Here is a 54,884-nt window from a genome sequence, read left to right on the forward strand (position 1 = left end):
ACCCCCCCCCCCCCAACCCCCCCCCTCACCCCCCCACACCCGACGCACCCTCCCCCACGACATCGTCCTCACCCCCACCCCCCACCCCCACACCTGGCAACTCACCCCCAACCCCCACCACCCCATCCTCTTCGACCACACCACCGACCACATCCCCGGCATGGTCCTCCTCGAAGCCGCCCACCAAGCCGCCACCGCCCACACCCACCCCACCCCCACAACCCACCCCACCCACCCCACCACCCTCCACGCCACCTTCCACCGCTACACCGAACACCACACCCCCACCTACATCACCAGCACAACCACCAACGACAACGACAACGACAACGACCAAACCCCCACCCCCACCACCCACATCACCGCACACCAAAACAACACCACCGTCTTCACCGCACAACTCACCACCCACACCCCCACCGCCACCTAAACCAACAGGCCACGTGACACAGCAGCCCCCGCAGCAGGTCGGCTACGGCACCCCCGACCGGCAGACAACGACTCGTCACCCGACGCCCCGCCCATGCCTCACCCCATACGGCTCCCGCAACTTGTACCTCTGGAACTATCCAGTCGCCGTACGCGCCAGCACCTTCCGGAACTCCACCGAAGTCGGCGCCTCGAAACCGGCAAGACGTTCCCTCTAGAACCGGATCAGCTCGTCCTGCGTCACCTGTCATGGTCGTAGACGCTGTCGAGCCGCCGCAGGAGCTGGGTAATGGAGATCGCCGTCAGTACCTCGCGATCCCCATAGCGCCTCCGGCCGCCACCCTGCGGCCGCGTCGACTCCTTCGTCACCACCCGCTGAAACATCGCCCGCACACCGTCAGGCACCAACCGTTCAACCATGGGCACCCGCAGAAATCACCGGACCCGTTGAGAAAGGTGATCTTTTCAGGACGTGGCGGCGGCCAGTAGTCCGTCACGACGCGCCCTCGACCGGAAGCTCCAGGTGCAGTTCGTAGCCACCGTCGGCCGTTGGGCCGGACGTGACGGTGCCCCCGAGGAGGGCGGCGCGCTGCCCCAGGCCGACCAGACCGTGGTGCGCACTCGGCAGAGGGAGGGGAGGCCGGGTCGGTGCGGTATTGGTGACCGTGGCACGGATAGCGCCGCCCTCGTGGCGGATGCGAACTGTCGCGCTGGTCCCGGGGGCGTGCTTGCGTACATTGGTCAGCGCCTCTTGGACGGTGCGGTAGATGGCGCGCTGAACGGTGGGCGGCAGGCCGTCAGACACGTCGGTCTGCAGCTCGACCTGGATGCCGCTGTTGTCGACCAACCGCTCAAGGTCGGCCAGCGACGGCTGCGGTGTCAGCTCCGTGGGGCGGCCCCCGGAGGCGCGTAGGACGCTGACCATGTGCCGCAGTTCGTCCAGAGTCTGTACGCTCAGCCGCCGGATCGTGGCGGCGGCTTCCTTGACTTCGGCGTCCCTGGTGCCGACCTGAAGGGCTCCGGCCCGCACCGCGATCAGACTGACCTGGTGGGAGACCACGTCATGCATCTCCCGGGCGAGCTGCGCGCGTTCCCTGGCCAGCACTGCCTGGGCGGTCAGCAGCCGCTTGTGGTCGCGCGCCTCGGAGATCTCGGCGAGCCGCTGCGACAGATCGCGCCGGGTCTGGACGAGTTGCCCCAGGAAGACCGGAGCGGCCGCCGTCGCCGCGGTGTAGCCCAAAGTGACGATGGTCGAGGTGGCCCCGAGGTTGAGGTGCAGTGACGGCCACGAGGTCATGTCGCAGATCGTGAATGTCGTCGCGCAGACGGCCAGCAGGGTGCGGTGTCGGGTGAATGAGGCGAGGGTGTACAGCGCGGCCAGCGCGGCGAAGACCGCGTCGGAGGCCAGGACGGCGGGCAGAGTGAGCAGAAAGGTAAGCAGGGGCCGGCGACGGCGCATGAGAAGAGCGAAGGCGGCAACCAGGGCGCACCCCAGGCGCAGCGGCTCGTCAATGTGGACCTTGACCCAGACATCCAGCAGCGAGGCTCCGACGAGGGTGGCGTCCAGCAGCGGGGCATGCAGGCGGCGAGGGATCATCCCCCCTCCTCGTCCCGCGGTGGTTTGAGCAGGCAAGCCCGTTCGGCGAGCAGGGCTGCCTGGACGCGGCCGTCCACCTCGAGTTCGGTGAGGATGGCGCTGACATGGTCTGTGACCGTGGTCGTGCTCAGATGCATCCGTGTGGCGATGTCGGTGTTGGACAGTCCCTCGGCGATAAGGACGAGTACGTCGCGCTCGCGGTCAGTGAGTCGGGCGAGGCTGCGGGCAGCGGGTCCCTGGGGTCCGGCTTTCAGGTGGACGTCCACGACCGTCCGGGTGACCTTGGACGACAGTACGGTACCGCCGCCGGCCAGGGTCCGCACCAGGAACGGAAGCTGCTCGGGGTCGGTGTCCTTGAGCAGGAAGCCCGCGGCGCCCGAGCGCAGTGCCGTTGCCACGTATTCATCCATGTCGAGTGTCGTGAGCATGGCCACCACCGGAGGGTGAGGCAGCCGGCGGAGGCCGGCCAGGACGGTGAGGCCGTCGACGTCCGGCATCCGGATGTCCAGGAGCACGACGTCAGGACACAGCTCCCGCGTCGCCTGAAGCGCTTGGCTGCCAGGAACCGCCGCCGCGACCTCGATGTCCTGCGCCGCGTCGAGGATGTGCTGAAAACCCTTACGAATCAGGTCCTCGTCGTCGACCACCAATACTCGGATCACGGGTGCTCCACTCGCCATCGGACCACTGTCCGATTCGTACCATGCCGTGACACTCCCGGCGGTATGAGTCACCGAATCCAGCCAGTCGGCGGGGGCTGCATCGGCCAGTCGGCGGGGGCGGTTCCGGACACCTGCCGGATGGTTGTGACGCACACCGTCCACGACCCTGGATCACATGTCGCACGTCGTATCAGAGGTCGCAGCGTCCGAGGCGGCACCCGCTGTGGGGGCGGGTCCCGCCCCCTCTCTTACGGCGTCAACAGGACGGCTGATCGGCCTCGACCTGGCCCGCGGCCTGGCGGTGTTCGGCATGTACGCGGCCCACATCGGTCCCGACCCCTCGGTGGGCGGCCCGCTGGGCTGGTCGATGGAAGTGGCACGTGGCCGTTCCTCTGCCCTGTTCGCCCTGCTTGCCGGGTTCACCCTGGTCCTTCTCACCGGTCGGCCGCAGCCACGGACGGGGCGAGCCGGGCGACAGGCCATGGGCAGGGTACTGATCCGCTGCGCCGTCCTGGTTGCCCTGGGATATGCCCTGACCTGCCTTGACACCTCGGTCGACGTGATCCTTGCCGCTTATGGAATGGTCTTCCTCCTCGCCCTTCCGCTGTACCGGCTGCGGGCCGAAACCCTGGCCGTCATCGCCGCGGCGACCGCGCTCGTGCTGCCCCAAGTCCTGTATGTGCTTCGGGCTGCGGTCGAGAGCGGAAGCTGGGCCGATGCCGTCATCGCCCACGACCCGCTGGCCCGGATCACCGATTCGGACGGGATCGTTGAACTGTTCATCACCGGCGCGTACCCGGTACTGACCTGGCTGCCCTTCATCATCGCCGGAATGGCAGTGGGCCGACTCGACCTCGCCAGGCCCGGCATACGCTCCAAGGTCGCTCTCGTCGGCAGCGCACTGGCCCTACTCGGCTACGGCGGCTCTTGGCTGGCCCTGAACCTGGTCCCTGGCGCGCAGGCAGCCGTGAGCGCGACGGCGGACGGCGGGTCGGCCGCATCGGCCTGGTGGTCCGACGCCGTGGGCGACCCCACCACCAGTACCCCGGACTGGCTGCTGGTGGCCGCGCCGCACAGCCAGACGACGTGGTCGATCCTGGGGAACACCGGCGTCGGCCTCCTGGTCGTCGCCGCCTGCCTCATCGCCACGGACCGGTCGGCCCGCCTTCGGCGGCTTGCCACACCCGTCATCGCGGTCGGCTCGGTCTCTCTGACCGCCTACGTCGGCCACATTGTCGCCATCAAGACCTTGGGCATCGACGACCTGCCGGCCTCCGCTGCCCTGCCGGCCCTGGCCTGCCTGGCCGCGGCCACCATACTGCTGGCCGTCGCCTGGACGCGGGCCTTCCGGCGAGGACCACTGGAATACATGCTGCACGCCGCCGCCACACCCGCTCGCCTGATCAACTAGCCGACTGTGGTCGGCCAAAGCCCTTGCAGGACACAACCTCCGTCACCGATTCCGCAGCGCCCCAAGTTTCCGAAGGTCTCACACCATCCGGCGCCCCACGCCGGGCCAGGAAAGAGGTAAGCCGATGTCGGTCCGCCTGACATTCATGTGCGCGACAGCCGGGGACACCAGCAGGAACGCGGTCTTCGGTGACGGTCTCCTCAGCGAGCGCGGCCTGCACGAGGCACGCGTCGTCGGCGCGACACTCCCCCCGTACTCGCTGGCCATCCGGGCACCGTCGAACCGCTGCGCGCAGATCGCCGACGCTCTCGGCCTGAACGCCGCGCTCGAACCCGCACTGCGCGACTTCGACTACGGCACGTGGCGCGGGCGCGCAGTCGGCGAGGTCACCGAGGACGACCCCTACGGGTACGGCGCCTGGCTCACAGACCCGGATGCCGCGCCACACGGAGGCGAGTCCGTACGCCAGCTCTGTCGCCGAACCGCCAACTGGCTGAGCAGAGTGCCGCCTGGCACGGGCGACGCACTGGCCATCACCGAGCCGGCGATCATCCGGGCCGCGCTCGTCCATGCTCTGTCCGCACCACCAACGGCCTTCTGGCATTTCGATGTGCCACCCCTGTCCGCGGTCTCCCTCACATTGTGTGGTGACCACTGGAACGTCCGGCCCGGGCCCGTCACCTCTGGAGGAGTCGGCACCAATCGCGCTGTTCCCAGGCCTTGTGTCGCTGCACGGAATCAGACGACGCTCCTGTGGGACGAGGCGGCGAGCCACGAGCGATACGACCTCGTCGCCTGGGTGTGACGCACGAGCAACCTGAACGCGAACGTTCCCTGGGGACCCTCCACCTTGCTCGTGGACACCGGCCTTGGGTTTCGTGCAAGGGCGCGGCGGCCGGCTCGTCGCCCGGAGCAGGGAGTGGGTGGCACCGCGCCTGGAGGGCTTGCCTGCCCGTCGACCGGCCCGGGAGTCACCGTCCACGCCGCGGCCTGGCGGACGACTGTCATCAACGCAGCCCCTGTCGGGCGCCAGGAACACCTTGTACAGCACCGGAGTTCCGTTCGATGACCGCACCGAGATGACGGCCGAGCACTTGGACGCGCCCACGTGAGCTTCCGCGCCTGGTCCGACGGGGCCGAGATCTGCCGCTATGCGCTGGCACGCGAGGCCGAGGACGAGGCCGCGCCGCCCTACGTGCAGGTGCATCGGCCGATCCGCACCATGGCCTGGCCGCTACGGTGCCACCCCGGTCAGTTCGCCTGAACAACGTCGTCGTGGGGTGACCCCGGTGGGCGACAGTGCCCACGCGACGGTGCCGTTCCAGGCCCAGAGTGCGGCGCAGGCGATTCTGGACGCGGTCGTACTCGGCGACGCCCTCGCGGGTGCCACGTCGGCCGAGGCCTACCACTTGGCGGACGGGCCTGAGTCCCAGTGGGGCCGCGTTCCGGAGGGGTGGCACGTGCAGACGGCACTCCGGCCCAAGGCGCACCTCATCGATCAGCGCGCGATGAAAGCCGACCATGTCGAAGATCGCGTCGGTGCCGTCGCTCGCCGGGCCGGCGCCTTTGCACGACCGTCCGATCGCTCGCGCAGGTGATGCGGCCAGCCTCTGCCGACCTGCCAACCTGCTGACCTACCGACCTGCCAACCGGCCACACCCGCGGCTCGATCCGCTGCCGATACGGTGCCGGGCGGCAGCCTCGGGCAAGGGCTCGACCACCACCCGGACCTCGGGGGTGAAGCCACGAGCTCCGGGCACCGGTTGCCCGCTGGTCCGCGATCGATTGAGAGAGACCGCGAAGGAACTTGCCGCCGGGGGACGCCGAAGCATAGACCGAGATGACGTCGAGGAACTCGACGCCGCCTTGCAGGAGTTGGTCCGGCGCTCCTCAAACCTACGGCTTCCTCACGAGTGGAAGATGACGTGAAGACACCACGCATGCCCCGCCATAAAATGGGCACGGCTTGCTGGCATGAGCGTCACGAATATGCCACCCTTCATTCCCGGCCTGGAACTCTCCCGCCGCTTCTACACCGAAGCAGTGCGCCCCCTGCTGGAGGAAGCCTCTCCCGGAATCCCTCACTCCGCAGCACGCCTGGGCAGCGGCTCCGAGGTGCTCGGTTTCGACACCCCACGCTCCGCCGACCACGAATGGGGACCCCGTCTCCAGCTCTTCCTCCGCCGCCAGGACGTCTCCCGGCACGCGGGACGCATCAGACACGTACTCGCCGAGCACCTCCCGAAGACCTTCCACGGCTACCCCACCCACTTCGCCCCCACCGGCGACGGCGACATCCGCGTCATGCGGGCCACCGACCGCCCCGTCCACCACCGCGTCGAAGTCACCCACCTCTCGGGCTGGTTCACCGACGCACTCGGCTTCGACCCCTCCTCCGGCATCACCCCGACGGACTGGCTCGCGACCCCCACCCAGTTACTCGCCGAAGTCACCGGCGGAGCCGTCTTCCACGACGGTCTCGGTGAACTCGCTCCCCTACGAACGGCCCTCCGCTGGTACCCGCACAACCTCTGGCTCCATGTCCTGTCCTGCCAGTGGCAGCGCATATCCCAGGAGGAGGCCTTCGTCGGCCGCTGTGGCGAGGTCGGCGACGAACTCGGATCCGCCGTGGTCGCCGCCCGCCTCGTGCGCGACCTGATGCGCCTGTGCCTCCTTATGGACCGCCGCTATCCGCCCTACAGCAAGTGGCTCGGCAGCGCGTTCGCCCGCACCCCCATGGGCCCTCGCCTCACCCCCGACCTCACCGCCGCCCTCGCAGCCACCGACTGGCGCGACCGAGAGCGGCATCTGGCGCACGCCTACGAGACGGTCGCGGGCCTGCACAACCAACTGGCCCTGACCGACCGCGTCGACCCCGCCACCCGCCACTACCACTCCCGCCCCTTCCAGGTCCTGCGCGCCGACCGTTTCACCAAAGCCCTCACGGCCCGCATCACGGACCCGACGCTTCGCGATCTGCTGCCCGTCGGCTCCGTGGACCAGTTCCTCGACAGCACCGACGTCCTGAGCCGCCCGAAACTGACCCGCACGGCAAGCCACACCGTGCGAAAATCCAGGTCGGAGTGGACCTGACCTGGGCCTCCGAGCCAGCAGCGTGCCGATGACCGGCTCCGTTTCCGCCGGCCCGACACCGCGCCGCCTAAACTGCGGCCGATCGGGGTCCAGTTGGCCCGCCTTGGCATCACTCACATCATGGACGCCACCCCGGCCCTGGACAGCACCGCGATCGAAACCATCGGCCGGGCCAGGCGCGCCGGGGCCCTCCCCCAGCTGTCCGGCTGTCAGACGCGCCCCTGGACGGGACGTTGCATTGAGGCCGGTTGCAGCGGAATGCGTGTTGGTGACGAAGGGACCCGAGTCGGCGCTGCCCGTGCGTGAACCTCGCCGGATCCGGTCCTCCAAGAATGCGTCGACCTCCCGTGTGGACGACGTCGTCGACGTGAACTGCGGTCCGCGCCTGCGCAAGGTGTACCGGGTCACCGTGGTCGAGGCCGCACCACACTGACGCGACGCAGGAGCAGGAGAGGTGACGCCGGAGGAGCGCCGAGCCGGGGACGACCGGCCGACCGGAGGCCTGGCCTCCTTCTCCCGGGTGTCGGTCCGACCGGCGCCACACTCTGCGTTCCACGGCTCGGAACGGTGGGAGTCCGGCCTGCTCTTCCGTGGCACGCGGGCAGCTTCGGGGCGTCTTCAGGGTGCGCTGACCTTCGAGTTGGCGGGTCGTCGCGCCATGGTGGGTCGTGCTTCGCACATCGTCTCTCGCCCGGGGGCGGCCAGGTCCGCCATGTCGTCCGTGGAGCCGCGGCCCGGCTACGTGACGGATTACGCGGTTTCACGGAGGCGCTGCGGCGCGCGGCAGGTCAGGGTGGTGGTGTTCCTGGCTGTCGGTTGTGCGTGCCCACGGGACCCGGCAGCCTGTGAAGGGTGAGTGGGCTGTGAGGTAGGTGATCACACATCGCCGGAGAGCAGTTGTCCGTCCGAGGGTCGACACCCGATTAGGGATGTCGTCCGGCCGTCGCCCTTCCCTGGAGCGGCCCGAACCCGACTCCCCGCGCACGCGCCGACCACGCCGGTGGTCGTCACCGCGATGTACCCGGTCGGGAGGACTAGCTTCCCCATGCCCCGCCGGTGCCGGTGCCCCCGGTGATGGAGGATCCACACTTGACTTCTCCCCTTCCTGAAGGAGGGGGATTCTTACGGCTCGCGCCGTGAGGGTTTCTGCTTCGTCGCCGACTGCCCGCCCGGAGTACTCCGTTGAGGTCTTACGTCAGCTCCACAGACTGTCACCGCCAGCCCGGCGGCCAGAAGATTGTGCGCCGCGTTCACGTCGCGGTCATGGGTCATGCCGCAGTCGCACGTCCAGGTGCGGACGTTCAGCGGCATCTTCTCCTGCAGGGTGCCGCAGTGGGAGCACAGCTTGGAGGAGGGGAACCACCGGTCCACCGCGATCACCTCGCGGCCGTACCAGACGGCCTTGTACTCCAGCATGCTGCGGAACTCGCTCCATGCCGCGTCACTGATGGCGCGGGCCAGCTTCCGGTTCTTGACCATGTTGCGCACGGTCAGGTCCTCGATCACGATCGTTTGGTTTTCACGAACGAGCCGAGTGGTGATCTTGTGCAGGCTGTCGCGGCGGCGGTCAGCGATCCGGGCGTGGATCTTCGCGACCTTCAGCCGGGCCCTGGCCCGGTTCGCCGAGTCCTTCTCCTTCTTCGCAAGATGGCGCTGTGCCTTGGCCAGAGCAGCACGGTCACGGCGCTCGTGCCGGGGGTTGGTGATCTTCTCCCCGGTCGAGAGGGTCAGAAGATGCTCCAGCCCGGCGTCGATGGCGACCGCGTTCCCGTTCTCGGGGAGCGGCTTGATGCCGGGGTCGTCGCACAGCAGGGAGACGAACCAGCGTCCCGCGCTGTCCTGCGAGACAGTCACGGTGGACGGGCTCACACCCTCGGGCAGCGGCCTCGACCACACGACGGCCAGCGGCTCGGCCATCTTCGCCAGTGTCAGTTTCCCGTCGCGGAAGCGGAATGCGCTGGTGGTGTACTCCGCACTCCTGCGCGACTTCTTGCGCGACTTGAACCGCGGGTACTTCGCCCGCTTGCCGAAGAAATGGGTGAACGCCGTCTGCAGGTGCCGCAGCGTCTGCTGGAGCGGGACCGAGGACACCTCGTTCAGGTAGGCCAGTTCCTCGGTCTTCTTCCACGCCGTCAGCATCGCTGAGTTCTGGTTGTAGTTCACCCGCTCCTGACGGGTCACCCACGCCTGGGTACGCGCGGCGAGCGCCATGTTGTAGACCTTCCGCACGCACCCGAACGTGCGCGACAGCTCCGCTGTCTGCGCATCCGTCGGATAGAAGCGGTACTTGAACGCCCGCTTCACGTGAGTGGTCACAGCTCACAAACTATCGCATCAACTTGCGGCAATCCGCAGGGGAGTTGGTCGCCAACGACGATCCGCCCCGGCGGCGAATCGTCATTCCCTGCCCTGCTCCGCAGGAGTCCGCTCTCCGCCCTGAAGGACGGAGTATCCACGGAGGGAACAGATGACTCAGCAGCTAATCGATGGGGCGCCCTCAGCCGACGCGGCCAACGCCTACCTGGAGGCACTCCGTGAGCGGCTGGCGGCCGACGGATGCGGCGTGACCGCAACCACCTGGCGCGAGTACCGGGTGGTGATCGGAAGTCGATCGGACCGCAGGGTGCGGTGGTTCGGCACCAAGGTGGAGCTGTTCACCCTCGCCGCCGCTGTCCCCGAGGTCGACAACGCCTCGATGGCCGAGTTCACCGGGTGGGCGATGGACTACGTGAAGAGCCTCCGCAGCGGTCTGCCCGGCGCCCGCAACGCGGCGATGATCCTGCCGGCCCTGGCCGGCGGCAGCGTCCAGCCGTCCGCGAGCAACTGGGCTGCCAAAGACGCACGGATCCTCGGGACGTCCCTGATCAGTCGACCCATCACGGTGGAGACGCCGGCATCGAGGGCCACCCGAGTCACCATGTATCGGGGCAGGGTCGTGTACGGCGGGATGTTCACGCGTCACGTCCTGGAAAAGGCGTCACTGTACTTCCCCTGAGCACTCCTCTGAAGGGCGCTCCGATGCCGCGGCGGTGATCTGGTCGGCTACGACGCCCGGTGGATACGGAAAGTCAGACAACCGTCGCAGCCGGATCCGGCGGCGGTAACGGGTTCGGTACGCGGGTTGCGGCCGATCGCGATGAACAGGCCAGGCTTCACGCCCCGGTCGCAAGGCGGTGGACCCCTCCGCCGTTCGTCTCTTCATCAACCGTACGAGTGCTCTTCGCCGGTCGGCGGTGAGACGCCTCAGAAGGGTCCTCTTGCCGTTCCGCCCCAGGCCACGTCGTCGCATCCGCGAGGTCTGCTCACGTGATGGGCGACGTGGTCCTGCTGACCCATTGGGACAGCGTGAGCTGCATGGTCAGGTTCGCTCGGTGTGGCCCGCGGTGACGGGGCGACGCGTGGCCGCGCCCTGGCCGGGTGGCCGCGTGCGTCCGCGTGTTTCGGCCCTTGCCGCAGGCCAGGGCGTCGCGTAGAAGAGACAGATGTGCGGGCACGGCTGCGAGGCGGTCGTACTCGTCCCGGCATATGTTGCAGGTTGCCAGGTGGGCCCGCACCGCGCTTGCCTCATTGGCTGCGAGGGTCTCGCGTTCATTTCCGGCCAGAAGTTCACGGATCGCGCGGCATTCCTCGGCGGCCGTCTTCTCGTCGGACTTCGTCAGGCAGTGGGCTTCGGTCATGGCGAAACCTCCGTTCAGGGTTCCACCTTGGCCCAGGAGCGGCCCTCAGCGCGTCGTCCCCACGCAGCGACTTCCGGCTACCACGGCTGCGGTATGCGGTACGTCGGCCTACAGCCGGGAGAGAAGATGGACGCACCGCGTCGGCGATCAGGCGGGTTGCTGGGACTGATCTGCTTCCGCAGCCGGGCTGACCAGCCCGCACTGGTAGGCGATGACCACGAGCTGGGCGCGGTCACGGGCCGCCAGCTTGGTCATGGCCCGGTTGACGTGGGTCTTGGCGGTCAGCGGGCTGACGAACAGGCGCTCGGCGATCTCGTCGTTGGACAGGCCCAGTGCGACGAGGCTCGTGACGTCGCGTTCCCGCGGCGTCAAGCTCTCCAGCCGCTCATGTACGGCCGCCGGGCATGGATCCGGCTGGGCCAGAAAACGAGTGATCAATGCTCGCGTCGCCGACGGGGACAGCAGCGCCTCGCCGTCTGCGACCGTGCGGACGGCATCGAGGAGCTCCTCGGGTCGCGCACCCTTGCCGAGAAAGCCGCTCGCACCCGCACGCAGTGCGTCGGCGACGTGCTCGTCGTCTTCGAAGGTGGTCAGGATGAGCACTTTCACACTTGCCAGTTCCTCGGACTCGGTGATGAGCCGTGTCGCCTCGAGGCCGTCCATCTCCGGCATGCGGATGTCCATCAGGACCACGTCCGGGCGCTGTGAGCCGGCCAGCTCGACCGCCTCACGGCCGTTGGACGCCTCGGCCACAGTCTCCATGTCATCCGTGGCGTCGAACAGCATGCGGAAAGTGCCCCGCAGCAGGGCCTGGTCATCGGCAAGCAGTACGCGAATCGTCATGCTCATCTCTCCGATTCCCTGCCGGACTGGGGCGCAGCGGGAGTTCCGCGGTCACGGTGAAACCGCCCTCGGGACGTGGTCCCGCATACAGCGTGCCCCCTATCGTGGAAGCCCGCTCACGCATCCCGATCAGCCCGTGACCGGCCCCCGGGTGAGGATGGTGCGGTTCGGCGCACCCGTCGTCCTCGACGGTGATCGTCAGCCGCTCACCGTGGTAGTGCAGGAACAGCCGGGCATGGTCGGCCCCGGCGTGCTTGCGCACATTGGTCAAGGACTCCTGCACGATGCGGTACGCGGCCAGGTCGACCGCCGGCTCCAACGGTTCGGTGGCGCCCCGCCGCGTGTGGCTCACGGCCAGTCCGGCGCGTTCGAACGACGCCAGAAGTGCTGGTACTTGCGCAAGGCCCGGCATCGGGTCGCGGAGCGCGACCGGCTCGTCGGACTGCCGCAGCAGGCCTACGGTCACCCGTAGTTCGTCCAGCGCGGAGCGGCTGGTGTCCCGGATGTTCTCCAGAGCCGTCAGGATTTGTTCCGGGCGCTGGTCCACCAGGTGGACGGCGACGCCTGCCTGAGCGTTGATCAAGGCGATGTGGTGCGCGACGATGTCGTGCAGTTCGCGTGCGATCCGGACGCGTTCGGCCGCCACTCGCTGCTGTGCTTCCTGCTCGCGGGTGCGCTCGGCGTGCTCCGCCCTTTCCACGACGGCCGCCACATAGGCGCGCCGTGAGCGCAGCCCGTCCCCGACGGCGGCCGGCAGGGCCGTCCAGGCCACCATCGCAGCCTTGTCCGGGTCCAGCCACGAATTCGAGGTCCACACCGCGTCGGCGCCTACCAGGACGGCGGCCGAGACAGCTGCCGCGGTCCAGGCGGTACGCCGGTCGGTCCGCAGGGCCACGTTGTAGATGGACGCCAGAACCGGGCTTGTCACCAGCGGGCTCTCCCGAAAGCCGAGCATCTGAAAGATCACCCCGCAGCCAATGGTGATGGCCAGTACTCCGAACGGGTGACGGCGCCGCCAGAGCAACGCCGAGCAGCCGACGGCGGCCAGCACCACGGCGGACCAGCGCAGCACGAACTCGTGCTCGTGCGGGTCGACCGAGGCAGCCACGACCGAGAGCACGCACAGCACGGCCACGCCCAAGGCGTCGACCGCGCGGCTCCGGGCTCGCCCTCGCCGCCTCCAACCGTTGAGCACCGTCATGCCATCACCGTAGGGTCGGTGGCCGGGTCGGGCATCGTTTCACCACGGCAGGGGCGCCCTGGGGCGCCGTTGCCTGATCCGCGATGCTCCAGGGGTGCTGTGTGGCCAGGACTATGTGACGGTGCGAGCCGGGGTAGCTGTCGGCGTTGCGGATCAGTTCGTCCGGAGCGGTCCCGGGCGGGCGGTAGGCGATGTAGTAGGAGATCTCCTCGGGCCTACGCACGCTGCGGCGAGCGAGAACCCAGTGGCAGCGGTCCTCACGGTGCCAGGGCCGGAACGCGACGCGGGCCCAGCCGTAGATCCGCCGGCCGTGGGCCCCTCGCCGCACGAACGTGGTCGATGGACCAGCGGGTGACGACGGCTTTGTGCCGGTTGATGGCCATGATGTGGACGACGTCGGCCTGCTCCTACTCCAACCGCCGGCCCTGGTTGAAGCCGTAAGCGGCGTCCGTCGCCGCCCGGACGTCGTGCGCGGTGACCGTGGCTACGACCATGACAAACAGTCTCGGTCTAAAGCTGGGTGGCGCCGCCGTCGACGAACAGTTCCGCCCCGGTGGTGAAGGAACTCTGGTCCCCGGCCAGGTAGAGGGCGGTGGCGGCGACCTCGTCGGGGCGGCCGACGCGGCCGAGCGGGGTCGGCGCGGCGGACTCGGTCGCAGCGGTGACCCGATCGCCCTGCGGGAAGGTGGCCCGCAACTCGTCGCCGCCGGGGGTTGCGACGGGGCCGGGGGTGAGGGCGTTGACCCGGATGCCGCGGCCGGCGAGTTCGGCGGCCCAGGTGCGGGCGAGGCTGCGGATCGCGGCCTTGGTGGCGGCGTAGACACCCAGGCCCGGGACGCCGCGCAGGGCCGCGCTGGAGGAGAGCAGGATCACTGAGGCGCCGGCCGACAGCAGCGGGAGCGCCTTCTGGACGGTGAAGACTGTGCCCTTGAGATTGATGGAGGTGGTGCGGTCGTACTCCTCCTCGGTGATCTCGCCGAGCGGACCGAAGTCCCCGATGCCGGCGTTGGCCACGACGATGTCGAGATGACCAATGCGCTCGGTGATCTCGGCGAAGAGCCGGTCGAGGTCATCGAGCCTCGACACGTCGCTCTGGATGCCGATGCCGCGGCTGCCGACCTGCTCGACGGCGGCCTCCAACTCGGCCTTGCGACGGCCGGTGAGATAGACCGTCGCCCCCTCGGCGGCGAACCGACGGGCGACGGCCAGGCCGATACCGGTGGAGGCACCCGTCACGAGAGCGGTCTTGTTGTCCAGCTGTCCCATGAGATTGTCCGGATCCTTGACGTAACTATTTTTGTTACATTACTGAGCGCAAGAAGCGCCTTGCCGTGCCCGGAGGAGGCCGGCGGTCGAAGCTAGGCGGCTTTCAGTACCTCCTGCAGCACGTCCTCGAGCGTGGTTCCCGCCAGCTCCCTGCGGAGGGCGGCTTCGATCCCGTCATAGACGGCTGTCATCGCCGGCACGATGCCGTGCCCCACGACGCACTCGGGGTCAGGCGTAGCGCGGTGCAGGGCGAAAATCGGCCCCACCTCCACCGCCTCGTAGACATCGAGCAGGGTGATCGCCGACAGGTCCCGCGACAGCGTCCAGCCGGCACCGGCGCCCCTCCGCGAGTCGGCCAGGCCGACCTTGCGCAGCTCGGCCAGCAGGCGACGGATCACCACTGGATTCGTATTGACGCTTGTCGCGATCTGCTCGGAAGTGGCGACGTCGTGGCCACGGCGCTGATACAGCCCGATCCAGGTCAGGGCGTGTGCAGCGACAGTCAATCTGCTGTTGGCGCTCATATCGCTCATCACCTCTGACTATGTTGTAACTGTAATAGTTACGACCACTACGGCAAGCCCGATGGAGAGATCAGCGCCTGACTCGTGCGCCAGGAGACCAGAGCGTGTCGCCCCCAGACAGTCAGACGGCCTGGAGCACCTTCGCCAAGTGGGCGGCCCGCACGCGCAGGCCATACGGGTGACGCACTTCGCCGAAGATGGCCGGCGGCACCTGCGCACCCGCCCGGGGCAACCTCGTCGTAGAAATCGTGGCGGGCAGCACGGCCGGCCTGAACGCGGGCAGGCAGGCGTCTTCCGCCACGATCCCGAGCGGATCCGCTCGGTCCGCATGACCACACCACTCGGCGACGCGTCCCCCTTGGGCCGCCACGGCATGTCCGGCAGACGCTGGTTGGGGCGGCCCCGATGGCCCGCGCGGCAAGCTGCCGTACAGCCGCGGTCCATAGGCGGCGGTCAGTTAGCCCACCTGGCGGGTTGTGGCTGTGCCGATCAGCGGTCGACGAGGTCTCCTGTGCTTCCATCGCGCAAGGAGGCATATGACATGGCTGACAAGCGACAGCAGGACACCCGCTCCCGACTCACCCCGTCCCGGCGCCGTGTGCCCGCCGCGGCCGCCCTTGCGCCCGTACTCACCGGTGTGCCTGCCAGGGCCCGCGCCGTGGCCACCAGAGCGGAGGACCGCTCCCCGATCGAACCGGTAATGACCAAGCTGGCGGACTGGACGGACGTGGACGAGGCTCTCGGCCCGCCCAGTGACCTGAGGCGGTTCATGCACCACACGCGCTTGCCGCGCCGGGGCCTCACGGCTTTGTCTCGCGGCACCCGGATCAACCGCGCGCTACTCCTGGGCACGCACGTGCCCTTCGTCCGTCACGCAGACCACAGCATGCTTTTGATGGGCGACGCCGTGGTCACCGAGCGCGAACTGCAGCATTTTGGATGTCCGCCGCGAGACCGTCGCGGACGGCCCTGTGAGCCTGCCTCCGCGACTGGGCGCCACCGCCTCCGTCACCTTCCAGCCGCTCGGCGGCGGAAGGGCCGCCCTCAGCGATGACCTGGTCATGATCGCCAAGGAGGTCTGCCCCGCCCTCGTGGCCCTGCCGCGCGGTGGCGTCGAACTCGTCGAGGGGCACCAACACAACCTCAACGACGAACCACGCCTGTTCTTCGTCCACTACCGGGCCGTCGGCGATGCCGTCAGCCTCGCCAAGGCCATTCGCCGGGCTGTGGACACCACCAACGTCGTACCCATGCCCGGAGGAGCCGCCTGATGACCGCGGACAACGAGACAAACATCTGCCCGTTCGACTTCAGTGAAGCCCTGGAGTTCGACCCTGTGCTCGCGGACCTGATGGACCGCGATTCCCCTGCACGCATCCGGCTTCCCTACGGCGATGCGGACGTCTGGCTGATCTCCGGCTTCGACTCCGTCAAGCAGGTGACCACCGATCACCGGCTCAGCCGGGCCGCCATCATCGGCCACGACTATCCCCGGTTGACGCCGGAGCCCATCGTCTCGCCCGAATCGATCAACGTGATGGACCCGCCCCACAGCAGCCGCGTCCGCCAGCTGGCCTCGCAGGCCTTCACCCAGCAGCAGGTCGACGGGATGCGGAGCCGGATCATCTGGCTCGCGGACGTCCTGCTGGACAAGATGGAGGAGGACGGCCCGTCTGCGGACCTGGTTCAGTACCTCTCCGACCCGCTTCCCCAGCACACCATCCTGGACCTCCTCGGCGTCGAGCAGGAGGACTGGCCCCGAATGCAGGAGTCCGTGCGCCAGTTGCTCGTCGTCGGCGCGGGCAACAAGGAGGCCGCGGCGAGCGCCAAGGCCGATCTGACGGCCTACTTCGCCAAACTCGTCGAGCAGCGCCGGAACTCGCCCGGCAAGGACCTCATCAGCGCGATGGCCGCAGCGCGGGACGGCGCGGACCAGCTTGACGACAGGGAACTGGCCGTCATGGCACTGACGTTGACACTCAGCGGCCAGGACACGGCGACATGCCAGATCAGCGACATCGCATACCTGCTCCTGACGCGTCCCGAGCTGATGGAACACGTCAGGCGTCGGCCGGAGACCCTGACTGACGTCCTGCAGGAGATGCTCCGCCACATCCCGTTCCGCAAGGGGGTCGGTATCCCCCGGATTGCCCTTGAGGACATGGAGCTGGACGGCGTACGGATCCGGGCGGGCGACTTCGTCCACGTGTCCTACCTGGCGGCCAACCGTGACGCGAAGCGCTTCCCGGACCCGCACGTCCTCGACCCCGACCGGCCGTACCAGCCGCACATGACGTTCGGCTGGGGCGGACACCGGTGCATCGCGGTGCCGTTGGCCATGGCGGAGCTGGAAGTGGCGATCGGGCGCCTCTTGGAGCGCTTTCCCACGCTGCGACTTGCGGTGCCGCCGGAGGAAGTACGGTGGGACACGGAGACGATCCGGCGGTTTCCGCTGGAGCTGCCGGTGACTTGGTAGGAACGCCTGAATCGCGCCGGACCTGATGGGCTACCGCATCGGCTCGCTCGGCCGATGCGAGCCCTTCAGGCGGGGGGCACGGGGACGGCGTCCAGGCTGTCCGTGCCACTCACAGGCGTCAGCAGCACGGTCCGGCACGAAGGTGGCTGCGCCGCCCCGTTGCCCTGCACAGTCATGAACTCCGCATCGCTACAGCACTGTCGCAACAGCACTTCGCGGGACGCGACCTCGGCGCGTGCCTGCCGTTCACGTCTTACGGCGTTCCCGGCAGGCACGCGCCGTAGTGGCAGCAGCATCCTCGTCCACTCCTTGTACGAGCACCTGCCCCTGGCTCAGCGGCGGGGGCGAGTAACTGGCCGAGGAGGGCAGGCGACCGCTGACGCTCGTTCAGAGTGCCCCTGTCCGAGTGAGATACACCCCGTACGGCAACTCTCGGAGCGTGCGCGGCCACGATGCACGCTCCGCGTGGTCGAAAGTCGTACACCTTGCCGCAGTACCAGCGGTCCGGCCGGCGCGGGACTCGCCGTTCTCCGTGCCGAAACGACCTGAATCGCCTGCGGCGCCGCCCACCGTGCGGCCTCCGATCAAGATCGTGTCCTACGTGACCCGCAGCTTGGTGGTGTCGAACTGCCGTGTTCTTTGACCGGTGAGTTCCTGCTGAGCACGGTCGCGCCTTCCTGTTCGCCTTGTCAGCTCCGGAAATCATGATCTTCGACGCGGTCTCGGCGTGGTATCCGGCTGACCGGCCCAACCTCACGGGGGCAAACCCCACCCCAACAGCGTTGGCAAGCCTGCCGTGGGTACCGCGGTCAGTCGCCGACAGGCGGTTTAGGCCTTGCCCTGTCAGGCCCAGAGGGAGCCTGCGGTGGTCCGGGTACCCAGGGGCCCGAACTTGTCGAAGACGAAGACCCGGTCCGGGAAGCGTTCCAGCAGCTACTCGACACGGTCAAGCTTGGCGTCGTGGGCACCGTAAGGCCTCACGGCCGATGCGGGTGACCCGTCCGTGGACGCGGCGCAGGCAGGTGGCGAGTTTGCGGATCGACCGGCGAGTGAAGGGCCGGCCGAGTTTGGCCGGGCGGGCGGTGGCTGTCCCGATGACGAAGTGCTCATCGTCATCGCTGAGCAAGCGGGGACGGCCTGAACGAGTGCGGTGATGCGGGTGGTGCTGCACCGTTTCGTGGGCGAGGAAATCGGTGGCACCTCGTGAGGTGAGCCGTTAACTTCCGCCTGAGCGCAGTGAAGTACGAGACACGACGGCGAAGGGAAGCAATGCGTGGAGACTGAAGGCGTACGGACCGACCGCTTGGGCTTGCTGCTCGACCAGTTCGACCAGGCCAGGGAGATGGCCCAGGTGCGGCTGACGGGGCTCGGCGACGAGGAGTATCTGTGGGAGCCGGTGCCTGGTTGCTGGTCGATCCGGCGCCGGAGCGATGCGGCGACGCCCAGGGCGTTCGGGCCCGGCGAGTGGGTGCTCGACTTGGGCGAGGCGGACATCCCGGCGAGCGAGTACGCCGAGGTTGCCCGGCAGGCCGCCGGCGGCATGACGATCGCCAAGATCGCCGATGACTGGAGCGTGAGTACCGAGCGGGTCGAGCAGATCCTCGCCCACACCGGTACGCCGGAGCCCGACTCGGCGCCGGTCTCGACCATCGCGTGGCGGCTGGGGCACCTGCACTTCCACTTCGCGGGGGGATGGGAGTGGACCTTCGGTGAACGCCGACAGGAGCCGAAAACGCTGGTCGACTTCACCCCCTCCGCCGCCGTGGCACTCGAGCGGTTCTGGGCGCTGATCGACCGCTGGCGCGACAGTGTCGCCGCCCTCACCGACGAGCAGCTCGACAAGGTCGGCTTCTCGCAGTACCCGTACGCCTCCGACCCCGACGACCCATACATTGCCGTGCTGTCCGGGGCCAACCTCGAATTCATCCATCACATGGCCGAGATCGCATTGCTCCGCGACCTGTGGCGGGCCCGCTTCACCACTCCTGGGTAGGCCCGTGAACGGTTCGTAACCTCGTTCGTAACCTCCGGCGTGCGCTTGCCAGTTGAGCTGACAGGAGCGCGACGCCCCCGGTAGACGGGTTTTCGACCAGGAAACCCGCCTCCACCAGGGACTTCGTGTGCTCGTCTACCTGCCCGGCAGCGACGTTCCAGCTCCACCCTGCGCTTGGTGTCCACCCGCCTGCTCGTCCGTCACCGCGACCGCGGCACCCGTATGGCGCCGACTGACCACCGGCCGCGAGACCCTGGTCGCTCGCCCTGGCCACCTGCGCCGCGGCCACACCTGCATCCAGCTCGCCGCCTGGTTCGACATCGAGGTCACCACCGCCTGCCGGCGCATCGGCGAGGCCGTAAACGCTCTCGCGCCCCTGGTGCCGACCTGCCAGGGCGCCGTCCGAACGGGAGGCGCGAAGGCGTACGTCATCGCTCCGTTTGTCAGCGGTGCGGCATTGGTGTGGGGTGTCTTCCTGGAAACCTGATGGGGCTTTGCTACTGCCCGACGAGGCGTCTGGAGAGTGGCATGCCCCCTGGACGGGTGGAAGCTCCGGTCGCCAGTGGACGGTGACACGAGGTTGCCGGGTAGTACTGCTCTGGTCTCAGGTCGACAACCACGCGGGGATCGACGTGCTCGACGGTCGCGGCCATGCTCAAGTGAGGAAAGCCGGCCGGGCGCTGACAGCTTGCGCTGCTCAATGGCGCGGCCTGGCCACCCGCTACGACAAGACCGCCACCATCCGCCTCGCCGCACTCCACATCGCAGGCATCAACATTTGGTCAGGCCATGATCCGAAGCGACGACCTAGCTCAACCGGACGGCGTGACCGAGGACCACACGCCGAACCACTGCTCGGCGCCGTAGTCCTCGAACCGCTCCACCTCGGTGAACCCCAGCTTTGCCGCGAGACGCATCGAGCGCTCGTTGGCGGTCTGGGTGCGCAGCACCACCGGCTTGCCGGGAAGCGCGTCGGCGAACCAGTCGAGCGCCGCTGCGCACGACTCGGCGCCGTACCCGCGTCCCCATGCCTCTGGCAGGAACAGGTAGCCGAGCTCGGCGTCCCCGACATCCGGACGCACGTGCCCCGGACTCTCCGCGTCGTGCCGATCGAGCTTGACCATGCCGATCATCGCTCCGTCGAGATCGATCACGAAAAGGCCAGGCCGCCGTCCGGATATCTCGGTCACCGCGCGCTCGAGTTCATCACGCGGCCGAGGGCCACCGAGGTAGGTATGCACCTCCGGTGAGGCGAGCAGCTCGATGAACGCCGCATGGTCTCGGGCCTCGGGCTCCCGGAGCACGAGCCGTTCGGTTCTGATCGGGGCAGGTGGCCAGGCAACGGGGCCGAGTCCATTCATGGCGCGCAACCTATCCCACGCCCGTGAGAGTGATCCGAAAGAGATGGCCAAGATTGAACCCGGTCACGCGCCCGAGGCTCCCGCAGTGCGCCTTCCCGCGGAGCCCATTCGCGGGTCGGCCGACGGCTCGGTCAACTCGGCCAGGTGCTGCCTGATCGCGGGGCATCAGCCCAGTACGGCCTCGCCCGCGTGGACGGCACGCATGGCGCGCTCGACAGTCTCCTGGTTTTCGCCGACCGGAGCCACGTACCCGATGACGTCGCGCGCGGCGTCCTCCCCGAGCGTCCGGGTGATCACCCACGTGGCGAGATACTGGGACGCCAGACAGCCGCCCGCTGTAGCGATGTTCCCCTCGGCGTGGAACGGCGCGTCCAGCACGGTGACATCGCAGGCTTCGACAAAGGGCCGGCTCTTCATGTCCGTGCAAGCCGGCATGCCGCCCAGCAAACCGAGCCGCGCAAGCACCAGTGCGCCGGAGCACTGTGAACCGATCAGCTGTCGCGAGGGGTCGAGTGGCAGCCTGGAGATCAGCCGGTCGTCGGCGACCACGTCTCGCGTCTTCACTCCGCTGCCGATCAGCACGACATCGGCTTCGGTCACGAACTCCATCGGGCGCTGCCCCGTCACCTCGACGCCGTTCATCGACGTGACCACCGGCGTCGGCGTCGTGATGAAGGCCTCCAAGCCGTCCTTACGGCACCGGTTGATCAGCGCGGAAGCGATGAAGCTGTCGAGCTCGTTGAACCCGTCGAAGGTGACCACGGCTACCTGCATCACGACTCCTTCAAGTACGGCATCGGATCGCCAGTCTCCCTGGCGCACCGTTCCGGAGCGAGAGCCAATCAGCGGCTGGTGGCATGCCTACCGCCCCTCTGGGTCACGGGGTTCCGGCCCGAGTACCGTACTTACTGTGCCGCCGACCTGCTGACGTCCCGAGGCTCTCCGAAGTGCGAGCCCGGGCTGCCGCCAGCTCAAGGAGCGCTCGCTCGGACACAAAGCGCCCATTGACCAGTGCCGATGTAACACCGGCGTCGTCCGCGATCTCCTGAAGGGTTACTGGCCCCGTTCGGTGAACCGTCGCGACGCTGCGCGGAGAGTGCCGTCGCGCGTCGCTGCCGAGTCCTTGATGCACCTCGTGTCACGGCCCTTCGAACGAGTGGCTCGCGTCGCCCGTTTCGTCTCTCGTGATCCGGCCTCACCCATATCGACGAGTCCCCCATACCCTTGCCGGCGCGCCCGAGTCGAGGATGGCCTTGGATGGCTTTGGCAGCCCGGACCGTCTTCGCCTCGATCGCACGTACCGTCACGCGCGCGAGGCCTTCTCCAGATTCCGTTGCTTGGTCGCTGCTGATCTTGGAAGGCCTCGCTCCGTCCCGCCCCCGCGCCACGCCATGGACCCGGACATCGCGAGACGGCTCACCCAGGCTCATCCACGAGAGCCAAAAAAGAATCGGTCGGCGATGTCGAGAACCCGTGCCCGGCTCCGTCCCCGAGGTGAACGCGCCCACAATGGGTCGCACCCGCACCGAGGAGAACGACGATGGCCAAGTACCTGCTGCTGAAGCACTACCGCGGCGCCCCCGCCTCCGTGAACGACGTCCCCATGGACCAGTGGACGCCCGAGGAGATCACGGCCCACGTGCAGTACATGAACGACTTCGCGGGCCGCCTGGAGAAGACCGGCGAGTACGTCGACAGCCAGGCCCTCTCGCCCGAGGGGACGTTCGTCCGCTACGACGGCGAAGGGCGCCCGCCGGTCACCGACGGCCCGTTCGCCGAGACCAAAGACGTCATCGCCGGCTGGATGGTGATCGACGTCGACAGTTACGAGCGCGCCGTAGAGCTGGCCGGGGAGCTGTCGGCCGCCCCCGGGGCCGGTGGCAAGCCGATCCACGAGTGGCTGGAGCTGCGCCCGTTCCTCGGCGTGCACTCCACCGTCACGGAGTGACCTCCGAAGTGAACGAGGTCCTGCTGAGAAGCCTCACGCCTAGCGTGCTCGGAATCCTCGTCCGCCGCGGAGCAGACTTCGCGGCGGCCGAGGACGCCGTACAGGACGCGCTGGTCGAGGCGGTCCGCGTCTGGCCGGCCGACCCGCCGCGGGATGCGAAGGGCTGGCTGGTCACGGTGGCCTGGCGGCGGTTCCTCGACGCCACCCGCGCCGACACCGCCCGCCGTCGGCGCGAGGACCTCGTGGTCGAGGAGCCGGGGCCCGGGCCCGCGCCCGCGGTGGACGACACGCTTCGGCTCTACTTCCTGTGCGCCCACCCGTCACTGACGCCGTCGTCGGCGGTCGCGCTCACCCTGCGTGCCGTCGGCGGACTGACCACCCGCCAGATCGCCCAGGCCTACCTGGTCCCCGAGGCGACCATGGCGCAGCGCATCAGCCGGGCCAAGCGCACCGTCTCCGGCATACGGTTCGACCGGGCCGGGGACGTCGCCACCGTGCTGCGCGTCCTCTACCTGGTCTTCAACGAGGGCTACTCCGGCGACGTGGACCTCGCCGCCGAGGCCATCCGGCTCACTCGGCAGCTCGCGGCCGCGATCGACCACCCCGAGGCGGCGGGGCTGCTCGCACTCATGTTGCTCCACCATGCCCGGCGCGCCGCCCGGACCGCGCCCGACGGCAGCCTGGTGCCGCTCGCCGAGCAGGACCGCGGCCGGTGGGACACCGAGTCGATCGCCGAGGGCGTCGAGATCCTGCAGGCGGCCCTCGCCCGCGACCGGCTGGGCGAGTTCCAGGCCCAGGCCGCCATCGCGGCACTCCACGCCGACGCACCCACCGCCGAGGAGACCGACTGGGTGCAGATCGTCGAGTGGTACGACGAGCTCGCACGCCTGACCGACAGCCCGGTCGTCCGGCTCAACCGCGCGGTGGCCGTCGGCGAGGCCGACGGACCGCGCGCCGGCCTGGCCGCACTCGCGACGCTGGACGACACACTGCCCCGCCACACCGCGGTGGCGGCGTACCTCCATGAACGCGACGGCGACCTGGCGACGGCGGCACGGCTGTACTCCGCGGCGGCCCAAAAAGCACCCAACCTCGCCGAGCGCGATCACCTGACGCGCCAGGCCGCCCGGCTCAACGCGCGCAGGTGTCGCTGACGGGTCGCGTTCGGCTTTACCCGCTGCACTTGGCGCGGCCTCGCAGCCAGAGCGGTCGCCTCGAAGTGAGTAGGCGGTCGAGACCTGCTGCACAACCCGTCCGCGACGGTTCGGCTGCCCGAAAAGCGGCTCACCCAGGCTCATCTACGAAGAGTCGATGTCGGCGGGGGTGCCCCGCGCGGCGAGCCCGAGGCGGCTCCGGTCGTGCGGCGAGCGGGTTTCGAACGGTCCTGCGCCGGTCGGTGCGCCCACGGGCCGCCGACGCAGAGCCTGTCGTAGCGGTCGCGCCGACGTGGTCGCCGTGCAGGTGCATGAGGAAGGCCGCACTGAACGGACGGTCGCGGCGGCCCGTGCCTGGCCGTGACGATGTCGCCGCCAAGCCACGTCGGCCTCTACGGCCATAAGCAGTACGGCGGGCCGCCTGAAGCAGCTGAGGACACCACCCCGCCTGCCAGGGCGATATCGCGATGCGCCTGCCGGGGCGGTAGCGCGGTGCGTCTGGCGACCGGCAGGTAGGAGTTGGCCTACCCACGCAATGCGAAGGAGGGTGTGCGGCACCCACGTCGGTAGGGCCTTCTTGCCAGAGTCGCGTGGGCGAAGACTCGGGTTGTCGGCGATCGCCGATACCGAGCTTCACCCCACTCCAGAGGGTCCTGTGACCACGACCTCCATCCCGTCCGACCGCAAGATCGTCCTCGTGACAGGGGCGTCCAGCGGCATCGGCGAAGCGACCGCCCGCCACCTGGCCGCAGCCGGCCACCACGTCGCCCTCCGGGCCCGGCGCACCGACCGCCTCGCACTGCTGACCAAGGAGCTGAACGAGGCCGGGTACAGCGCCGAGTACGCCGAACTGGAAGTCACCGACCAGGCCGGCGTCCATGCCTTCGCCGAGGGGGCGCTTGCCCGTCACGGCCGCATCGACGTGCTGGTCGACAACGCGGGAGTGGTGCCACTGGCACCGCCGGCAGCCGTACGCGTCGCGGAGTGGGACCAGATGATCGACGTGAACCTGCGGGGTGTGCTCCATGGCATCGCGGCCGTGCTGCCGTCGATGCTGGAGCGCCGGTCTGGGCACGTCGTCAACATCGCGTCCACCGCCGCCCACCGGGTCGACCCCACGGCGGCGGTGTACTGCGCGACCAAGTACGCGGTAAGAGCCCTGTCCGAGGGGTTGCGGCAGGAGAACTCCGACATCCGGGTCACGGTCGTCAGCCCCGGCTTCACCCGATCCGAACTCGCCGACAAGGGCGGTGCCCCTCAGGCACAGGGCTCGGCCCGCAATACCACCGAGATGATCGGGCTGAACGCCTCGGCGGTCGCCGAGGCCATCGGCTACGCCATCGCCCAGCCCTCAGGCGTCGACGTGAACGAGATCGTCGTCCGTCCCACGGCGCAGAACTGATACTGCCGGGCAGGTCGTCGCGCTGGCGCGTGGCCCCACGTCCCCGGGACGCGCGTCAGTAGCGGGGAGCGGCCATGGACGCAAGGTACGTCAGGGCCTCCGCGCTGCGGCTGCCCGGCTCTGCCGAGCCCACCAACGGCTCCTGGCCGGGCGCATCGTGCACGTCGAAGCTTTGGTAGGTGAGCTCGATGCGGCCGACCTCGGGGTGGACGAACACCTTGTAGGCGCGCCTGAGGGACCCGACGGTCTGGTCGTTCCACAGGGCCCGGAACTCCTCTGACGCCTCCAGCAGTTCCTGGACCAGGTCGCCGATCTCGGGGGCGTCGCTGAACCGGGCCGCACTGAGGTGCAACGCGTACACGGTCGCGCTGGTGACCAACTGCCAGTCGGGGAAGACCTCACGGGCCCCCGGGTTGGTGAACAGGATCCGCGGCATGCTGGTCTCCCCCTTGAAGGGGGACAGGAGGGCGTCGGCGATGGCGATGGCGATGGCGATGGCGATGGTGGCCAGGATGTCGAACGCCGGACCCATGACGTAGGCCGCGGACGTCGGGAAGGCGTCGAGCAGCCGCGGCAGGTCGGGGTGTACTCGGTCGCGGAAGCTGTCGGCCTTCGTGCGGGGGTTGATGCCGGCGAGACGGAACAGAGGAGTGCGCGCATCGGCGCCCAGGCACAGTGCCCTGCCGAGCGCGTCGACGACCTGCGGTGAGGGGTTGGTTTCGCGGCCCTGTTCCAGGCGGATGTAGTAGTCGGCGCTCACGCCCGCCAGCACGGCGATCTCTTCCCGGCGCAGGCCCTTCACTCTGCGGGTGCCGCCGCCGACGGGCAGCCCGACGTCGGACGGTTCCAGGCGGGAACGGCTGGCGCGCAGGAAGTCGCCGAGGACGTTGGCAGGCGCGTTCCGCACGCGGCCGACAGTACCCCGCGGACGGCTGCCCGCACCTGTGAGCGGCCGTTGACGACTCCCGCGGACCGACACGCCCGGCCCGTCGGTCAGTCGGGTGTCTCGGCCGACTCGGCCGACTGGGCCGACTGGGCCGACTGGGAGTCGTCGGCCGGCGCGGACCGCTCGATGTCCTGGTCGGCCGCGGCCCAGCTGGCCAACAGGTTCAGGGCCTCTTGCGAAGGCGACCCGGGCTCGGCGGTGTACGTGAGAAGGCTCTGGCCCTCGTCGGCCCCCAGGGGGAAGGCCTCGAACGGCAGGTCGAGGTCCCCGACGACCGGGTGATGGAGAAGCTTCGTGCCCGTGGTGTGGATCCGGACGTTGTGGGCGGCCCAGCGGCGACGGAACTCCTCACTGCGGGTGGACAGCTCCCCGATCAGGTCCGACAGTCGCCGGTCGTAGGGATCGCGGCCCACCTCGGCGCGCAGCATGGCGACCGTGTCGCCTGCGACCTTGTCCCAGTCGCGGAAGAACTCGGTCGCGCCGGGGTCGAGGAAGACGAACCTGGCGTTGTTGGGCGGCCGCACCGGGTCGGCGTAGACCGGCGAGAACAGCGCGCGTCCGAGATGGTTGGCGGCCAGGATGTCCAGGCGTCCGCTGAGTACGAAAGCGGGCGTGCCGAGCATCGAGTCGAGGACGCGCTGCACCGTGGGGCGGACGCGCTGCTGGGCCGGTCGGCGGCGCGGCGGACGGGTCGTGTTGGCGCTGCGCAGGAGGTCGAGCAGGTGGGCTCGCTCGGCCTCGTCGAGCTGCAGCACTCGCGCGATTCCGTCGATGACGCTCTCGGAGACGCCGGTGGCGTTGCCGCGTTCCAGGCGGGTGTAGTACTCGCTCGAGATGCCGGCGAGCAGGGCGACCTCCTCGCGGCGCAGCCCGGTGACCCGTCGGCGGTCTCCGTACACGGGAAGTCCGACCTGCTCCGGGGTGACCCTGGCCCGCCGCGTGCCCAGGAATTCCCGGATCTCCGCGCGGAAATCACCACGGACATCGCGATTGGTGCCGTAAGGGATGTTTCTTCCTGCCATGGGCCCCACTCTACGAGCGCTTCCGCACGGCTGGGGGTCCCTCTCAGTACCCCCTCCCCTCAGGGTCTCCCGCCGCCCCGTTACAGCCGGTTCTGTAGATGGTGCACCGCCCACGGTGGTGCGAATCGCCCGGAAGCGGCGGCGCATCCGCCGCCCGTCGCCGGCCTCTCCGCGGAGCCGTCCGCGCTGCCGTTCTCCGCGGGCAGCAACACGACCCTCCGGAACAGATTCAGAAGCCGGAACAGAATCAGAAGGACGAACAATGCGTCGATACACCAAGCCGGCCGTCGCACTCACGACGCTGGCAGCGCTCACCCTCGCGGCCTTGGGATCGGGTGCTGCGGACGCGGCCGGCACGGCGGGCGGCACCACCGACCCCGGGTCGACGTCGCGCGCCGCAGCGGAATCTTTCTCGTGGAAGCACGGGACCGCCCAGATGAACAAGCGCATCATGGAGCGCTTCACCACTGAGTTCCTGCCCACCGGCGACCCGGCGCCGGCGAGGAAGTTCATCAGCCCGGACATCGTCATGCACTTCGGCGGCCGGACGCAGCAGGGCCGGGACACGTATCTCGGCATCGTCGCCGCGAACATGAGGGCATTCCCCGACCTCAAGTGGACGGTGGAAGACATGCGCGCCGAGGGCGACACCGTGGCCGTCCGCTACACCATGACGGGCACCCACAGGGGCCCCTTCGCCGGTGTCGAGGCAACAGGCAAGGCCATCCGCGCAGAGAGCATGGCGTTCTACCGCCTGGCCCACGGCAAGATCGTCGAGGAGCGCGCCCAGCTCGACATGCTGAGCATCCTCCAGCAGATGGGCGCCGTACCGGCCGCGTAACAGCGCCCCACATCACCGCATCCCCTGCGCCCGCTCCACCCCGCCGCACCCGCCGCCACGGCCATGCGATGACCGGCGCTCGCCTGGCCCCTCGGCACAGATGGGTCCGCCCCCACCGACCCTGCACCGCACATCCAGAGAACCAAAGAAGCCGCACATCCAGAGAACCATAGAAAAAGAACAGGACACCCCCATGGCATCGCAACTGACCGGCACCGTCGCGCTCGTCACCGGCGCGAGCAGCGGTATCGGCGCGGCCACCGCCCGTCGGCTCACCGAGGACGGCGCCTCCGTCGCCCTCGTGGCCCGCCGCAAGGGCCGTCTGGACGACGTCGCCGCCGAGATCGAGAAGGCGGGCGGCACCGCCCTGGTGGTGGAAGCCGACATCACCGACCGCTCCCAGGCCGAGGCCGCAGTCCAGCAGGCTGTCGAGCACTTCGGGCGCCTCGACACCCTGGTCAACAACGCCGGCCTGATGCTCCTGGGACCCGTCGTCGGCGCGGACGTCGACGAGTGGGAGCGCATGCTCGCCGTCAACGTCCAGGGCCTGCTCCACACCACCCATGCCGCCCTCCCGCACCTGCTCAAGGCCGCCGAGGACGGCCCCCGCAAGGTCGCCGACATCGTCAACGTCAGCTCGATCGCCGGCCGCGTCGCCTGGAACGGCTACGGCGTCTACAACCTCACCAAGTTCGGCGTGAACGGCTTCACCGAGTCCCTGCGCCAGGAGGTCACCCAGCGGCACGTCCGCGTCGGCGTCCTGGAGCCGGGCGGCGTGGACACCGAACTGGGCTCGCACAACGACCACAAGCCCGAGATCCGCGAAGCGATCGGCACCTTCTACGAGCAGACCGAGGTCCTCTCCCCCGAGGACATCGCCGACGGCGTCGCCTACATGGTCACCAGGCCCCGTCACGCTTCCATCGGCGAACTGTGGATCATGCCCACCGACCAAGCCTGACCACGACCGGTCGCGTCGGCCCCCGTCCACTCCCCTCTCCCATCCACCGTCCGGACATCCACCGCCCGGACATCCACCTCCGGGACAAACACCGCCCGCACATCTACCGCCCGGCCGGCCGCCGGGTCGGACACCACGCGTCATCACCGCACAACACCGGGTGCCGGACCACGGCACCTGAAAGGAACCCCTCATGAGCAAGGTCATTCTCGTCACCGGCGCCGGACGCGGTCTGGGCACGGACATCGCCCGCGAGGCCCTCGCCGCCGGCCACCAGGTCGTCGCCACCGGCCGCCGCCCCGAAGAGGTCGAGAAGACCCTCGGCGGCCCCCAGGGCAACCTGCTCGCCACCAAACTCGACGTCACCAGCCTGGACGACGCCGAAGCCGCCGCGCAGGCCGCCGTCGACCGCTTCGGCCGCATAGACGTCCTGGTCAACAACGCCGGCAATTTCTTCGCCGGCTACTTCGAGGAGATCGCGCCCGCGCAGATGCGCCAGCAGATCGAGACCAACCTCTTCGGCCCGATGAACGTCACCCGCGCTGTCCTGCCCGTCCTGCGCAAGCAGCGCGCCGGCCACATCATCACGCTCTCCTCCTCCGCCGGTCTGATCGGCCAGGAGTTCTGCGTCGCGTACGCCGCCTCCAAGTTCGGCGTGGAGGGCTGGATGGAATCCCTGCGCTACGACGTCGAGCCCTACGGCATCCACACCACGGTCGTGGAGCCCGGCTTCTTCCGCACCGAGCTGCTCGTGGACGCCTCGACCACCTGGCCCGAGCCGACCATCGACGACTACGCCGAGCGCACCACCGCCACCGTCGCGGCCTGGAAGAACATGAACGGCCGGCAGACCGGTGACCCCGCCAAGCTCGCCCGCGCCCTGCTCACCATCGCCGACCAGGACAAGCCGCTGCTGCGTTTCGTCGCCGGCGCGGACGCCATCGAAGGCGTCGAGGCCAAGGCCAGGGAACTCCTCGCCCAGGCCCAGGCATCCCGCGAACTGGGCGGCAACCTGGCGTACGACGACACCCCGCAGTAGGGGGACGGACCCGGATTCAGGACCAGTCGATCGGGCCGGTGCCGGCGATGACGGACTGTGGTCCGCTGTGGCCGCTGAAGTTGGTTGCCGTATAGCAGGGATCGGCGGCGTTGACGCGAATGTCCTTCAGCCTCTTGGCGTACTGAGTGGTCAACATGGTGAGGTGGTGCTCTGGGACCGCGAGTAAGAGTGGGTCGAAATGCGGCCGCGCGACCGTTACGCCCTGACCGTCGAGATCCCCGCGCCCGATCTGCCCGTCGACTCCGCCTCGGTCGAGGAGCTGCGCCGAGATGCCCGCGCAATTCCCCCAGGACGGCATCCGCGTGGAGCCGGTGGCCGCCGGGATCGCACTCCGCCGTCGGCGGAACGATTCGGGCGGTCGCTTCACACTGTCACCGACATTCCCCACAACGTAGCGAGTACATTTCGACGGCGTTTCCGGCGGCGGGCCGAACTTGGGATTTGGTCAAGAATGGGATTCAACCCTTGTCGCCCGTCGGAACACCGACACACCATGTGCCGAACATGACGACGCCTATCAGCAGGAGGCCCGGGTGTCCGCTGGTCTGTCCAAAATCGAGGTGGACACCACCACACTCGCGGCGGAGTCCGAGCGGAACAAACTCCGCAAACACTTCGGCCGCTTCGACATCCTGTTCTTCCTGGTCTGCACCCTCGTCGGCCTCGACACCATCGGTACGGTGGCCGCCTCCGGAGCGGAGGCGTTCACCTGGCTGATCGTGCTGGCCGTCATCTTCTTCGTGCCCTCCGCACTGCTCACCGCGGAACTGGGCACGGCCTTCGCGGAGGAAGGCGGCCCGTACATCTGGACCAGCAGGGCCTTCGGGCGGCTGGCCGGAGCGGTCAACAACTTCCTCTACTGGGTGACCAATCCGGTCTGGCTCGGCGGCACTCTCTCCGTCTCGGCGGTCGCCGCGTTCACCACCTTCTTCAATGACGGCAAGGATCTGAGCACCCCCGCCTTCTACACCTTCACCCTGATATTCATCTGGGTGGGTGTGCTCGCGGCGATCCTCTCCTTCGATGTCGGCAAGTGGATCCCCACCGCCGGGGCGTGGTCCCGTTTCGTGCTGCTCGGCCTGTTCACCCTCACCGTGGTCATCTACGCCTTCAAGCACGGCCTGCACGGTTTCGGCTTCGGCGACTTCTCCCCGACGTATGCCGGCTTCGTCGGCCTGGTCCCGGTCCTGATGTTCAACTACGTCGGCTTCGAATTGCCCAACACCGCGGGCGACGAGATGACCGACGCGCAGAAGGACATCCCGTACGGCATCTTCCGCGCCGCCGGGCTCGGCGTACTGCTGTACGGCCTGCCGATTCTCGGCATCCTGCTGGTCCTCCCGGTCAAGGCCATCACCGGTCTCGGCGGCTTCCTCGATGCCATCCGCCAGGTTTTCACCGTCTACGGCGGCCACGTCGCCTCCGACGGCACGGTCACCCTCAGCGGGGCCGGGACCGTGCTCGGTGATCTGGCCGCGGTGATGTTCATCCTGACTGTGCTCTCCTCGGGCGTCACCTGGATCATGGGCTCGGACCGTGCGCTGGCTGTCTCCGGATACGACGGCGCCGCGCCCCGCGCCCTGGGTGTGATCTCCGAGCGGTTCGGCACGCCGGTCCGGGTCAACCTGCTCAGCGGAGTGCTCTCCACCGGCGTGCTGATCCTCGCCCACCAGCTCACCGGTGGTGACGCGGGCAAGCTCTTCGGCGCCGTGCTCGGGCTCGCCGTCTCCACGACGCTCATCAGCTACCTCGGCATCTTCCCGGCGCTGCCGGTGCTCCGCCGCAAGTACCCGCAGGTGGAGCGTGCCTACCGGGCACCCGCTGCCTGGCCGATCACGATCGTGCTGACGCTGCTGATCCTGTTCGCCTCGGTGCAACTGCTGGTCCCGGGCGCGCCCTTCGACTGGTTCAGTTCGGACTTCCGACCGGACGGCTGGAGCTACAGCGAACGCTGGACCTACCTGCTGACGGAGGCGGTGCCGCTGGCCGTCTTCATCGTCACAGGCGTGATCTTCTGGGCACTCGGCGCACCGACCCGCGCCAAAACCAAGAAGACGGGCGCCGCAGGAGTGACCCAGGGTTGAGCGCCGGCTCACCGACGCGGCCGTGATCTCGTTCCAGCGTCAGTGGCAGACCGTGGCGTGGTGCTGGTGGCGGCGTCGCCACCAGCACCTATGCAGGGCGACGTCCCGGTCACGACCGGCACCGCTGCCCGCCGCCCGCCGCCCAGACGAGCCGAGCCCGGCCAGTGGCCAAGGTCGGAGGCCGCGCTCGCCGTGGTGAACCGCGACCTGATGGCAACCCTGCCGCTGAAGGCTGTTACCAGGGCGAAGGCGAAACGGGCTCGGCCGGCCCACCGGTGTGGTGGTGTCGTGACAGTCGGGACGGCGCACCCCACGACATCGCCCTGGTGAGCGAGTTGGCCGCAACCTTGCCTGGGAAGCAGCGTCGCGCGCTGTGGCGCAGCGAGCGGCCTCTGCCCAGCGATCCTCGATCCACAGGTGGGTGGTGGGTGGCGAGCCTGCTGCGCAGACCGTCCGCCCCGGCCCTACGGCGGCCCGAGGCTGAGGCACCGTCTTCCGCTTCCGCTGCCGCCAACGGCCCGGCGAGCAGTTCCCGGAGCTTGAGCGCGGTCTTGTCCTCGGCGGCCACGAAGTGGACTGAGCGTCGACTCTGACGATCGGCAGACGTTTCGAACCTCGTGGAACCGACCCGTAGTCCGTCCCGTCGGCCGCCAGACTGGCGGGCCAATGAAGCCACGGCTTGACTGCGTTGCCAATCGGGCTCGACACCAACTCATCGAGCCTCGGGCTCGTCCGAGGAGACCGCGGAGACCTCAGCGCAGGTCAAAGCCGACTCGCACAAGGAGAACCTCGTGAAAGTAGCGCGATCGGCGCTGATGCGGCGTGCCCTCGTCCTGTTGAGTGCTCTGGGAGGAGTGATCGCCCTGGGTGCCAGTCCGGCGCAAGCGGCGGACAAGTGCGTGAACCTTGGCAACGGGAGGCTGTGCGTGGCCATCACGCCCGTCAACGCCCAGGGAGCCATACAGGTGATCTATGAGAAGACAGGAGGAGCGCCGATCTACGGACATCTGGCCTGGCAGGTGCCGGGCGGAGATGATTTCGTGTCGCCGGATATCTCCATGACCGCCGGGCACACCTACTACCACACCTGGCCGACTTGGGTCGGTCCTGGTTACGTGGAAGGCGCCTTGTGGTCAGACCGGTACGGGCGTCTCAGCACCGGCTATGTGAAGGTGAACTGACGGCTGTTGAGGGCCGGGTGCACCGGCCCTCAGCCGTCTTGACGCGCCAGCTGTCGGCCGAACCGCTGGGCGGGGGCGGACACCTCCAGCGAGTGGCTCTGCTCGGACGGTTGACCGGCAACGAACCGCAACACTCTGTGTGACTTCGCAGTACCGCGCCTGTCCGTGTCAGCACCTACCCTGGACGCATGATCAATGGTGGGCACATCATCATCTACAGCCATGATGCGGAAGCGGACCGGGTCTTCTTCAGGGATGTTCTGGAGTATCCGCATGTCGACGCGGGAGGTGGCTGGCTGATCTTCAAGCTTCCGCCGACCGAGATCGCCATGCATCCCACGGACGGCCCGGAGACACAGGAGCTCTATCTGATGTGCGACGACGTTGACGCAACCGTGAAGAGCCTGGCCGCGAAGGGAGTGGAGTTCACGCAGCCGGTCACCGACGCGCGCTGGGGGCGGCTGACCAGGTTCCGTCTGCCGGGTGGCGGCGAGGTGGGCTTGTACGAGCCCCGCCATGATCGGGCGACCGACCTGTGAGGAATCCCGGCACTCGGGATTCGTTCCCGAACTCACTAACGAGCAGTACGCACGGATCGACTCGGCCGCCGTCGCACTCGACGGCCGGGTGAGCGAGGACCGCACCGGAGCCAACGGCCCCACCAGGAAAGAGACTTGACGGCCTTCGTCCGCGACCCGACGTCATCGAGCCGGCGATCGCCACCCTGGTCTCCGAGGAAGGCCACTGGATCACCGCCCAGAAACATCGAGGCTTCCGACGGACAGAACCTCTGAAGCCACAAGGTGGCACACGGCACCACGAGGCGGGATGTGTCCGTGACGGATGGCTTGAGGTACTCACGCGAACCCCGAGTGGGTCCGCGTCCAGGACGGCAGGGCGACCATGGGAGTGATGCCGCACGCCTTGGAGCGCCATGACGTCATCCATGCCGAAATCCTTGGCCAAGAGAGCCACTTGGGGGGCGGCGAGTCTTTCGCGACGGGGAGTCGGTCAGCGCCCTACGTCAGATGCCCTGCCGATCGTCACTGTGGCTGGCGCAGTCCGGCGATGAGGAGGCCGACCAGTCGGCGTGCGTCGTAGCGCGGATCACTGTCCGCACCGACGCAGAGGTTACCCACGCCTCGCATCAGCTCAAGGCCCTCAAGGCCGGTGCGGATCTCGCCGCGATCGGCCGCGGCGTCGAGCAGCTCGTCGCACACGGGCACTAGCCGGTCGAGGAAGTAGGCGTGCAGCGTGTCGAATCCGGCATTGTCGGGCTGCAGCACGGCAGCCAGTCCGTGCTTGGTGACCAGGAAGTCGACGAAGAGGTCGATCCACTGTCCCAGCGCGGTGTAAGGAGTGGCGCAGCTCGCCAGCAGGGCCGGACCGGCCTCGGCGCAGGCGTCGACCTGGTGACGGTAGACCGCGATGATGAGATCCGCCCGTGTCGGGAAGTGCCGGTAGATCGTACCCATCCCGACACCGGCCTTGGCCGCGATGTCGCGTACCGGCGCCTCTACGCCCGAGGTGACGAAGACTGCGGCGGCCGCATCCAGCAAGGTCTGTCGATTGCGCCGAGCATCCTTACGCTTGGATCCCGCTGCACTTTCCGCGCCCTGACCGCTGTCGTTCACCGCGGCGATCCTTCCATGAGACTTGCGAAGCGGAGCACTGCTCCGCAATATCTGCGGAGCAAGGTTCCGTTTCGTGCATTGTCGCAGACCCGGGACCAGCGCCCAAGCCGTCTGCCGCCAACACGCTCCGCCCGGACGAAAGACACGCATACGTCGGCACCAGACGTCGACATGGCCACGCGTGAGAGCTGTAGGTGGAGGGATCGGTGAACCAGCGCTCTTCGGTTCGGTAGGCCCGTCGGCCGGCGCCCCTCCACTGTTTCGGAAGGCGTCACCCTGCCCCGCCCCGAGCGACACGCGTACAGCAAGCACCGCCGACACAGCCAAGCCTGCTCCAAGCTGGTCTGCCCGGTAGAAGCAGACGGGCTTCGGCCCATGGCTCGGAAAGGGAACAGAACACCCTCTCTTGGCCTCGCCCCGCAGCGTCGGCCAGACCGAAGCCGGCTCGCTGCGACACGAGCGAGGCGGGCTGGCGGTAGGACCAGCCCAAAGATCACGACACGTACCCTTGCGCACATGGTTGAGCATCGAATGGTTGACGTGAACGGCGTTCGGCTGCACATCGCCGAGCAAGGCGGCGGCCCCCTGGTAGTTCTCCTGCACGGCTTCCCCGAGTCATGGCACTCCTGGCACCACCAGTTCGGTCCTCTGACCGATGCGGGCTTCCGAGTGGTCGCCCCCGACCAGCGTGGATACGGACGTAGCGACCATCCCGACGACGTCGACGCATACACCATCCTCCATCTGGTCGGCGACGTCGTCGGACTGATCCAGGCCCTGGGCGAGGAGAAGGCGTACGTCGTCGGGCACGACTGGGGCGCGCCGGTCGCCTGGCACACCGCGCTGCTGCGACCGGACATGGTGCTCGGGGTGGCCGGCCTGAGCGTGCCGCCCCCGTTCCGGGGGACGGAGCCTCCGCTGGCCGCCATGGAGAAGAGGTTCGAAGGCCGCTTCTACTGGAACTACTTCAACCGCCCCGGTGTCGCCGACGCCGAGTTCGCCAAGGACACCCGCACCGCGTTGCGGAAGTTCTTCTATTCGGCCTCCGGCGACGCTCCGGGCGCCCTCGAGACCAAGCAGCCGCTGGTCGACCCCGAGCGGGGTTGGCTTGCCGCCATGCCGGACCCCGAGGTACTGCCGGAGTGGTTCACCGAGGACGATCTCGACGCGCTCACCGAGAGTTTCTCCAAGGGCTTCACCGGGGCGCTCAACTGGTACCGCAACCTCGACCGCAACTGGGAGCTGACCGCTCCCTGGCACGGCGCCGTCGTCAGCCGGCCCGCCCTGTACATCTACGGCGACCGCGACTTGGTCCCGGCGTTCCCCGGCACTCCCGAACTCATCGAACGTCTTCCCGACCTCATGCCCAACCTCTGGCGCGAGCCCCTCGAACTGACCGGCTGCGGACACTGGACTCAGCAGGAACGCCCGGCCGAGGTGAACGCGGCGCTCATCGAATTCCTCAAGGCCTGCGCCTGAGCCCGGCCTGCCGAATCGCCGAACCCGCCAGGCTCTGACCTGCCTCGTGAAACGGCGTCACGCCTGCGACGGTGAGGAGAGCGGCAGTTTCGGGATGAGGGCCGTTGAGTACCCAGTCCAGTGGGGACCACCCTGCGCCGCGATCTTCTCGGAGATTCGGATCGGCGCCGTGCGCCAACAGGTCGCGCACTGTCTCGGTGTGCTGGTTCGCGAGCGGCGAGGTTGGCGACCGGGCGCGTGGCGGGGCCAGTGATATCCACTCGTTGCGGCCGCGACCATCACGGTTGCCGCGTAGCGGACCGCAAGCTTGATAATCCCCTTGGGGAGTCGGCACGGGCCACGGGAGGATGGTCGCGTCACCAGCCGCATGAGGGGAACGGTGGATGAGACGAAACCGGCTTGGGAAGAGCAAGGTGCAGGTCACGGAACTTGGCTTCGGCGGCGGACCACTCGGGGGACTCTTCGCGCCGCTGGACGACAAGACCGCCGCGGGAGCCCTTGAGGCAGCCTGGGACAGCGGGATCCGCTACTTCGACACCTCTCCGCATTACGGCATCGGACACTCCGAGCGCCGCACCGGTGGTCTGTTGCGCGACAAGCCGCGTGAGGAGGTGACGCTGTCGACGAAGGTCGGCCGGCTGCTGGTCCCTCAGGACCCGGCGGGCCGGATGGACGAGAGTTTCATGGTGCCCGCCACACACCGTCGAGTGTGGGACTTCACGAGGGACGGTGTTCTGCGCAGCGTGGAGGACTCGCTCGAGCGGATAGGCGTCGACCGTATCGACGTGCTGTTCCTGCACGACGCGGAGCAGCATTTCGAGGATGCGTTGCGCGAGGGCTGTCCGGCCCTCGCCGAACTGCGTGCCCAGGGGGTGGTGGGTGCGATCGGCGCGGGGATGTACCACCCCGGCAAACTGACCCGGCTGGTCGAGGAGTCGGACGTCGATGTCGTCATGCTCTCCGGCCGCTACACGCTTCTGGACCAGAGCGCCCTCGACGAACTGCTGCCCGCCTGCACGGACCGCGGGGTCTCGGTACTCGCGGCGTCGATCTTCAACTCCGGGCTGCTCGCCACGGCCCGACCCGCCGAGGGTGCCACCTTCGACTACGCGCCCGCCGCGCCGTGGATGCTGAAGCGCGCGCATCGCATCGCCGATGTCTGCGAAACACACGGTGTGACGCTCCCGGAGCTGGCGATGGCCTTTCCACTCCGTCACCCAGCCGTCTCGGGCATCGTGGTCGGCATGCGTACCGCCGACGAAGTACGCCGCAACATGGCGGCGTTCGGCGCGGAGATCCCGGCTCAGGTCTGGGACGATCTGCGAAGCGAAGGTCTCTTGGACGAGCGGGCACCAGTGCGCGCCTGACGATCACCCGAACGATGGTTCGCCGACCACCCCTTAGGCCCTGTCCGGCGTGTCTTCTTGGCCCAGCAATCCGCGTCCGAACGGTGTGACTTGCTGCAGGGCCCGTAGTGGCGACCGCGGTGGGAGGCGTACGCCTCATCGCCGCCGGGGTGGTCCGGCCGGGTGCGGGGCGCCCGCCGCCGAGCCGACCGACGCGAACGCGTTCCAGGACGGGTGTCTGGTGAGCCCGGCAGGAGGTGGAGTCCACGCTCACCATCACCATCGACCAGTCAATAGGGCCTTCCGCGTCAGCGGCCGCGAGGACGGCCGCGAAGAGCTTGTCCCCCGTGCGCTGCCGATGCAGGACCCCGTTGATGATCCTGCGATGTGGAGTCCGACGCGAAAGACTGTGGCGGTGTTCCCGTAGCGGGCGGCGGCAGCAGCCAATCCCCCGCCATCCACGTCACCGAACACCCCACCACCAGCATCGGCACCCACCCGGCAGACAGCTCAGCCGATGCCCCGCTCGCGGCCCTCCCAATACGGCTCCCGCAACTTGTACTTCTGCAGCTTGCCGGTCGTCGTACGCGCCAACTCCTCCCGGAACTCAACCGAAGTCGGCGCCTTGAATCCGGCAAGACGCTCCTTGCAGAACTGGATCAGCTCGTCCTGCGTCACCTGCGCGCCGGGAGCGAGAACCACCAGCGCCTTCACGGTCTCGCCCCACTTCTCGTCAGGCACCCCGATGACCGCGACCTCGGCAACCGCCGGATGGCTGAAGAGCACGTCCTCCACCTCGATCGACGACACGTTCTCCCCGCCCGTGATGATCACGTCCTTCTTGCGGTCACTGATCGTCAGATGGCCGTACTCGCCGATCGACCCCCCGTCCCCGGTGTGGAACCATCCCTCGGACAGCGCCCGCGTACTCTCCTCCGGCTGCTCCCAATACCCCTCCAGAACCACATTCGAGCGCGCGAGAACCTCACCGTCGGCGTCCGTCCTGAGCGTCACGCCCAGCGCGGGAGCACCGGCCCGCACCAGCTTCTCCGCCCGCTCCGCAGCGCCGAGGTCGTCCCACTCGGAGCGGGCACGGTTGACGGTCAGCAGCGGCGAGGTCTCGGTCAGGCCGTAGATCTGAATGAACTCCCAGCCCAGCTCCGACTCCACGCGAGCGACCGTCTGGGTCGGCGGCGGAGCGCCCGCAACGATGATCCGCACCCGATCACGGCCGGGGATCTCTCCCTCCCAGGACTCGGCGGCCGCCAGCACCGCCCCCACGACCGCAGGCGCCGCGCACATCACCGTCACACCGTGCTCGGCCACCCGGCGCAGGATCTCGGCCCCGTCCACCTTGCGCAGCACGATCTGTCGCACACCCAGGGCCGACATCGCGAACGGCATGCCCCACCCGTTGGCATGGAACATCGGCAACGTGTGCAGATACACGTCCCGGTCCGTCACCCCGGCGTGCAACGCGAAGGTGACCGCGTTCACCCAGATGTTGCGATGGGTGATCTGCACCCCCTTGGGCCGGGCCGTCGTACCACTGGTGTAGTTGATGGTCGCGGTGGCGTTCTCGTCCGGCTCCCAGGCCTGCGGGGCGGTGCCGAAGCGGTACAGCTCGGCGTCGGCGGCGGCCCCGAGCGTGAAACGGTGCCTGCAGCTGACACCGGCCAGACGCTCCGTCAACTCCGGATCGACAAGGAGCACATCGGCCCCGGAGTGACCGACGATGTAGCTCACCTCGTCCGCCGTCAGGCGGAAGTTGACCGGGACCAGCACCCGCCCGTGACCGCTGACGCCGAAGAACGACGTCAGAAGCCGCGCACTGTTCGGCGAGACCACCGCCACCCGAGCGCCCAGCGGCACACCCAGCGCATCCAGCCCGGCAGCCTGAGCCCGCGCCAACTCCCCCACCCGCCCGTACGTCAGCCCCTCCCAGACCTCGGCCGGTTGGTCCGGTTCGTCGACCACACCCACCCGGTCGGCATACACAGTGACGGCACGGTCCAGAAAATCACGGACCCCGAACGGGACGATCATCACAGCCTCCGAAGCTTGAACGACACAGAGCCTCTATCCCGCCACGCCCTCGCGTATCCCGACAAGCCATCAGACACCCTGCAAACAACTCAGCACCACCAGACCTCGCGAGACCCGGCCAGCCGAGGTTCTACTGCCGGACGGTCGCCGTGGCAGTGAAGCCGCAGCACTCGAAAGTACGTACCGGCGCTCCGGATGTCCGCTTGACGCGCACCCCGTCGAGCACCGCCTGAGTGTCGGCCGAAGCGGCGACCACGGCGACGCCCCCGACACCGCCTTCGATCCGGTCGTTGCGGACCGTGAACGGACCGTTGCCTGCGAGCCGGTCGTCCCGCACGACCGTGCCCGGTGTGCTTGCCACGATGCCCGCATGCTGGGTCTCGCTGAAGAAATCGGGGCCGCAGTCCGGATCTGGTTCCCGGCAGTCGTTGCCGCTGACGGTGCTCCGGGGGACGCGCCCGACCGCGCCTGACACGAACCCGATCCCGTCGGTCGGCCGACGCGGGTGCCCGGTGACGGCGCTGTCGACGATCGTGGCGCTCGACCCCTCGTTGAGGACGGTGACGCCCGAACCCTGGTAGTCCGAGATCTCGGTGTCGTGGATCGACACCGATCCCGTTCCGGTGGGGAGATCCCCCACGAAGACGGCGACCGCGCTGTGCGGGCAGGGCGCCGGGGGTGTGTGGGTGATGTGGGTGATGTGGGTGACGCGGGCGTGACCGAGGTCGAGCCGGGCACCCCCCAGCACTCGGACACCGGAGCCGAGTGCGCCGTCGCCGCACGTCCCGGAGCCCGGCCCGCTGACCGCGAGTTGTGACAGCGCGGCGGACGCGCCGTTGTGGATCTCGACGATCGACGTACCGCCGTCCTCGCCGGCGACCAGCGTCCGCGGAGCCAGGATCGTCGTCTTGCGGGCCCCTGAGCCGGTCATCGACACATTCTTGTCGATCACCACCTGCTCCCGGTAGACGCCGGGCCGGACGTGGATCCGGTCGCCGGGCTGGGCGGCATCGACCGCTGCCTGGAGCGTGGGGTAGTTCATGGGGACCACCAGCTCGTGCGACAGGTTCGCTTCGGCCGACATCGGCACCAATGGCCAGACGGTCGCGATGACAGCGCACGGGCCCAGACGTGCGGCCGTTCTGATACGTGGGATTGCGATTTTGCCTCCGCTCTCGTGCGGTACTCCATGGGGCCGCGGCATGACCGTGGCCCGCCTGCCGACTGCGCACGCAACGTATCCACGGTTTGGAGTGCGGGAACTCAGGGACACCTGATCGCGAGCCTGCTTCCCTCTGACGGACGACCGGCAGACTCGGCCGCGGGGCTGACGTGATCGAGATGGTCCGGTCCCCGTTGTGATCTGCCGCTATCGTGCCGGCGTGACTGGTTCTCCGCGGCGTCCGCTGCTGTTTCTCGATGTCGACGGACCGCTCATCCCGTTCGGCGCGGCACCCGAGCAGTATCCGGCCCATGCGACACGCCTCGAACCGCTCGATGCGGGTGCGAATCCGCTCTTGGCCCGTCTCGATCCCGCGCACGGGCCGCGGCTGGCGGCGCTCCCGTGCGAGGTGGTCTGGGCCACGACATGGATGGGCGACGCGAACGAGTGCATCGCCCCGCTCCTTGGTCTGCCGCAGCTGGCCGTGGTGTTCTGGCCGGAACCGTCCGACATCGATGATCAGGACGAGTGGAACGGACTGCACTGGAAGACCCGCACCCTTGTCGAGTGGGCGGCGGGGCGCCCCTTCGTCTGGGTCGACGACGAGATCACCGACACCGATCGGGCCTGGGTCGCCGCTCACCACCCGGCGAACGCCCTGCTCCACCGGGTCGATCCCCGACAGGGTCTGACCGCTCACGACTACTCGATTCTCGACTCCTGGCTGAAACAGCTGTTCTGACTCCCTGTCCCCTTGAGGCAGTCGTCGCATTCCCGGCGTCTTTCAAGTACACCTCCCACTACGCCGCGGCGGCTCCGTAAGCGAGCCGACCGATGGGCAACGGCCCCGCATCCGTGCCCTGTTGGCCAAATACCTGGCAGCCGGGGCAGGCCCGAATTGCGGCCTCCTCGCCGAACGTGACCCGCATCACGTGCCTGAAGTGCATAGCGAGGTCCTCACCAACGTCTTTCTCCAGGTGTACGAAGCTGGCAAGTGCGGGGACGGTGCGGATGGAACAGGCTCAGGCCGAGAGTTTCGACGGGTTCGTTGCGGCCCGTTGGTCGGCGTTGTTCCACCTCGCCCGGCTGCTCTGCGGAGGTGACCGGCACCGCGCCGAGGACCTGCTCCAGGAGGCTTTGGTCAAGCTCTGGTTCGTCTGGCCGAAGGTCGCGGACGAGGCGCCCGAGGCGTACGTACGCAAGATCCTGGCACGCGCAGCCGCCCGTTCCGCCCGCCGGCGGTGGTGGGGCGAGCGGCCCGTGGAGCAGTTGCCCGACCTGGCGCAGACCGGGGACGAGTCCGCTGCCGTGGTGGAACGGTCGCGGCTGGAGGCTGCCCTCGCCCAGCTGCCGGCCCGGCAGCGGGCCGCCGTGGTACTGCGCTACTACCAGGACCTGCCCGAGAAACAGGTCGCGGAAGTACTGGGATGCCCGCTGGGCACCGCCCGGTCCCACGCGTCACGCGGTGTGGCGCGACTGCGTCAGATCCTGGGCGATGTCATCGAGCCGGTGGGGTGAAGGGAAGCATGGATCACTTCGAGCGGGAGTTGGCGCGGATGATGCGCGACGCCCAGGAGTACACCCCTTTTGAGCCCGCACACCAATACCGGCTCAGGACGGGAGTGCTCGTCCGCCGCCGGGTCCGCGCGGCGCAGAAGGCCGTGGGCTCCGTACTGGTGGCCGCCGGGCTCGGCCTCGGCCTGTTCCTGCTGCCGCAAGCACCGGACCGCGACCAGCCCCAGGCCCCTGTGCCGCGGCCCTCAACCGGCTCCTCCTCCCCGACCACCACCCCGTCCCCGACCCAACCCTCCAGCGCAAGCTCCACCGAATCGGCCCCCACCACGCCCACGACGCCGATCACGTCAGGGAGCTCGACGGAGAGTTCGAGCTCGGTAGCCACGGCTCCCTCCGGGACCGCGACCGCCAGTCCACCGGCCACCATCCCGGCCACGCCGAGCGGAAGCATCACGCCGTCGTCGCCACCGACGACGACACTCCAGCCCTCCTCGTTCAACAGCGCGACCGGCACCGGTTAGCCACGCTCGCTCGCCGCCGAGCCGCACCACCGTCCTGACCACTCCCCCACTGAACTTCCGCACCGCGCCTTATTCCTCGCTGCTACTCCGCCGGCCCTACTCCCTCGTCGCAGCTCCGCCGTGAGCACCTTCGGCATGCCCTGCGACAGCACAGAAACCTGGATGAACCATGACCAAGACCGTACGGTCCGCCCCGATGAACCTTGCGACGGGACTGCCCATGGACCGACTGCCGCTCCGGCTGCCGCTGCCGGCGGACCACCCGGAACCCGTACTTGACGTGGTCGTCCCCGTGTTCAACGAGGAGACGGATCTGGAGCCGAGCGTGCGGCGGCTGCACGCGCACCTGCGCGAGACGTTCCCGTACCCGTTCCGCATCACCGTCGCCGACAACGCCAGCACCGACGACACCCCGCGGATCGCGGCCCGGCTGGCCGCCGAACTGCCGGAGGCCGAGTGGATACGGCTGGCCGAGAAGGGGCGCGGCCGAGCCCTGCGTGTCGCCTGGTCGCGCTCGCACGCCCCGGTGCTGGCCTACCTGGACGTGGACCTGTCCACCGAACTGAACGCGCTGCTCCCGCTGGTCGCCCCGCTGATCTCCGGCCACTCCGACATAGCCATCGGCACCCGCCTGGCCCGTGGCTCCCGGGTGATACGCGGGCCCAAACGGGAGATCATCTCCCGTTGCTACAACGTCCTGCTGCGTTCCACCCTCGCCGTCGGCTTCTCCGACGCGCAGTGCGGCTTCAAAGCGGTCCGGCGCGACGTCGCCGAGCGGCTGCTGCCCCTGGTGGAGGACTCGGAGTGGTTCTTCGACACCGAACTGCTGGTGATCGCCGAGCGGGCCGGGCTACGCATCCACGAGGTGCCCGTCGACTGGGTGGACGACCCCGACAGCCGGGTCGATCTGGTCTCTACGGCCGTGGCCGACCTGCGCGGCATCGTCCGGATCGGCAGGGCGCTCGCCCGTGGCACGCTCCCGACGGCGGGGCTGCGGCGCGCCACCGGAGGTAATCCCCCGGGCCCACTGGCCGCCCAGTTGCTGCGCTTCGGTGCCATCGGCGTGGTGAGCACGGTCGGGTACGTCCTCCTCTACTCGGCCCTGCGCCCGGTGGCGGGGCCGCAGGGCGCCAACGCGTGGGCGCTGCTCGTCTGCGCCGTCGCGAACACGGCCGCGAACCGGCGGCTCACCTTCGGGCTGCGCGGGCGGGGCGGCGCGCTGCGCCACCAGGCCAAGGGCCTGGCGGTCTTCGGCCTCGGCCTGGCGCTCACCAGCGGCTCGCTCGCCGCGCTGCACCGCTGGGTGCCGGGGCCCGCGCGGCCCACGGAAGTCGCGGTACTCGTCGTCGCCAATCTGGTCGCGACACTGCTGCGCTTTCTGCTCCTGCGGGCCTGGGTGTTCACCGCCGCCCCCCGCGGCAAAGGAACAGGAGCCGAACCTCGATGAACGAGCCGAGCCTCGCGAACGCTGCGTCGTACGAGGGCAACGGGCCCCACGTCGAGGGCCGTTCGCCCGCCACGCAACCGCCGTACGACACCAGCCCGCCCCCGACCCCGTCTCCCTCCCTCACCTCCCTCACCTCCGCCGCCCGCCAACGGTGGGCGCGACTGTGCCGGGCGGCCGAGCACCACGGTCCGGTGCTCGCGCTGTACGGTGCGCTGAAGCTCATCGGCCTCTGCGTCTTCATGTACCTGCTGGACTCCTCCGGAGACTTCCGCAAGAAGCACCCCCGCTTCGGCGGCGGCGCCCACGCCTGGGACGTCCTGGCCACCTGGGACGGCTGGTGGTACCAGCAGATCGCCGCGCACGGCTACCACCCCGCGCTCGTCCCGGTACCCGGTGCGGGCGGCCTGATCACCATCGAGGGCAACTCCGCGGCGTTCTTCCCGCTGTACCCGGCCCTGATGCGGCTGGTCTCCTCCTGCACCGGCCTGGGTCTGTTCGGCGCCGGCCTGCTGGTCTCGGTCGCCGCCTCGTTCGTCGCCGCCCTGGCGATCCACGCCGTCACCGCACGGATCGGCGGTCGGCGGGCCGGGCTGGCCGCAGCCGGCCTCTGGGCGGTGTGGCCCGGATCCGGCATGGAGTGGTCGGGCTACTCGGAGTCCCTCTACGTCGCCCTCGCAGCCTGGGCCTGTTACGCCGTCATGCGCCACCACTGGCTCACCGCCGGCATCCTGACCTGCGCCACGGGTCTCACCCGTCCGACGGCCACCGCGCTGATCGCGGCGCTCACCGTCGCGGCGCTGCTGGCCATACACCGGCAACGGCGGGAGGTCCGCCGCTGGGGAGACGCCCCCGGCCCGGACGGGACGAGGCACCGGGTCACGGCGCTGCGCCCACTGGCCGCCGTGGCGATCGCCCCTCTCGGCCTGTTCGGCTACCTCGGCTGGGTGGGACACCGGATGGGCGACTACAACGGGTACTTCAAACTCCAGGAAGGCGCCTGGGCCCACACGTTCGACTACGGAAAACACACCCTCGACGTGTTCACATCCCTCCCGGTGGGCCACTTCGACTACCTCTTCGCCTACCCCTACGAAGACCTCATCGGCGTCGGCACGGTCCTGCTGGCCCTGATCCTCCTGCCCCTGCTGCTCCGGCTCCGCCCGCCCGCGGTCCTCGTCGTCCACACCCTCCTGACGATCGCGCTCGTCCTGGGAAGCCAGCAGATCTTCGGCAACATCTCCCGCTACCTTCTCCCGGCCTTCCCCCTGTTCATCCCATGCGCCGTCGCCATGCGCCGGCTCAGCACGCCGGTGCTGTGCACCGTCCTCGGAATCGCCGCGCTCGCTTCCGGCTCCTACGCGGGGTACGCCCTGTTCGAACTCGGCGTTCCCTAACCGCCGTTCCTACGGCCCCCGGCGGAGATCCGGACCAAGCCCGTTGAAGCAAGGCGCGCACCGAAACGGCCGACACCGGCGCAGGGCATCACGAAGGCGTCGCACCAGTCCCGGCCGATGTCGAGCCCGTCGCGGCTGGACCGGTAGCGGGCGGCGACCTCCAGGCCCGGGAGATGCTCAGGCAGTGTGGGCAGCATGCTCTGCTGGAGTGCCGCGGCGAGCTCGACGCGGGCCTGCTGCAATCGGATGCGTCTGAGTGCCTGGTCTGCCAGGTCGGCCAGAGTACTCATGAGGGCACGTTCGTCCGGGGGCGAGTGGTGCTCGCTGTCGTAGATCACCGCCCAGGCCCCGAGCGGCTGGTCGCCGACCGGACCGAGGGGGCGACACCGCCCCCGCCCCCGGATCAGCGCTCCGAACGCACCGGGTGCTTGCTCATGATCGAGACCCGGTTGAACGCGTTGATGGTGATCGCCACCCAGATCACCGCGGAGATCTGGTCGTCGGTGAGGGTGTCACGGGCGGCCGCCCAGGCGGCCTCCTGCGCGGCGGCGTCGGTCGGCTCGGTCGTAGCCTCCGCCAGCGCGAGAGCCGCGCGTTCCGCGGGAGTGAACAGCTCGGTGTCCCGCCAGGCGGCCAGTACTCCGAGGCGCTGCGCCGTCTCGCCCGCATGCAGGGCGGCCCGGGTGTGCACGTTGAGGCAGTAGGCACAGCCGTTGATCTGCGACACGCGGAGGTTGATCAGCTCCACCACGGTCCGGTCGAGTCCCGCGTCGGCGGCAGTCGCGCGCACCGCTTCCGACGTCTGGACCAGCGCGTGGTACGCCTTCGGGCTCTGCTTGTCGATGAAGATCCGCCGCGTCGCGGATCCTGTCGCGTGGCTGCTCAACCCCGGACTCCGTCCTACTCTGCTCCGAGTATCGTTGTTGAATATGAAACTATCATGGTGACGGAAGGCGGTTCCCGGTGAGCGAAGTCGACGTCCTCTCCCCACGTGACGTACCCCTGGGCGGCCCGCGCGCGATGACCGTGCGGCGCACGCTGCCGCAGCGCGCGCGGACCCTGATCGGAGCCTGGTGCTTCGCCGACCACTACGGTCCCGACGACATAGCCGAGACGGGCGGCATGGACGTCGCCCCGCATCCGCACACCGGACTGCAGACGGTGAGCTGGCTGTTCAGCGGGGAGATCGAGCACCGCGACAGCCTCGGCAGCCACGCATACGTACGGCCCGGCGAGCTGAACCTCATGACGGGCGGCCACGGCATCAGCCACTCGGAGGTGTCCACCCCGGGCACCACGGTCCTGCACGGCGTCCAGCTGTGGGTGGCGCTGCCCGAGGAACACCGGCACGCCGAGCGGGACTTCCAGCACTACGTACCCGAGCCCCTGCGGATCGACGGGGCCGAGATCAGGGTCTTCCTGGGCTCCCTCGCCGGTCGAGAGTCCCCGGTGCGCACCTTCACGCCCCTCCTCGGCGCTGAGATCGTCCTCGAGCCGCGCGCGACGGTCACGTTCGCCGTGGACCCCGGCTTCGAGCACGGGCTGCTCGTCGACCACGGAGACGTCCGCTTGGCGGACACCTTGCTGCGTCCGGCGGAGCTGGGTTACGCCCCGGCCGGAACCGCAGCTCTGACGTTGGTGAACGAGTCCGACGACCCGGCTCGCACCGTACTGCTCGGCGGAACCCCGTTCGAGGAGGAGATCGTCATGTGGTGGAACTTCATCGGCCGTAGCCATGAGGACATCGTCCGCGCCCGGGAGGAGTGGGCGAACGCCTCCGATCGCTTCGGCGCCGTCGAGGGGTACCCGGGAGACCGTCTTCCCGCTCCCGTTCTTCCGCATGCCACCATCGCGCCGCGCGGCAACCCGCCGCGTCACCGACCCACACCCGAAAGGCATCTCATGACCGAGTCTCCCGCCGCTCCGACCGTCGAGCGGAACGACGCCAGGCATCGCTACGAAATCCTGGTCGACGGCAAGCGCGCCGGCCTCACCGCCTATCGCGACCGCGGTGAACAGCGCGTGTTCTTCCACACGGAAGTCGACGACGCCTTCGCCGGGCAGGGCCTGGCCGCGCGGTTGGTCGAGCACGCGCTCACCGACGTGCGCGACCTCGGTATGCGGATAGTTCCCGTGTGCCCCTACGTCGCGAAGTTCCTGAAGAAGCACGACGAGTTCGCCGACATCACCGACCCCGTGACCCCCGAGGTCCTGGCGTGGCTGGACACGGAACTGGGCTGACCCCGCACCTCCCTGCGGTGCCCCGGGCGGGAAACGTCACGAGCACCGGTTCGAAGAGGCCCCGCTCCCCGGCGAAGCCGACACCGCGCAGGCGCCGGTGCGAGGCCGGGGGCGGAAGCCTGCCTTCGTCGAAGCACGGCTGGACGCCCTGGGAGGACGAACTCGGGGAAGCCGCCGCTGTGAACGTGGGGCCTTAGCCGGTGTCCGACGTGGCCGAGGGACAGCGTCAGCTGCCGTTCCGGAGGGTCCAGGTGGACGCGTCCGCGGGCGACGAGTTCGGCTTCCCCGTCGGGATGGACGTCCAGCAGCTTCACGAAGAGGTCGGTGGACGGGCCGGTGGCGGTCAGAGCGAGTTCGAGGGAGACCGGTCCCGCCAAGTCGACCGATTCCGCGGCCGGTTCGGTCTGTCCGCGCCGCCTCGCCCCGGCCGTCGTCTGGCCGGTGATCCGGGCCCAGTCCGGCTCGAAGCACAGGGAACGCACCTCGTGGCCTGTCACGACAAGACCGAACTCACCTCCACCGAGTCGAACGAGACTCCACCGATCAGATACTGACCTCGCAGGAGCACCCGCACACCCGTACACCCGTACACCCGTGAATCTCTTCTCACTCTCGTGGAGTACCGGCTGGCTCGTACGGGACCTGGTGTGCCACCTGATCATCGACGCACAGGACGTCCTGCTCACCCCCGTGCCCCCGCCGAAACGGAACCTACGCGCGACGCCGCGACGTACTGGGACGTCGCCGAAACGCCGCCTACCGGTGACGACCCGCTCGACGCGCTGACCGTCCGCCTGGCCGCCGCGTACGAGGAGCCGCGGCTGCTCAAGTTCCACTTGGACGACGTCGGCTCCGCCGCCGGTCGCTCCGCCGAACTCGTCGGCCCGGGCCTCCGGGTCAGCACCCGCGACGAGGTCCTCACCGCGGGCGACTACCTAACCGCGTACGTCCTGGAGTGGACGCTGCACCACCTCGACCTGGTCGCGCATCTCCCAGGCATGGCGGGACCGCCCGCGCAGGGATTTACTCGGTCACGCGAGATGCTGGAGAAGATCGCCCGGGCCGCGTTCCCCGTGTCGTTGTCCGACAAGGACGCGCTGCTGGTCGGCACCGGCGTGGGTCACCGCTGACGAGGCGTACGGGCAGGTCAAGCAGCTGCGGGCGTGGCTGGAGGGACGCCGATCGCCTAGGTCCGTGGACTTCACTCGTCGTGCTCCCCAACTCCCATGTGCGGCTTGCGTCGCACTTTCGCACGTGATCGACTTCCATGTACGTAATCGGAGGCAAGGGTTCCGCTGTCGCCGGCCGCTCGGGACGGAGGGAAACCCATGTCTGAGGGGAACCACGCCACCGTGGCGGTCACCGGGGTGACCGGGGCGCTGGGCAGCCGGATCGCGGCCCGACTCGCCGACCATGGCGTCCCCCAACTCCTTGTCGGACGCGACCCCGACCGCATGCCCGAACTGCCAGGCGCCCAGCGACGCGGTCCGGCCGCCTACGCCGACGCCTCGGACATGCGCAAGGCGCTCGAAGGCGCGTCGACCCTCATCCTGGTCTCCGGACACCGCACGGGGCGCCGGCTGGAGGAACACGCCACCGCGGTCGAGGCCGCGCTCGCGGTCGGTGTGGACCGGGTCCTGTATGTGTCCCTCGTCGGCGCGGCGCCCACCGCCACCTATGTCAACGCCCGCGACCAGTGGCTGACCGAACAGTTCCTGGCAGGCGCCGGGATCCGCCACACGCTGCTCCGGGCGGGCTTCTACGCGTCGACCCCGGCCGCCCTCGCCAACGAGGAATTCGTCGTGAGCGGCCCCGCGAGCACCGGCCGGGCCGCCTTCGTCACCCACGAGGACATCGCCGACGTGATCACGGCCGTCGCCCTCGACGAAGGTCCCCGCTCCGAGCACGACGGCGCGACCCTCGAGATCACCGGGCCCGAGGCCCTGACCCTCGACGAAGCGGTCACCCGGATCGCCGCGGCCACCGGCCGGCCCTACCGCTTCGAACCCGAGACCCTTGAGGAAGCCTTCGCACGGCGATGGCGACTGGGTATGAGCGGGGAACAGATCGAGACCTGGATCTCGTGGTACCAGGCGATCGAGAGAGGCGAGGTCTCCGCGGTGACCGACGTCGTCCCCCGACTCACCGGCTCACCAGCAACCCCGATCTCGGACGCGGCCTGGTGGCCCGCGCCCAAGACGGCGCGTGGTACCCGCTGAGGACCCCTTCCCGGGCGCGCGCTCTCACTTCCCATGCACCTGTGGGCTCTGGCCTCGCCCCGCCGTGGAACTCCGGCGTCATGGAGGTCCATGTCCGCCAGATCAAGTTGCTCTGGCGGCAGAGAGCTCACAGGTCCCGCCTGTCACGTTCACTCGGCATGCTCGTGGTTGGTGAAGAGGTCGATGAGGCTGTGTGGGGCGTTGTCGTCGAAGCACAGCTTGTGGTTTCGGGCAGCCTCGGTGGCCGCAGCGGCGCTTCGCGGGAAGAGGGCTTCCTCGTACGCGGTGAGCGCGGCCTCGACGTTGTCCGGGTGCGCGGCGATGGCCTTGCCGAGCTCGGCGCCCTCGTACATGGCGAGGTTGGCGCCCTCGCCGGCATCGACCTCATCCTCACCGGAATCACCACCCTCCAAAAGCCGACCGAACCGACGCCGCCGTAACCGGCCCCGAGCAGCCTCGAAACCCATGTTGGTTCCCCGTGGCTGACAGTTCGGGGCCGCGGAAAGGGATGTGCCCCGGCTGACGGAGTGGTTGTTCCCATCGGCTGAGGTCGACACGGACAGGGGTTCAGCCCACCGGCTCGTGCTCGGGTGAGGACGGCGCGCCGGCCCATCGGAGCAGGGCGGCTTCAAGGCCGGTGACGGCGGCGATGCCGGTGGCGTCAGCGGTGTCGGAGGCCCAGACGACCACCCCGTCCGGGCGTACCAACACCCCGGTCGGCGTCGCGTGGTCGTCGGTCACGCTGCTCACTCGCCCGGCCCAGGCCGCGGCAAGCCGGGCGAACGCGCCGTCCGGAGTGCGGTCGAGCAGCAGGAACCCGCCGCCATGACCGTGATCGACCAGACGGGAGCCGTCCCTCAGCCACAGGTCGGGGACGAACCGGCCGACCAGCGGATGGTCGCCAGGCAGGTCGACGCGCTGCGTGACACCGGAGATCTTCTTGACCGCGTAGGTCGTACCCGCCCGAGTGCTCAGCAGATCGGCGACGACCTCCCGGAGCGCGGCCGACTTGGCGTCCCCGCGCAGCACCCCGATCTGGGCCCGCGTCCAGTCCAGCACCCAGACGCCGAGGGGACGGCGCTCGGCGTCGTAGGTGTCGAGCAGCCCTTCGGATGCCCACCCGGCAACCACGGCACCGAGCTTCCACCCGAGGTTCATCGCGTCGCCGACCCCGAGATTGAGCCCCTGACCGCCGAACGGCGGGTGCACGTGCGCGGCGTCGCCGGCCAGAAGCACCCGTCCCGACCGGTAGGCCGCGGCCTGGCGGGTGTTGTCGGTCCAGCGGGTCGGGGTGGCGCGCAGCGCGGTCAGCGTGACGTCGGTCCCCGAGACCCGGCGCAGGCTGGTCTGCAGCTCCTCGAGGGTGACCGGCGCCATGGGGGTCCCCCCGCGCGAGCGAAGCCGGGCGTGGGGGAGGTCGGCGGGAGGACCGTCGAACTCCATGGTGGCCACCCGCCCGGGCTGTGGCCCGCAGCGGTACACCCCCTCGGGCGACCACACCCATCCGTTCGCGAGCTTCTCCGGGTCGGCGATGTCGACGACCGCCTGGTACCCGGTGAGTTCGGGGTCGGTGCCGGGGAAGTCGATGCCCGCGAGGCGGCGTACGGCGCTGTGCCCGCCGTCGCACCCGACCAGCCACCTGGTGCGCACCGGGCCGGCGGTAGTGCCGACGAGCACGCCGTCGCCGGTGTCTTCGAGCGCGGTGACCTCAACCCCGCGACACACCGGTACGCCGAGTCGCGCGACGTGCTCGGCGAGCAGCGCCTCCAGCTCACGCTGCGGCACCATCCGCGCTCCGTCGGCCGCTGTGTGCGCGGCGAAATCGGGATCGGACCAGTCCACGAGGTCGGCGTCGAGGATCATTCCCGCGAAGTGCCCGGTGAACCGCGAGTCGGGCGCTCGCCGATCCTCACCGGGCGTCCGGTCGCCGACCATGCGGGCGAACGATCCCATCCGCTCGAGTATCTCTCGCTGCACCTTTTCGGCGGCGGGCAGCAGGCCGCGACGGTCCAGTGCCTCGGCCGTCGGCATGTTGATCGACTGCGCCTTCATCGCTTCGTCCGGCTCGGGCCGCCGCTCGAGTACCTGCACCGTCGCCCCGGAGAGCGCCAGCTCGGCGGCGAGCACGAGGCCCACCGGCCCGGCTCCGACCACGGTCACGTCCACATTCTGGTTCACATCGATGTTCACGAACAGTGTTCTATTCACGAACGGCGTTCGTGTCAAGTTATAGTGGTCGGGTGAACCCGAGAGAGCGACGCGCGGCGCGCCACCAGCTGCCGAACCCCGAGGCCGAAGCCGCCCCCAGGCCGCGGCGGCGCACGGCCCCGATCACCGTGCCGCAGGTCATCGACACCGCGCTGGGCGTCATCGCCACAGAGGGCTACGAGGCATTGACCATGCGCCGACTGGCCGGGGCGCTCGACACCGGACCCGCCTCGCTCTACGCCCACGTGGTCAACAAGGCCGACCTCGACGAACTGCTCATCGCCCGGCTGTGCGCCGAGCTCGTACTACCCGAGCCAGACCCCGCAGCCTGGCGGGAGCAGATCCGTAGCGTGTGCACGCAGATGCGCGACCAGTACCTGAAATACCCCGGAATCTCCCGCGCCGCGCTCGCCATGGCCCCCACCGACCTCGAGACCGTGCGGGTCAGCGAAGGAATGCTGGCGATCCTGCTCGTCGGCGGCGTGGCCCCGCAGGCCGCCGCCTGGGCCATCGACGCCCTCTTGCTGTACGTGGCCGGGTACTGCCTGGAAATCTCCATCGTGAAGCAGCGCAAGGTCCACAACGAGGCGGACTGGGTCCTCGACACCGACGAGCTCCAGCGCCGACTGACCGCGCTGCCTGCCGAGACCTTCCCTCACACCACCCGCTACGCGGCCGAGCTCACCGCCGGCGAGGGCCACGACCGGTTCGACTTCACCCTCGCCCTGATGATCGACGGCCTCGCACACCGCTAGCCCGACGGCGCCCTCATGCCGCCCAGGCGGCCGAGGGTGGCGCCGCGGTGATCCGCGGATCAGTCGACGGCGGGTCGAACGGGCGGCCGGCCGCCCCGGTCATGGGGTAGTCCGGCGCCTCCCTCTGTCCCTGGAAGTGGCCTACGGGCGCGGCCTGTTGGCAGTTCGTGGTGCTTTGTTCCCATTCTGCTGTGCCGTGCCACGACCAGGCGCCAGTCGGGGGCGGCGCTCGCGAACTCCTGCCGAACCGGCCGCCACTGCTCAGCGTCGGCGGGCGCCGGAAAGGGGATCTGGGGGCAGGAGCGACGACGGACCCGGGCCATGGAATCCTCTTCCAGCAGGACGCGTCGCGCACGATGGCCGGGAGCCGGCCGACGACTTCCCGGACGCGGTCGACGACGCCTTCCAACTCCTCGGTCCGCCTGACACGAATGGGCGCCGACCCGCCGCAGCCGAGTAACCGTGGAGGGGCACCGTCCTCGCCGGTAGGTGTGAGGACGGCTGATCGACGGTGACCGGCACACCTTCGCCGCGCCGTCGGCCGAAGGCCCGACGGGCACGCGACCCACTATTGGGCCGCGTATCGGCCATTCGACATCGGGCATACCCGCCGAGCCGTTCGGAGTCGACGGCTGCCGCGATCGTTCAGCCTGTGGGCATGCCGACGCGCGCGTCCTCGACGGTCCCCCGCAGTCGGGCGAGGATGGTCGCCAGCTGTTCGAGTGACCGCGCCGTCAACGGGTCGGCGAGCCAGGTGCGCAACTCGTTCTCGAAGGTCGGTGTGGCGGCGTCCAGGAGCCGCCGACCCGCCTCCGTCAGGGCGAGCAGCGACGAGCGGCGGTTCTGCGGGTTGGGACGGCGGCTCACCCATCCCGCGGCCTCGAGTCGGTCGACCCCTTTGCTGGTCGCGCCCACGGTGATGGCGACCTCCTGGGCAAGGTCGTTCACCCGACAGTCGTCACGGTCGCCGATGATCCGTAGGAACTCGAACTGGCTGGCGGTCAGGCCGTGTTCGGCCCGCAGTCGCTCGCCGAGGACGTTGTAGAGCCTCGTCTCGTACCGGACGAGGTCAGCGAACACCTGTGCGTGATCGGTCACATGGCACTCCATCTTCTCGGGAAGTATCTTCCTTGGAATATAGTCGGGCTACCGCCCAGCGGGCCATGATCCCGCACTCACCTCGGTACGGAGGACAGCATGAGCAAGGAACAGCGCGCGACAGTCGACGCCCTGCTGCGATCGACGTCGATCGATGCCAGTCGCACACCGGACGAACTGCGCGCGGATTTCGCTGCGATGATGGCCGGCAGTCCATCGCCACTCGGGGTCTCCCTCACCCCGAGTGCCCTCGGTGGCCGCCCGGCACTGGAGATCGCGCCGGAGGCCGAGGCGATCGACGGGACGATCCTCTACTTCCATGGCGGGTCCTGGGTGTTCGGCTCGCCTGCCACGGCCCAGCACATCACCGCGGCGCTCGTGCGGCGAACGGGGGCCCGGGCCGTGTCGCTCGACTACCGGCTCGCACCTGAGCACCCGTTCCCGGCCGCGATCGACGACGGCGTCGCGGCCTACCGCGACCTGCTCGAGCACCGTGTGCCGCCCGAGCGCATCGTGCTGGCCGGGGACTCCGCCGGCGGCGGGCTGAGCATTCTGACCGTGCTCGCCTCGCGTGACGCCGGCCTGCCGCGGCCGGCCGGCGTGGTCGCGTTCTCCCCGGGGCTGGACGCGACCCGCAGCGGCGAGAGCATGACGACCAAGGACGGGATCGACCCGCTGTTCACCCGC

The 54,884-nt window shown here is 69.1% G+C and carries 53 protein-coding genes and 7 pseudogenes (1 of these 60 running past the window's edge); 34 read left to right on the forward strand and 26 right to left on the reverse strand.

Going from position 1 to position 54,884, the window contains the following annotated elements; translation table 11 throughout:
* The coding region (locus ACFVWD_RS23085; RefSeq protein WP_389598560.1) for an AfsA-related hotdog domain-containing protein at positions 1–430 on the forward strand (430 nt) is incomplete at its 5' end.
* A gap of 492 nt (positions 431–922) precedes the next feature.
* On the opposite strand, the gene ACFVWD_RS23090 is transcribed toward ACFVWD_RS23085, so the two are convergent.
* Together ACFVWD_RS23090 and ACFVWD_RS23095 are read right to left on the reverse strand one after the other, a co-directional pair.
* Entirely contained in the window at positions 923–2,026 is a 1,104-nt protein-coding gene (locus ACFVWD_RS23090; protein WP_389598562.1) for a sensor histidine kinase, read from the reverse strand.
* Positions 2,023–2,688, reverse strand: coding sequence for a response regulator (locus tag ACFVWD_RS23095; protein ID WP_389598564.1), 666 nt, complete (start codon positions 2,686–2,688; stop codon positions 2,023–2,025). The genes ACFVWD_RS23090 and ACFVWD_RS23095 overlap by 4 nt, the downstream gene beginning before the upstream one ends.
* Before the next feature lie 175 nt (positions 2,689–2,863).
* Here ACFVWD_RS23095 and ACFVWD_RS23100 point away from each other — a divergent pair, with 175 nt between their 5' ends.
* From ACFVWD_RS23100 to ACFVWD_RS23125, 6 genes are all read left to right on the forward strand, one after another.
* Positions 2,864–4,099, forward strand: a complete 1,236-nt coding sequence (locus ACFVWD_RS23100) for a DUF418 domain-containing protein (protein ID WP_389598565.1) — start codon at positions 2,864–2,866, stop codon at positions 4,097–4,099.
* A 124-nt stretch (positions 4,100–4,223) separates the two neighbouring features.
* Positions 4,224–4,904: a histidine phosphatase family protein gene (locus tag ACFVWD_RS23105; protein WP_389598567.1), complete on the forward strand. Its 681-nt coding sequence runs from the start codon at positions 4,224–4,226 to the stop codon at positions 4,902–4,904.
* A gap of 303 nt (positions 4,905–5,207) precedes the next feature.
* Positions 5,208–5,363, forward strand: coding sequence for a hypothetical protein (locus tag ACFVWD_RS23110; RefSeq protein WP_389598569.1), 156 nt, complete (start codon positions 5,208–5,210; stop codon positions 5,361–5,363).
* Between the two features lie 25 nt (positions 5,364–5,388).
* Positions 5,389–5,697: a hypothetical protein gene (locus ACFVWD_RS23115; protein WP_389598571.1), complete on the forward strand. Its 309-nt coding sequence runs from the start codon at positions 5,389–5,391 to the stop codon at positions 5,695–5,697.
* Positions 5,698–6,088: 391 nt separating this feature from the next.
* Complete coding sequence (locus ACFVWD_RS23120) at positions 6,089–7,192, forward strand: DUF4037 domain-containing protein (protein WP_389598573.1); 1,104 nt, start codon at positions 6,089–6,091, stop codon at positions 7,190–7,192.
* A 268-nt stretch (positions 7,193–7,460) separates the two neighbouring features.
* A complete protein-coding gene (locus tag ACFVWD_RS23125) occupies positions 7,461–7,625 on the forward strand; it encodes a hypothetical protein (protein ID WP_389598574.1) in 165 nt (54 codons plus the stop codon).
* 689 nt (positions 7,626–8,314) lie between these two features.
* Here the strand turns inward: ACFVWD_RS23125 and ACFVWD_RS23130 are convergent.
* Positions 8,315–9,508, reverse strand: a complete 1,194-nt coding sequence (locus tag ACFVWD_RS23130; protein WP_389598575.1) for an RNA-guided endonuclease InsQ/TnpB family protein — start codon at positions 9,506–9,508, stop codon at positions 8,315–8,317.
* Between the two features lie 151 nt (positions 9,509–9,659).
* Here ACFVWD_RS23130 and ACFVWD_RS23135 point away from each other — a divergent pair, with 151 nt between their 5' ends.
* Entirely contained in the window at positions 9,660–10,187 is a 528-nt protein-coding gene (locus ACFVWD_RS23135; RefSeq protein WP_389598577.1) for a hypothetical protein, read from the forward strand.
* Positions 10,188–10,494: 307 nt separating this feature from the next.
* On the opposite strand, the gene ACFVWD_RS23140 is transcribed toward ACFVWD_RS23135, so the two are convergent.
* The 6 genes and pseudogenes from ACFVWD_RS23140 to ACFVWD_RS23165 form a co-directional block, all read right to left on the reverse strand.
* Positions 10,495–10,869, reverse strand: a complete 375-nt coding sequence (locus ACFVWD_RS23140; RefSeq protein WP_389598579.1) for a zf-HC2 domain-containing protein — start codon at positions 10,867–10,869, stop codon at positions 10,495–10,497.
* Positions 10,870–11,016: 147 nt separating this feature from the next.
* On the reverse strand, positions 11,017–11,712 hold the full coding sequence (locus tag ACFVWD_RS23145) for a response regulator (RefSeq protein WP_389598707.1): 696 nt from the start codon (positions 11,710–11,712) through the stop codon (positions 11,017–11,019).
* A complete protein-coding gene (locus ACFVWD_RS23150) occupies positions 11,684–12,913 on the reverse strand; it encodes a sensor histidine kinase (protein ID WP_389598580.1) in 1,230 nt (409 codons plus the stop codon). The genes ACFVWD_RS23145 and ACFVWD_RS23150 overlap by 29 nt, the downstream gene beginning before the upstream one ends.
* 103 nt (positions 12,914–13,016) lie before the next feature.
* Positions 13,017–13,362: pseudogene (locus ACFVWD_RS23155) on the reverse strand (IS701 family transposase); the annotation flags it as partial.
* Between the two features lie 61 nt (positions 13,363–13,423).
* A complete protein-coding gene (locus ACFVWD_RS23160) occupies positions 13,424–14,179 on the reverse strand; it encodes an SDR family NAD(P)-dependent oxidoreductase (protein WP_389598582.1) in 756 nt (251 codons plus the stop codon).
* 92 nt (positions 14,180–14,271) lie between these two features.
* The gene (locus ACFVWD_RS23165) at positions 14,272–14,703 is read right to left on the reverse strand and encodes an Rrf2 family transcriptional regulator (protein ID WP_389598584.1); all 432 of its coding nucleotides are present in this window, start codon (positions 14,701–14,703) and stop codon (positions 14,272–14,274) included.
* A 700-nt stretch (positions 14,704–15,403) separates the two neighbouring features.
* On the opposite strand from ACFVWD_RS23165, the gene ACFVWD_RS23170 reads away from it, so the two are divergent.
* Genes ACFVWD_RS23170 through ACFVWD_RS23180 form a run of 3 tightly spaced genes read left to right on the forward strand, consistent with a single transcriptional unit; the run spans position 15,404 to position 17,179 of the window.
* On the forward strand, positions 15,404–15,757 hold the full coding sequence (locus ACFVWD_RS23170) for a DUF1259 domain-containing protein (protein ID WP_389598708.1): 354 nt from the start codon (positions 15,404–15,406) through the stop codon (positions 15,755–15,757).
* Positions 15,675–15,974, forward strand: coding sequence for a DUF1259 domain-containing protein (locus ACFVWD_RS23175; protein WP_389598585.1), 300 nt, complete (start codon positions 15,675–15,677; stop codon positions 15,972–15,974). The genes ACFVWD_RS23170 and ACFVWD_RS23175 overlap by 83 nt, the downstream gene beginning before the upstream one ends.
* Complete coding sequence (locus ACFVWD_RS23180) at positions 15,974–17,179, forward strand: cytochrome P450 (RefSeq protein ID WP_389598587.1); 1,206 nt, start codon at positions 15,974–15,976, stop codon at positions 17,177–17,179. The genes ACFVWD_RS23175 and ACFVWD_RS23180 overlap by 1 nt, the downstream gene beginning before the upstream one ends.
* Positions 17,180–18,025: 846 nt before the next feature.
* Here the strand turns inward: ACFVWD_RS23180 and ACFVWD_RS23185 are convergent.
* A pseudogene (locus ACFVWD_RS23185) lies at positions 18,026–18,317 on the reverse strand (IS630 family transposase); the annotation flags it as partial.
* Positions 18,318–18,452: 135 nt separating this feature from the next.
* Between ACFVWD_RS23185 and ACFVWD_RS23190 the strand changes: the two are divergent.
* Entirely contained in the window at positions 18,453–19,172 is a 720-nt protein-coding gene (locus tag ACFVWD_RS23190; protein WP_389598588.1) for a DinB family protein, read from the forward strand.
* 127 nt (positions 19,173–19,299) lie between these two features.
* Positions 19,300–19,659 (forward strand): transposase family protein, encoded by a 360-nt coding sequence (locus ACFVWD_RS23195; RefSeq protein WP_389598590.1) that lies wholly within the window; start codon positions 19,300–19,302, stop codon positions 19,657–19,659.
* A 325-nt stretch (positions 19,660–19,984) separates the two neighbouring features.
* Here the strand turns inward: ACFVWD_RS23195 and ACFVWD_RS23200 are convergent, their stop codons facing one another.
* Both ACFVWD_RS23200 and ACFVWD_RS23205 read right to left on the reverse strand, forming a co-directional pair.
* A complete protein-coding gene (locus ACFVWD_RS23200) occupies positions 19,985–20,533 on the reverse strand; it encodes a GNAT family N-acetyltransferase (RefSeq protein WP_389598710.1) in 549 nt (182 codons plus the stop codon).
* A 165-nt stretch (positions 20,534–20,698) separates the two neighbouring features.
* Complete coding sequence (locus tag ACFVWD_RS23205; RefSeq protein ID WP_389598711.1) at positions 20,699–21,307, reverse strand: AraC family transcriptional regulator; 609 nt, start codon at positions 21,305–21,307, stop codon at positions 20,699–20,701.
* A gap of 766 nt (positions 21,308–22,073) precedes the next feature.
* On the opposite strand from ACFVWD_RS23205, the gene ACFVWD_RS23210 reads away from it, so the two are divergent.
* The 3 genes from ACFVWD_RS23210 to ACFVWD_RS23220 all read left to right on the forward strand — a co-directional run bounded on the left by ACFVWD_RS23210 (position 22,074) and on the right by ACFVWD_RS23220 (position 25,037).
* Complete coding sequence (locus ACFVWD_RS23210) at positions 22,074–22,481, forward strand: YciI family protein (RefSeq protein ID WP_389598592.1); 408 nt, start codon at positions 22,074–22,076, stop codon at positions 22,479–22,481.
* A gap of 8 nt (positions 22,482–22,489) precedes the next feature.
* Positions 22,490–23,635, forward strand: coding sequence for an RNA polymerase sigma factor (locus ACFVWD_RS23215; protein WP_389598713.1), 1,146 nt, complete (start codon positions 22,490–22,492; stop codon positions 23,633–23,635).
* A gap of 670 nt (positions 23,636–24,305) precedes the next feature.
* Positions 24,306–25,037, forward strand: coding sequence for an SDR family oxidoreductase (locus ACFVWD_RS23220; RefSeq protein ID WP_389598714.1), 732 nt, complete (start codon positions 24,306–24,308; stop codon positions 25,035–25,037).
* A gap of 55 nt (positions 25,038–25,092) precedes the next feature.
* Here the strand turns inward: ACFVWD_RS23220 and ACFVWD_RS23225 are convergent, their stop codons facing one another.
* On the reverse strand, positions 25,093–25,944 hold the full coding sequence (locus ACFVWD_RS23225; protein WP_389598594.1) for a helix-turn-helix transcriptional regulator: 852 nt from the start codon (positions 25,942–25,944) through the stop codon (positions 25,093–25,095).
* 86 nt (positions 25,945–26,030) lie between these two features.
* A complete protein-coding gene (locus ACFVWD_RS23230) occupies positions 26,031–27,005 on the reverse strand; it encodes a helix-turn-helix transcriptional regulator (RefSeq protein ID WP_389598596.1) in 975 nt (324 codons plus the stop codon).
* Between the two features lie 262 nt (positions 27,006–27,267).
* On the opposite strand from ACFVWD_RS23230, the gene ACFVWD_RS23235 reads away from it, so the two are divergent.
* The 3 genes from ACFVWD_RS23235 to ACFVWD_RS23245 all read left to right on the forward strand — a co-directional run bounded on the left by ACFVWD_RS23235 (position 27,268) and on the right by ACFVWD_RS23245 (position 29,846).
* Complete coding sequence (locus ACFVWD_RS23235; protein ID WP_389598597.1) at positions 27,268–27,846, forward strand: ester cyclase; 579 nt, start codon at positions 27,268–27,270, stop codon at positions 27,844–27,846.
* A gap of 193 nt (positions 27,847–28,039) precedes the next feature.
* The gene (locus ACFVWD_RS23240) at positions 28,040–28,807 is read left to right on the forward strand and encodes an SDR family NAD(P)-dependent oxidoreductase (protein ID WP_389598599.1); all 768 of its coding nucleotides are present in this window, start codon (positions 28,040–28,042) and stop codon (positions 28,805–28,807) included.
* Between the two features lie 193 nt (positions 28,808–29,000).
* Complete coding sequence (locus ACFVWD_RS23245) at positions 29,001–29,846, forward strand: SDR family oxidoreductase (RefSeq protein ID WP_389598601.1); 846 nt, start codon at positions 29,001–29,003, stop codon at positions 29,844–29,846.
* Between the two features lie 28 nt (positions 29,847–29,874).
* Here the strand turns inward: ACFVWD_RS23245 and ACFVWD_RS23250 are convergent.
* Positions 29,875–30,009, reverse strand: a pseudogene (locus tag ACFVWD_RS23250) (short-chain dehydrogenase); the annotation flags it as partial.
* 391 nt (positions 30,010–30,400) lie between these two features.
* On the opposite strand from ACFVWD_RS23250, the gene ACFVWD_RS23255 reads away from it, so the two are divergent.
* From ACFVWD_RS23255 to ACFVWD_RS23265, 3 genes are all read left to right on the forward strand, one after another.
* On the forward strand, positions 30,401–31,951 hold the full coding sequence (locus ACFVWD_RS23255; protein WP_389598603.1) for an APC family permease: 1,551 nt from the start codon (positions 30,401–30,403) through the stop codon (positions 31,949–31,951).
* A 791-nt stretch (positions 31,952–32,742) separates the two neighbouring features.
* Positions 32,743–33,132, forward strand: a complete 390-nt coding sequence (locus ACFVWD_RS23260; protein WP_133257612.1) for a hypothetical protein — start codon at positions 32,743–32,745, stop codon at positions 33,130–33,132.
* 188 nt (positions 33,133–33,320) lie between these two features.
* Positions 33,321–33,671 (forward strand): VOC family protein, encoded by a 351-nt coding sequence (locus ACFVWD_RS23265; protein ID WP_389598604.1) that lies wholly within the window; start codon positions 33,321–33,323, stop codon positions 33,669–33,671.
* Between the two features lie 504 nt (positions 33,672–34,175).
* Here ACFVWD_RS23265 and ACFVWD_RS23270 read toward each other — a convergent pair.
* Positions 34,176–34,766 (reverse strand): TetR/AcrR family transcriptional regulator, encoded by a 591-nt coding sequence (locus ACFVWD_RS23270; protein ID WP_389598606.1) that lies wholly within the window; start codon positions 34,764–34,766, stop codon positions 34,176–34,178.
* A gap of 516 nt (positions 34,767–35,282) precedes the next feature.
* Here ACFVWD_RS23270 and ACFVWD_RS23275 point away from each other — a divergent pair.
* Positions 35,283–36,245, forward strand: a complete 963-nt coding sequence (locus ACFVWD_RS23275) for an alpha/beta fold hydrolase (protein WP_389598607.1) — start codon at positions 35,283–35,285, stop codon at positions 36,243–36,245.
* On the opposite strand, the pseudogene ACFVWD_RS23280 reads toward ACFVWD_RS23275, so the two are convergent.
* A pseudogene (locus tag ACFVWD_RS23280) lies at positions 36,229–36,447 on the reverse strand (hypothetical protein); the annotation flags it as partial. The gene ACFVWD_RS23275 and the pseudogene ACFVWD_RS23280 sit on opposite strands and share 17 nt — an antisense overlap.
* 181 nt (positions 36,448–36,628) lie before the next feature.
* Here ACFVWD_RS23280 and ACFVWD_RS23285 point away from each other — a divergent pair.
* Positions 36,629–37,612 carry an aldo/keto reductase gene (locus ACFVWD_RS23285; protein WP_389598609.1) on the forward strand — a complete coding sequence of 328 codons (984 nt, stop codon included), beginning with the start codon at positions 36,629–36,631 and terminating at the stop codon, positions 37,610–37,612.
* A 104-nt stretch (positions 37,613–37,716) separates the two neighbouring features.
* On the opposite strand, the pseudogene ACFVWD_RS23290 reads toward ACFVWD_RS23285, so the two are convergent.
* The 3 genes and pseudogenes from ACFVWD_RS23290 to ACFVWD_RS23300 all read right to left on the reverse strand — a co-directional run.
* Positions 37,717–37,979: pseudogene (locus tag ACFVWD_RS23290) on the reverse strand (hypothetical protein); the annotation flags it as partial.
* 122 nt (positions 37,980–38,101) lie between these two features.
* Complete coding sequence (locus ACFVWD_RS23295; RefSeq protein ID WP_389598611.1) at positions 38,102–39,637, reverse strand: AMP-binding protein; 1,536 nt, start codon at positions 39,635–39,637, stop codon at positions 38,102–38,104.
* A gap of 130 nt (positions 39,638–39,767) precedes the next feature.
* Positions 39,768–40,721: a hypothetical protein gene (locus ACFVWD_RS23300; protein ID WP_389598613.1), complete on the reverse strand. Its 954-nt coding sequence runs from the start codon at positions 40,719–40,721 to the stop codon at positions 39,768–39,770.
* Positions 40,722–41,019: 298 nt separating this feature from the next.
* Here ACFVWD_RS23300 and ACFVWD_RS23305 point away from each other — a divergent pair, with 298 nt between their 5' ends.
* The 5 genes from ACFVWD_RS23305 to ACFVWD_RS23325 all read left to right on the forward strand — a co-directional run bounded on the left by ACFVWD_RS23305 (position 41,020) and on the right by ACFVWD_RS23325 (position 45,676).
* On the forward strand, positions 41,020–41,541 hold the full coding sequence (locus ACFVWD_RS23305) for an HAD domain-containing protein (RefSeq protein WP_389598615.1): 522 nt from the start codon (positions 41,020–41,022) through the stop codon (positions 41,539–41,541).
* A gap of 269 nt (positions 41,542–41,810) precedes the next feature.
* A complete protein-coding gene (locus ACFVWD_RS23310; RefSeq protein WP_389598617.1) occupies positions 41,811–42,317 on the forward strand; it encodes a SigE family RNA polymerase sigma factor in 507 nt (168 codons plus the stop codon).
* 8 nt (positions 42,318–42,325) lie between these two features.
* Positions 42,326–42,835 carry a hypothetical protein gene (locus tag ACFVWD_RS23315; RefSeq protein WP_389598619.1) on the forward strand — a complete coding sequence of 170 codons (510 nt, stop codon included), beginning with the start codon at positions 42,326–42,328 and terminating at the stop codon, positions 42,833–42,835.
* 220 nt (positions 42,836–43,055) lie between these two features.
* On the forward strand, positions 43,056–44,282 hold the full coding sequence (locus ACFVWD_RS23320; protein ID WP_389598716.1) for a glycosyltransferase: 1,227 nt from the start codon (positions 43,056–43,058) through the stop codon (positions 44,280–44,282).
* Positions 44,279–45,676 carry a hypothetical protein gene (locus tag ACFVWD_RS23325; RefSeq protein WP_389598621.1) on the forward strand — a complete coding sequence of 466 codons (1,398 nt, stop codon included), beginning with the start codon at positions 44,279–44,281 and terminating at the stop codon, positions 45,674–45,676. Before ACFVWD_RS23320 ends, ACFVWD_RS23325 begins: the two co-directional genes overlap by 4 nt.
* Here ACFVWD_RS23325 and ACFVWD_RS23330 read toward each other — a convergent pair.
* Both ACFVWD_RS23330 and ACFVWD_RS23335 read right to left on the reverse strand, forming a co-directional pair.
* Positions 45,673–45,966, reverse strand: a complete 294-nt coding sequence (locus tag ACFVWD_RS23330; RefSeq protein WP_389598622.1) for a hypothetical protein — start codon at positions 45,964–45,966, stop codon at positions 45,673–45,675. The two genes, ACFVWD_RS23325 and ACFVWD_RS23330, sit on opposite strands and share 4 nt — an antisense overlap.
* A 113-nt stretch (positions 45,967–46,079) precedes the next feature.
* Positions 46,080–46,562, reverse strand: a complete 483-nt coding sequence (locus tag ACFVWD_RS23335; protein ID WP_389598624.1) for a carboxymuconolactone decarboxylase family protein — start codon at positions 46,560–46,562, stop codon at positions 46,080–46,082.
* A 77-nt stretch (positions 46,563–46,639) separates the two neighbouring features.
* Here ACFVWD_RS23335 and ACFVWD_RS23340 point away from each other — a divergent pair, with 77 nt between their 5' ends.
* The gene (locus ACFVWD_RS23340) at positions 46,640–47,917 is read left to right on the forward strand and encodes a bifunctional pirin family protein/GNAT family N-acetyltransferase (RefSeq protein WP_389598625.1); all 1,278 of its coding nucleotides are present in this window, start codon (positions 46,640–46,642) and stop codon (positions 47,915–47,917) included.
* On the opposite strand, the gene ACFVWD_RS23345 is transcribed toward ACFVWD_RS23340, so the two are convergent.
* Positions 47,818–48,579, reverse strand: coding sequence for a CocE/NonD family hydrolase C-terminal non-catalytic domain-containing protein (locus tag ACFVWD_RS23345; RefSeq protein ID WP_389598627.1), 762 nt, complete (start codon positions 48,577–48,579; stop codon positions 47,818–47,820). The two genes, ACFVWD_RS23340 and ACFVWD_RS23345, sit on opposite strands and share 100 nt — an antisense overlap.
* Here ACFVWD_RS23345 and ACFVWD_RS23350 point away from each other — a divergent pair.
* Positions 48,512–49,032, forward strand: a pseudogene (locus tag ACFVWD_RS23350) (maleylpyruvate isomerase N-terminal domain-containing protein); the annotation flags it as partial. The gene ACFVWD_RS23345 and the pseudogene ACFVWD_RS23350 overlap by 68 nt on opposite strands.
* Before the next feature lie 213 nt (positions 49,033–49,245).
* On the forward strand, positions 49,246–50,136 hold the full coding sequence (locus ACFVWD_RS23355) for an NAD(P)H-binding protein (protein WP_389598628.1): 891 nt from the start codon (positions 49,246–49,248) through the stop codon (positions 50,134–50,136).
* 149 nt (positions 50,137–50,285) lie between these two features.
* Here ACFVWD_RS23355 and ACFVWD_RS23360 read toward each other — a convergent pair.
* Both ACFVWD_RS23360 and ACFVWD_RS23365 read right to left on the reverse strand, forming a co-directional pair.
* Positions 50,286–50,513: pseudogene (locus ACFVWD_RS23360) on the reverse strand (FAD-dependent monooxygenase); the annotation flags it as partial.
* A 190-nt stretch (positions 50,514–50,703) separates the two neighbouring features.
* Positions 50,704–52,326: an FAD-dependent oxidoreductase gene (locus ACFVWD_RS23365; RefSeq protein ID WP_389598630.1), complete on the reverse strand. Its 1,623-nt coding sequence runs from the start codon at positions 52,324–52,326 to the stop codon at positions 50,704–50,706.
* A gap of 50 nt (positions 52,327–52,376) precedes the next feature.
* Here ACFVWD_RS23365 and ACFVWD_RS23370 point away from each other — a divergent pair, with 50 nt between their 5' ends.
* Positions 52,377–53,099 carry a TetR/AcrR family transcriptional regulator gene (locus ACFVWD_RS23370; RefSeq protein ID WP_389598632.1) on the forward strand — a complete coding sequence of 241 codons (723 nt, stop codon included), beginning with the start codon at positions 52,377–52,379 and terminating at the stop codon, positions 53,097–53,099.
* Between the two features lie 645 nt (positions 53,100–53,744).
* On the opposite strand, the gene ACFVWD_RS23375 is transcribed toward ACFVWD_RS23370, so the two are convergent.
* A complete protein-coding gene (locus ACFVWD_RS23375; RefSeq protein WP_389598634.1) occupies positions 53,745–54,197 on the reverse strand; it encodes a MarR family winged helix-turn-helix transcriptional regulator in 453 nt (150 codons plus the stop codon).
* Positions 54,198–54,296: 99 nt separating this feature from the next.
* Here ACFVWD_RS23375 and ACFVWD_RS23380 point away from each other — a divergent pair, with 99 nt between their 5' ends.
* A protein-coding gene (locus tag ACFVWD_RS23380; RefSeq protein ID WP_389598636.1) for an alpha/beta hydrolase crosses the window boundary here: on the forward strand, positions 54,297–54,884 show its 5' portion. Its footprint extends 324 nt past the window's final position; the window shows 588 of its 912 coding nt (coding positions 1–588); its start codon is at positions 54,297–54,299; its stop codon lies off the right edge, out of view.

The organism is Streptomyces sp. NPDC058086, assembly GCF_042885015.1.
Classification (GTDB): Bacteria; Actinomycetota; Actinomycetes; order Streptomycetales; family Streptomycetaceae; genus Streptomyces.

What these genes read in the sequence shown, in the direction of transcription:
- ACFVWD_RS23090 (WP_389598562.1), bottom strand. Translation starts at nt 2,026, where the DNA reads ATGATCCCTCGCCGCCTGCATGCCCCGCTGCTGGACGCCACCCTCGTC.
- ACFVWD_RS23100 (WP_389598565.1), top strand. Translation starts at nt 2,864, where the DNA reads ATGTCGCACGTCGTATCAGAGGTCGCAGCGTCCGAGGCGGCACCCGCT.
- ACFVWD_RS23105 (WP_389598567.1), top strand. Translation starts at nt 4,224, where the DNA reads ATGTCGGTCCGCCTGACATTCATGTGCGCGACAGCCGGGGACACCAGC.
- ACFVWD_RS23120 (WP_389598573.1), top strand. Translation starts at nt 6,089, where the DNA reads ATGCCACCCTTCATTCCCGGCCTGGAACTCTCCCGCCGCTTCTACACC.
- ACFVWD_RS23135 (WP_389598577.1), top strand. Translation starts at nt 9,660, where the DNA reads ATGACTCAGCAGCTAATCGATGGGGCGCCCTCAGCCGACGCGGCCAAC.
- ACFVWD_RS23140 (WP_389598579.1), bottom strand. Translation starts at nt 10,869, where the DNA reads ATGACCGAAGCCCACTGCCTGACGAAGTCCGACGAGAAGACGGCCGCC.
- ACFVWD_RS23145 (WP_389598707.1), bottom strand. Translation starts at nt 11,712, where the DNA reads ATGACGATTCGCGTACTGCTTGCCGATGACCAGGCCCTGCTGCGGGGC.
- ACFVWD_RS23150 (WP_389598580.1), bottom strand. Translation starts at nt 12,913, where the DNA reads ATGACGGTGCTCAACGGTTGGAGGCGGCGAGGGCGAGCCCGGAGCCGC.
- ACFVWD_RS23160 (WP_389598582.1), bottom strand. Translation starts at nt 14,179, where the DNA reads ATGGGACAGCTGGACAACAAGACCGCTCTCGTGACGGGTGCCTCCACC.
- ACFVWD_RS23165 (WP_389598584.1), bottom strand. Translation starts at nt 14,703, where the DNA reads ATGAGCGCCAACAGCAGATTGACTGTCGCTGCACACGCCCTGACCTGG.
- ACFVWD_RS23170 (WP_389598708.1), top strand. Translation starts at nt 15,404, where the DNA reads ATGACCAAGCTGGCGGACTGGACGGACGTGGACGAGGCTCTCGGCCCG.
- ACFVWD_RS23180 (WP_389598587.1), top strand. Translation starts at nt 15,974, where the DNA reads ATGACCGCGGACAACGAGACAAACATCTGCCCGTTCGACTTCAGTGAA.
- ACFVWD_RS23200 (WP_389598710.1), bottom strand. Translation starts at nt 20,533, where the DNA reads ATGAATGGACTCGGCCCCGTTGCCTGGCCACCTGCCCCGATCAGAACC.
- ACFVWD_RS23205 (WP_389598711.1), bottom strand. Translation starts at nt 21,307, where the DNA reads ATGCAGGTAGCCGTGGTCACCTTCGACGGGTTCAACGAGCTCGACAGC.
- ACFVWD_RS23210 (WP_389598592.1), top strand. Translation starts at nt 22,074, where the DNA reads ATGGCCAAGTACCTGCTGCTGAAGCACTACCGCGGCGCCCCCGCCTCC.
- ACFVWD_RS23230 (WP_389598596.1), bottom strand. Translation starts at nt 27,005, where the DNA reads ATGGCAGGAAGAAACATCCCTTACGGCACCAATCGCGATGTCCGTGGT.
- ACFVWD_RS23235 (WP_389598597.1), top strand. Translation starts at nt 27,268, where the DNA reads ATGCGTCGATACACCAAGCCGGCCGTCGCACTCACGACGCTGGCAGCG.
- ACFVWD_RS23240 (WP_389598599.1), top strand. Translation starts at nt 28,040, where the DNA reads ATGGCATCGCAACTGACCGGCACCGTCGCGCTCGTCACCGGCGCGAGC.
- ACFVWD_RS23245 (WP_389598601.1), top strand. Translation starts at nt 29,001, where the DNA reads ATGAGCAAGGTCATTCTCGTCACCGGCGCCGGACGCGGTCTGGGCACG.
- ACFVWD_RS23265 (WP_389598604.1), top strand. Translation starts at nt 33,321, where the DNA reads ATGATCAATGGTGGGCACATCATCATCTACAGCCATGATGCGGAAGCG.
- ACFVWD_RS23275 (WP_389598607.1), top strand. Translation starts at nt 35,283, where the DNA reads ATGGTTGAGCATCGAATGGTTGACGTGAACGGCGTTCGGCTGCACATC.
- ACFVWD_RS23285 (WP_389598609.1), top strand. Translation starts at nt 36,629, where the DNA reads ATGAGACGAAACCGGCTTGGGAAGAGCAAGGTGCAGGTCACGGAACTT.
- ACFVWD_RS23295 (WP_389598611.1), bottom strand. Translation starts at nt 39,637, where the DNA reads ATGATCGTCCCGTTCGGGGTCCGTGATTTTCTGGACCGTGCCGTCACT.
- ACFVWD_RS23300 (WP_389598613.1), bottom strand. Translation starts at nt 40,721, where the DNA reads ATGTCGGCCGAAGCGAACCTGTCGCACGAGCTGGTGGTCCCCATGAAC.
- ACFVWD_RS23310 (WP_389598617.1), top strand. Translation starts at nt 41,811, where the DNA reads ATGGAACAGGCTCAGGCCGAGAGTTTCGACGGGTTCGTTGCGGCCCGT.
- ACFVWD_RS23315 (WP_389598619.1), top strand. Translation starts at nt 42,326, where the DNA reads ATGGATCACTTCGAGCGGGAGTTGGCGCGGATGATGCGCGACGCCCAG.
- ACFVWD_RS23320 (WP_389598716.1), top strand. Translation starts at nt 43,056, where the DNA reads ATGGACCGACTGCCGCTCCGGCTGCCGCTGCCGGCGGACCACCCGGAA.
- ACFVWD_RS23325 (WP_389598621.1), top strand. Translation starts at nt 44,279, where the DNA reads ATGAACGAGCCGAGCCTCGCGAACGCTGCGTCGTACGAGGGCAACGGG.
- ACFVWD_RS23330 (WP_389598622.1), bottom strand. Translation starts at nt 45,966, where the DNA reads ATGAGTACTCTGGCCGACCTGGCAGACCAGGCACTCAGACGCATCCGA.
- ACFVWD_RS23345 (WP_389598627.1), bottom strand. Translation starts at nt 48,579, where the DNA reads ATGATCAGGTGGCACACCAGGTCCCGTACGAGCCAGCCGGTACTCCAC.
- ACFVWD_RS23355 (WP_389598628.1), top strand. Translation starts at nt 49,246, where the DNA reads ATGTCTGAGGGGAACCACGCCACCGTGGCGGTCACCGGGGTGACCGGG.